The following is a 57,671-nucleotide window of genomic DNA, read 5'->3' on the forward strand; positions in this document are numbered from 1 at the left end:
GGGGATGGCACGATTATTGGGTCAGACTTCGGGTACTACTCTTGTGGCATTAATATTCAGTTTTGTTATTCACGACCGAAGTACTTCTGTTTGCCTGATCGTTGGAAGTGTCTTTGCTGTTCTTGCTGCTATCATCAGTAGTCTGAGATTATCGCAACCCTCGACATTGGAAGTGAAAAAATAGAATAAAAGAAAAATAATGCAAATATAATAAGGCACGGATTTTGTGGATTTTATGGCTATAAGAGCTGTAAAACCATTGTTATCCGTACCCGATATCTTGATTTTAGACAATTATACTTCTGTCTTAGTGTGTAAGGAGTTCAATACATCACGTTCATTTTTGACCACCCTACTTGTAGAACTATTTATTTGTTAATAATTTGTCTCACGAACAGCTTCTACCAGACGGCGGAAATCATCCGGATGCACATCACCGATATTGCCGATACGGAAGGTGTCGGCTTTGGAGATCTTTCCCGGATAAATCACAAATCCTTTGGCTTTCAATGCCTGATAGAAGGCTTTGAAATTGAACTCTTTGTGAGGATAGAGGAAAGAAGTAATGATTGGCGACTGAATGCCGTCATCCAACAATGTCCGGAATCCGAGAGAACGCATTCCTTCCACCAGGATACGATGGTTCTCGCAATAACGTTGGTAACGAGCCTCTACTCCACCCTCTTCGAGCAACTCTGTCAATGCTTGTTTGAAAGCACGCACTACATGAGTAGGAGAAGTAAAACGCCATTTGCCATGACCTTTTTCCATAGTTTCCCATTGATCGTAAATGTCCAGAGAAAGTGAACGGGCAACACCTTTGCAACGCGTCAGCTCTGAACGACGGGCTATGATAAAACCGAATCCGGGCACTCCCTGAATACATTTGTTAGAGCTACTGATTAAAAAGTCTATACCCAGTTTATCTACATCAATTGGAATTCCTCCAAAGCTGCTCATACAGTCTACAATAAGCTTCTTACCGTGCATCTTAACGATATGCGACAGTTCTTTAATGGGATTCAGAATACCGGTAGTTGTTTCACAATGTACAAATGCCACGTGGGTGATGTCTGAGTTGTTACTCAAATAATCATCTACATACTCCAGAGAAATTGGTTCTGTTTCTTCAAAAGCCAGCATATCATAGTCAAGATGATAGTATTCGGCAATATTTCCCATTCGGTCGCCATAAGCTCCATTGCTACAAATCAACAGTTTATCTTTTGAAGTGATAGTAGCTCCCAATACAGCTTCCACACAATAGGTACCACTTCCCTGTAAAAGAACAGAAGTGTACTCTTCGGTATTACTAGTGGCAATACTTACCAACTCTTTACGCAATTCTTGTACGATGCCGAGGTTGTAATCTTCATCCCATGTACACCAGTCGGTCATCATGGTTTCTTTTACTGTTTCTGAAGTAGTGAGAGGTCCGGGAGTTAAAAGTAAATATGGTTTCATAATCATTTTCTGTTTAAAAGTAAGTTGATAAAATAAAAAGTAAATTTAAACTTATAAGTACGTTATCACCGTTAGCTTGATACAATATATTTCAAGCACGGATTATACAGATTAACACTGCTTCCTAATCTGATTATAACACGAAAAACCGTGAAATCCGTGCCAGAAAAATGGCTTCTTGAACATACTTTAATAAACTACTAAATCTATTTGTTGATATACATGATAGTGTAAAAATCAATTCAGTCTTGCATTAATCGTTTCAATCAATGTGGGAAGTTCTTCCATCGTACGAATGACATAAGAGGCTCCTGCAGCAAGCATACGCTCTTCAACGTCTTCAATGCGTACTTCCAGTTCTGTGGCAGAAAGAGTTTTTGTTTCCTCCTCGGTCAATGCCATTTCGTTGCTACCGAGAATTACGCCCACACTCCATACTTTGGCGTTTACACCTTCTTTGATATCGGCAATTGTATCTCCAACTTTCACTACCGTATCCAGACAAGGTACTGCAAGTCTGGTAAGATTCTCGAAAATCATATAAGGAGCCGGGCGTCCGGAGGGAAGAAGGTTTGGAGTTGCACAGTAATCAACGCGATAACCTTTTGCAAGGGCAGTTGGAAGTACGACATCCATCATTTCACGCGTATATCCGGTAGTGGAGCCAATCTTAATACCTTCGGCACGAAGTTTCTCCAATGTAGGGATTACTCCCTGAATAGGATCGGTGTAGTTTTCGAGAGAAGCAAACAGATGCTTTTCAAAAAGACGGTTCAGCTCTACAACATCCTCTTCTGTCCATGCACGTTGGTAACGATTAAGAAATTGTTCGTTTACTTCAGACATTGACAATAGTTCACGGATGTGTTGGATTTTAGGCAATCCCATCGGTTTGCGAGTTTGTACCACGTCAATCACCAGTCCTTTCTCGGCAAATGCTTTGATGAATGCCGCAACGGGTGCAAAACATCCATAATCAACGGCAGTACCTGCCCAGTCCATAATAATACATTCAATCTTTTTCATTCTTGCTTTTATATATAAGTTGTTTATTAAATACTTTTCCATCAGTAAGACAATGCTTCTTCTTTTGCTACTGTGCCATTCTTTAGCCAAGACTTCTCTCCATTCTGAGATTCAATTGTAGCAGTTTCAAGTGTACCTTTTCTATAACGCTGTATCAAGTATACCAAAGAAATAGTGAATGCAACACAACAGACAATTCCTACCGTACCTGCCATTGTATTATAGAATTCGAGCCAATTAAGGTCCGGATTAAAGCATTCTTTGAATAACAATACCAGTACTGTGCCTGTATATCCGATGGAGTCGATCATAGCGATGAAGAATCCTACATTTCCCTTGATGCGGAAGCAGGCAATAAAACGGTCGAAGAATATCGTCTGAAAACTGAGATAAGAGAAATAGAGACAGAGGCTTTGAATAAATAACCATACTAACGGAGACAATTGCAATGTATGATAATTGAAAGCTACGAAGCTAAGTGTAACAGCTCCGGCAATGACTAATATCAAGAGAGTAGAGAGTACCTTTATATGGCTTTTCATCAATGCCAGAGAAGCAAAGACTGCCAAGATAATAAGAGTGACTATTCCGTCTACTTTAGCAAATATCCAGGAAGAAAAACCGGCTGCATTGACATCGACTATTTTCACCAGGAAGTCTTCTTTTACATCCTGAAGTACAGTTAGAAAGAGGTTTGCGAAGAAAAGCAGTGTCAGTACAGGGGCAAAGTTGCGGAAGAGACTCCAGCGTTGTTGTTTATTTAAAGTAATTCGTTCCACTCGTAATGCTTTGTCCTCAGCAGTAGGTTTGGGAAGATGGTCGAGCAGATAGCCCAATCCTGCCAGCAGAGGCAGTGCGACTGCACCAATTAAAGCCGGCATCCAAAATTCACTGACGTGCAAGGTATTGACTACAAAAAGCCCGATTGACTTAGCCGTACCGCTACTCACCGCAATGCTCAGTCCGAAAAGAGAGGCTAACAGATCGGTTACGCGTCTTCCTTCGAGGAAACTGAAAATGACACCCCACATACATCCCAGAGAAAGTCCGTTGAAGAACAACGCTAATACATTAAAGGGTTGGGGAAGGCATCCGAAAAGAACTAAAGAGAGTTCAGCAACCAAAATGGAGACAAGAATGAATTTCAGGCGGCCTTCTCTCTTTAGCTCAGAAATAAGTTTGATCCCGATAAACTTGGATACCATGTATCCGAATATCTGGATGATGCTGGTTGCTATCTTATAATCCATGCCAAAAAGTTCCATACCGTCGAATGTAGCAGCCGTGAACGGTTTGCGAAGTGCATAAACTAATGAGTAAGATAGCAGTGCCGCTCCTCCTGCATAAAGGATAAAGAGTATATCTGAAAGTTTCTTTTGTGCCGAGGGCGACAGTTTTTCTTTGAAATTCATAACACATTGTTTTTTGTTTCCGATGCAAAATTAGGGCGCAGAAACCAGCGAAAAAATGAATTTCAATGAATCATATTGTATATTTTAGGCTTTTGATGTATTGAAATATTAATGTAATATTCATGCAACAGGAACATAATATAACAGTCATTTCTTTGCAACATAAATCAATTTTACGACTACTCAAATCATGGATGAACTGACAGAGATATATAAAAGAATAGAGTATCTACGCAATAGCGGAGTAAAGATGAAAGAGATTGCTGACCGGGTGGATATGGCTCCAAGTGTATTGTCAGCTTTATACTCCAGTGTTTTACCTGCTTATATTGATCTTCTGAAAACCCGTACTCCGGATGATGCCTTGGACGAAGCACTGGCATTAGTGAATAATGTTTCCAAAAAACGCTTATTAAATAATGTAAGCTCTATGAAATTGTTGCTTCTCGAAATGGAGCCTGAACAACAGGGGGAAGCGGATAGTGGAAACCCTTTGGTCAAATTACTAGGAAGGGAAATGAAAGAATCTGTACAGGATGTTTTCAATTACAGCGGGATTTATCTTAGTTATAGTCTCTCTTCTTCGACGGATAGTCTGAAAATTGAACCATATATGATTTGTGCATCCGATAATTGTGAATATGTAAAGGTGGGCATGATCAATGCTTATAAATCTGTTCATTGGGGAGGAGGCATTATCAGCAATCATCAGAATTCTTATCTGATATTTAATGAACGGGACTTGCCACAATTTGCTCTGGTCACTATCTACCTGCAACTCCCGCATTATGAATTCCCCAATATGCTGAAAGGGCTGTATCTCTGTCTGGATTACAATCACAATCCAATAGCACGTCGTATAGTGCTGGTGAAGCAATCCGATAGTACGGATATTAATGAGTTTTTAAAAATGGAGGGACAATTGGTTCCAAAAGAAGAACTGACACCGGAATTAGAAGCGTATTACAATTATACTTGTCAGGAGGGAGATTATATCAAAACTTGTACTGTACCTTCGCCAAAGCTGGATGAAACGGATCTGGAACGGGAGAAAAAGATGTTGAGAATATAGCGTTTGGTGGACATATATACTCATCATGCCAGATATATAAATCCACTATACTGGGCAATATATATCTAGCGTGCTGTCTATATATGCCCGACAAAGAGATAATGTTCTTCTTTTTAATGAAATAAAATAGCCTCTCAAACAAGGTTATATGATCTTTCAAAACATTGGAAAGAAAAATAAAAAGATGGACGGTCTCTGAAAAAAATATTGAGATGTTTGAATTCAATCTTTGAGAAGATATAAACAAATTACGATAGACCTTTTACTTAGAAATTGAAAAAGGTAAATCACCGTCACCACTTCCCCACTCTAAAGAAGGTTTTTCACCCATAACGAGTTTCAGTGTTCCTCCGTTCATCATATCAAAATGACTCAAATAATTCTTAGTATACGGTTTTCCGTTGAGAGTTGCCGATTGAATATAGATATTCTTGTCGCTGGTGTTCTTTGCTACGACTTTAAAAGTCTTTCCGTTCTTCAACCGGATCGTTACTTTTCGAAAAGTAGGGCTTGCCATTACATATTCAGGAACTCCGGGACACACCGGATAAAATCCTAAAGCTGCAAACGCATACCAAGCGGACATCTGCCCGGAATCGTCATTACCCGATAATCCTCCCACATCCAACAAGTATTCTTCTTCCATAATACGACGGATATGCTTTTGAGTTTTAAACGGCTTTCCTAACCAGTTGTAGAGATAGGCAACCTGATGACAAGGTTCGTTTCCATGCCAATATCTGTTCTCTGAAAACATAGAATCCAGTTTGGCTTCAAAAACATCTTTACCCCCCATTCTATGCATCAAACCCTGAATATCCTGAGGAACGTACCAGGTATAGTGACACGGATAACCTTCGGTGATGTAAGGTGCAAATACAAACGGATTAAAATAATCAATAAAAGATCCGTTCTTGTGCCTTCCTCTTGCATATCCTGTGGTAGGATCAATCATATTCTTATAATTCAACGCTCTGTTCCTCAACAACTCTGCATCTTCTTTCTTACCCAATTTCCGAGCTACCTGAGACAGTACGAAATCATCATAAGCATATTCCAAGGTACGAGAAACCTGCTCACCTCTATGAAATGCTTCTTTTACGGGATCTTCCATAGGAATATAGCCGTATTCCATATAAGAAGCCAGTCCCCTACGCCCCTTACCATCCGCATAATCTGCCAAATCAGCCGGAGATTCAAAAGCATTCTTACGCATTCCTTCATAAGCTTTTTCCAGATGATGAACGGGAATATCTTTCATAACTGCATCCCCTATCATAGCTATGGCATGATCTCCTACCATTGCAGAAGTATAACTATTCCAGCAAGGAAAAATTGGCAACCACCCACCTTGTTCATATTTTGACACTAAGGATGCAACCATATCAGCACCTTTTTCGGGACTCATCAAATGCATTAAAGGCATTAATGCACGATAAGTATCCCATGCACTGAAATCATCATAATAGACAAAAGAGGAATCATTGACTATCGAATCTTTTAACGAAAAAGCGGGATATGTACCATCCACATCACTGTATATTCTCGGCAAGATGGAGCAACGGTATAAGGCACTGTAGAACATCTTTTTGTCATTTTCGTTGTCAGTCTCTACTGAAATGGACGACAAATGTTCATTCCAGCGTTCTTCGGTGGCAAAACGTATCTTTTCAAAATTCCATCCGGGAATCTCCGTATCCAGATTACGGGATGCAGCATCGGTACTGGTAAAAGAGGTTGCTGCTTTTACCGTCAGCTTCTCTCCCTCCTTTAACTTAAAGCCGATATACGCTCCTAACTCACGCGTGCCTTCCATCTGAGTAGCATCCTGCAAACGTTCTTTCTCGTTATATACTCCATATACAGTGAAAGGGCGATCGAAACGAACTACAAAATGTCCACTGAATCCTGCAGGTTTCCCCATTCCCTGATAAATTCGATATACCGGATTATAGCCTCTGATTTCCTGTTTTTCTACATCAATGGTAATAGAACCACTACGGTGATCATTATTAGGAGTGATGACTACATATACAGAATCTTCTTTTGCAACCGTATACCGGAATATAGCGCCCCTGTCCGTAGCAGTCATCTCTGATAAGAACCGGGAGTCGGGAAAACGAACCGAATAATAGGCAGGCGTACCTACTTCATCATCATGACGAAAAAAGACCTTTCTATCTTCCGACAAACATTTCAATGAACCGCTCATTCCCATAATGGTGTATGAGCCGTAATCTTGAGCACAGCCTCCGTTTATCCAATGTGAAGCACGAAAACCGTAAAACAAGGAGTCTCTATAATAATAAGGAGCAACGCATTTATTCTCTGTCAATCGTGTCTGAGGAGTCCAACTGTTCATCCCATTAGGAGTTAATACGGCAGGAATAGTCTGACCTAATTCCTCCGTACCTTTCCCGTGGGCATTAGCTGCTTTCGTTGTACTGGGAGAAGTGCCGATAAAGATATTCACCCAATTTATCGGACGTGTCCGTTCCGTCTTCATTGTAAAAGCGGCTAACAGACACCCCAATAATACGATACAGCTATATTTCATTTTATTCATAGTAATCAGACACACTTACGATTGCAGGTTCAAAAGCTAGAAGAAAAACCTCAATATATCGTTAAAGTTTGCCCAAATCAGTAAGCCGAAGAGCAGAATCATTCCGGCCATCTGAGCATATTCCATAAACTTGTCGCTCGGTTTACGACGTGCTATAATCTCATAGAAAAGGAAGAGCACGTGACCTCCGTCCAATGCAGGAATCGGAAGGATATTCATGAATGCAAGGATAATAGACAAGAACGCAGTCATGTACCAGAATTGATGCCAATCCCATGTTGCAGGGAAAATGCTACCAATGGTTCCGAAGCCTCCCAACTGTTTTGCTCCTTCTTTTGAGAAGAGATATTTCATGTTTCCTACATATCCTTTCAGCGTTTTTACGCCCAATGCGACTCCTGCAGGGAATGATTCGAAGAAACTATATTGTTTCTTTACCATCGGCAGAAGACGTTCTGTTTCGATACAAGCGTTTACACCCATCAGATAAGCTGTATCAACTTGCATAGTCAGAGTATCAGTCACACCGCCACGTACATAAGTCAATGTGATCAAGCGAGGATCAATGCTATCATTACGAAGTGTAGCTTCATTCTTTTTACGCTCTGCCATAGCTTCTTTAAAGTCAGAATAAGAAATGGGCTTACCATCTAAAGCTATGATACTATCACCCGGTTGAACACCGGCAAGGGCAGCCGGGGAATTGACTCTTATACTATCTACTACATACGGGAAACGATATGAAGCAAAACGGATACTGTCTGTCATTAAACGCTGCATCATATCTTCGGGGATGTATACAGAAGCTTGCTTACCGCCTCGAAGTACACTTACTTCACGGGCATCAGCAACCTGACTCAACATATCACCATCATAACGTACAAAAGGTACACCGTCAGCAGACAAGAGAATATCTCCGTCTTTGAAACCTATGGATTTAGCTGTTTCATTGAAATCCATTCCAAGGGGAACATCTTGAACCTTTATATATTGGTCGCCCCATGCAAAAAGGATCATAGAATAGATAAACAGTGCCAGCAAGAAGTTGAATAGTACCCCTCCTACCATAATCAACAAACGTTGCCAAGCCGGTTTGGAACGGAATTCCCAGGGCTTTTCGGGTTGTTTCATCTGTTCGGTATCCATAGATTCGTCTATCATACCAGCAATCTTAACATAACCACCTAGCGGCAACCATCCTACAGCATATTCAGTGTCACTCTTCTTGGGTTTGAATTTGAAGAGGGTGAACCAAGGGTCAAAGAATAAGCAGAATTTTTCTACACGCACCTTAAACAAACGGGCAAAAAGAAAATGCCCGCCTTCGTGAATGATGACGAGCAACGAGAGGCTCATGATCAATTGCAGGGCACGAATCAAAAATGTTTCCATATAATCACAATTTAATGCCTCTTATTAACTATCTCCTAAAGAAGAGAAGCCTGAGGCTATTTTCAATTTTATATTAATACTAATTTATTTCTCTACAATAATATCTTTTATCAAAACTGACTCAAGATATATCGAATATAAGTGAGACATTTCAAATTTCTCCGTAATGGGAGAAACTCATAAAGCGTCTTTATATCAAGCTCTCGGCAATTTTCCGAGCCTCCGCATCAGTTGCTACATAATCATCATAAGTCGGTGTTGATACGAAAGTAGCACGCTCCATTGTTTTCTCTATCACATCACTCATGCCAAGAAAGCTGATACCATCTTTCAAGAATGAAGCAACGACAACTTCGTTAGCAGCATTTACAATACAAGGCATATTTCCTCCCCGATACATGGCTTCATAAGCTAATGCCAAGTTGCGAAAACGTTTCGTATCAGGTTGTTCAAACGTCAGATTCGTACATTTAGAAAAGTCGAGCCTGTCGAAAGAAGAAGGAATACGATCCGGATAAGAGAATGCATACTGAATAGGCAAACGCATATCCGGCATACCGAGTTGCGCTTTCACCGCCCCATCTTCGAACTGTACCATGGAATGGATAACAGATTGTGGATGTACCACTACTTCTATCTGCGCGGGTTTAACACCAAATAACCATTTGGCTTCAATAACCTCAAAACCCTTGTTCATCATAGAAGCAGAATCAATCGTTATCTTAGCTCCCATATCCCAATTCGGATGTTTCAAAGCTTGTGCCTTGGTAACAGATTTCAGTTGTTCTAACGTACAAGTACGGAACGGTCCTCCTGATGCAGTCAATATCACTTTCTCTATCGGATTGCCGACTTCTCCCGCTAAACATTGGAAGACAGCAGAGTGTTCGGAATCAACCGGCAAAATAGGAGCATGATATTGTTGTGCCAACTGATTGATCAGTTCTCCGGCAACGACGAGCGTCTCTTTATTAGCCAATGCAATAGCCTTTCTTGCACGAATAGCATTGATAGTCGGCTTGAGTCCTGCATATCCTACCATGGCCGTCAGAACCATATCAATAGGTCCGGCTTCCACAATCTGGCAGATAGCGTCTGTACCTGCATATACTTTGATAGGAAGGTCGCTCAACGCATCTTTCAACTGGGTGTATTTCTCTTCGTTGGCTATTACCACCACTTCCGGTTGAAACTTCCTTGCCTGGGCTATTAATAGTTCCACCCGATTGTTGGCGGTCAGCGCATAGGCTTCGTACAGATCGGGATGTTCCTCAATCACTTGTAGTGCCTGTGTACCGATAGAACCGGTAGAACCTAAAATTGCTATCTGTTTTTTCTTTTTATTGTTCTCTATATTCATTATTATCAAGTTCCTTCTTTAATCTATTATCATCATACCCACTTTAATATACGATATATTTCTCCGAATTGACCGGACGACCTTTATACCAGAGTTCAAAGTGTAAATGAGGACCAGTACTGAGGGTTCCGCTGTTTCCGACTAAGGCAATAGCTTCACCTCCTTTCACTCGTTCACCTGCTTTCTTCAGCAGTGAACCGCAGTGTTTGTAAACTGAAATAAAATCTTGATTATGTTGCACAGCTATCAAATAACCTGTTTCAGCAGTATATGTACTCAAAATAACTGTTCCGTCCATAGTAGCTAATACGCTTTCATTGGGATTGGCTGCTATATCCGTTCCGAAATGTTTCTTCTCCGCATCAAAATGATCGGAAACCATACCACGTGTCGGGCGGTAGAAAATTAGTCCGTTTACATCCGGTTGAGAAGCAATGGTTGTCAGATTATACTTTTCAGTTTCTTCATATTGGCGGCGGAATTCCTCTTCGCGTTTAGTACGTTCCATCAAAGTATCATGCCGGGCTGCTGTCAGCGAATCCAATGTTTGCACACTGTCAATCCGTACTTTTCCGCTAAATATATCCTGAATATTCATGATATAGAGGTTCTGCTTGTCCAAGATCTGTTGCAAAGAGTCCACCCGAAGCGCATTATTTACAATCTGACCGCGGACTTCACTATTCATATAACCCGGAAGGTAGTTGCGTAAAGGAGTAAAAGCGATGATACAAGCAGCTATCAAAAAGAGTACCGCCAACACAGTCAGCAAAACGGAAAGACCGTTAAGCTTGGATACATGAAGCCCAACTATCTCTTCAAGTGTGTTCTCATTGGTGATTGTGAGTTTATACTTGAACTTGAAATTATTCCAGAAAGCTTTGCTTCGTCTTCTTTTTGGCATCCTTCGGTTAATTACTAATTAGTTACTTTAATCTATTAAGTAATATATTAAAATTAGTTTTTAATATGCTCTTTGTCATGCATATTATTAATTATGATACATTACTTATTCTTCTTCAATTATTTAATCTTCTTCCAATTCGTCTAAATTCAGCAATCCTTCAGGCAGCTCCACCGTAATAAGTTTCTGCTCCTGATCAATTCCTAAAATAAACTCTTCCTGAGCAGGGACAAGGAATTCTTCTCCTTCCTGTTCGACTACAAAAAGAGTATTCACCGTAGTTGTATCTACTTCTACGACTTCCCCCAGCAATCCGTGATGAACATCTTCCATACGGAAACCGACGAAGAAGTCCCACGACAATTCACCGGCTTCAACTTCACCCACATACTCCACCGGAAAATAAACGTCGATATTGGTAAATATCCGGGCACGCTCGGCTGTGTCCACTCCTTCAAGCTTCACCAAAGCGGTAGAATCTGAACGGAAACGGTATTCTTCGATAAAAAAAGGCACGAAGATTCCATCGAGCAGACATATCAGGTAATCACAATCTGCACGGTCGAAAATATCATCCGTAAACGTAAATTGCAACTCGCCGTGAATGCCATGCGGCTTATTAAATATTCCAATCTTATATACTTCTTCTTTCTTTATCATATACGGGTAATTCTTGCTCCGATAGCGTTCAGGCGTCCTTCAATATTCTGGTACCCCCGGTCTATCTGTTCAATATTACTGATGGTACTTGTTCCCTCCGCACTCATAGCAGCAATCAGCAAAGCGATACCTGCACGAATATCGGGAGAGGTAAGACGGGCACCACGCAGGGTAAAACCGTGATTATGTCCGATGACAACGGCACGGTGCGGATCACACAAAATAATCTGTGCTCCCATATCTATTAATTTGTCCACAAAGAACAAACGACTTTCAAACATCTTCTGGTGAATCAATACGCTTCCTTTGGCTTGTGTAGCTACTACCAGCATCACACTCAACAAGTCCGGTGTCAATCCAGGCCATGGAGCATCGGCTATCGTCATGATGGAGCCGTCAATAAAAGATTCGATCTGGTATGTTTCCTGAGCAGGGACATAGATATCGTCTCCCTTCTGCTCCAGTTTGATGCCCAAACGACGAAAACTTTCCGGGATAATGCCGAGATTTTCGTTAGAAACGTTCTTAATGGTAATCTCACTTTTGGTCATTGCTGCCATACCAATGAAACTGCCCACCTCAATCATATCGGGCAATACGGTATGTTGCGTACCATGCAGTTCCTCCACACCCTCTATTGTGAGCAGATTGGATGCAATGCCGCCGATCTTCGCTCCCATTCGATTGAGCATACGGCAGAGTTGTTGCAAATAAGGTTCACAAGCAGCATTGTAGATGGTAGTCGTACCTTTAGCAAGCACAGCAGCCATTACAATATTAGCAGTACCGGTTACGGATGCTTCGTCCAGCAGCATATAGTTGCCTTGAAGACGGTCAGCAGTAATTGCATAAACACCACGTTCTTCATCATAACGAAAATCAGCTCCCAGATTTTGAATGCCGACAAAGTGAGTATCCAAACGCCTACGACCAATTTTATCTCCACCCGGTTTCGAGATCAGTGCTTTACCAAAACGGGCTACCATCGGACCGATCAGCATAACCGACCCACGGAGACTTGAGCATTTTTTCAGGAATTCATCACTTTCAAGATAAGTAAAATCAATGTTTTCAGCTTTGAAAGTATAAGAATCAATACCCTGCTTTGCAACCGTTACTCCCATCTCCCGCATAAGCTGAATCAGGTTATTGACATCCAATATATCAGGTATATTGTTCACCGTCACTTCCTCTGCAGTCAGCAACGTGGCACAGATAATCTGCAAAACTTCGTTTTTGGCTCCTTGAGGATGAATTTCCCCACTGAGCCGATGTCCTCCTTCGATTACAAATGAAGCCATAGAATTTTGATTAATATCTTCTCCGTTGATTATTGTTATTATTCCTGTTATTGTTATAAGTCGGCTTCGGACGATAATTCTGATTCAGACGTTCTCCCATCAAACGGAGGATATCATCTGTCAGTTCGAGTTTGCCATCCGAAAGTTCGTTCAAATCTTCCGCAATCTTATGATCGTCCACTGTATCTTTATTCCAGGCCATGTAATCCTTCTTCATATGGTTACAAATCATTGCTACCAAGTTTCTCTTTTCGTTTCCTTCCGGAAATTCACAGGCTTTCTTTATCAAAACTTCCAAAGTATGCCCGTAATGACGATAGTGCATACGAATATTAGAATAAGGTATCGATTCCGGTTTAGTCACCAAATTATCTTTACGGATAATTTCATACGGATAGTCAATATCCAACTCAAAACCAGACATGATAGCCAAGTGATCCCAAAGTTTATGTTTGAAATCAGGTACATCGCGCAGATGGGGAAACATATTTCCCATAATGTTGATAATTGTATTGACACAACGCTGACGTTCGGCACGATCCTGAATAGTCAGCGCAAAATCTACCATATTCTGGATACTACGTCCGTATTCGGGAAGCGGCATTCTTTTTTGTTGGGTATTGTATTGCATTTATTAAATTGAGAATTAAAAATTAAAAATTGAGAAAAATACTATGTCCGGTTTAGGTTAAAGAAGTTTTTTGGGCTGGGAAGCTACGAATTCTTTCAGGTAAAAAGGTTCGAAGTAAGCAACGTCTTTGTAATCTTCCAATGCCACGGCTTTCTCTGCCAGCGGGTACATCATCTTTGCTAACGGATGAACGTTCTCGATAAAGTGTGCATTGGGATGAGTGATTTTCTCACGACATTTTTCTGCTCCGTTACCAAAAAAGTAAACAGGATGTTCGTCGAGAAATTCAAGATAAGAATTCTCGTCTACGATGTCGGCAGCAATCTCACGTTTCACTTTCAAAGCACGATCGTAAATAGCTGCGTATACTTCCATACGACGGGCATCTATCATCGGACAAAGTAAAGCATCTTCGGGCAAGTCGTGTTGTAACAACACCGGAACACAAAGAATTTCTAATGTGTGAATGCCAATCAATGGGATATTGCGACCATAACAGATACCTTTTGCCATCGAAACACCGATACGAAGTCCTGTGTAAGAACCGGGTCCGCAACTGACGGAAACAGCATCCAACGGGATAGCATGATTATCAATAAATGATAACGCTTCGTCTACAAACACTCCCAAAGAAACGGCGTGTGAAGGGCCTTTCAAGTCTTCTTTCACAAAAATCGTTTGTCCGTCTTGACTGGCCGCTACCGAGCAAACAGAGGTAGAAGTTTCAATATTCAGTATACACGACATAAAAATCAACTTATTAAATTGTGGCAAATTTACATGATTATTTCCAATTCTTAAAATAATCGTGTACTTTTGCACAAAACTTTAAGATTATGATACAGTCAATGACAGGATATGGCAAAGCTACCGCCGAACTTCCTGATAAAAAGATAAACGTAGAAATCAAGTCGCTCAACAGCAAGGCAATGGATCTCTCCACTCGTATTGCTCCGGCTTACCGTGAAAAAGAGATTGAAATCCGCAATGAGATTTCCAAAGTTCTGGAACGTGGAAAAGTAGATTTCAGCTTGTGGATAGAAAAAAAGGAGAGTACGGACGGTGTGACTCCTATTAATCAGGCTTTGGTAGAAGGTTACTACAAACAAATTCAGGCTATTTCCGAAAATCTTGGTATTCCTGCTCCAGCAGACTGGTTCCAAACATTGCTCCGTTTACCGGATGTCATGACTAAAACTGAGATTCAGGAACTGACGGAAGAAGAATGGAAAATGGTACATACAGCTGTATTGGAAGCTATCAACCACTTGGTTGATTTCCGTAAGCAGGAAGGTGCCGCATTGGAAAAGAAGTTCCGTGAGAAAATCGGTAATATTAACCATCTGCTCGAAACCGTTGCTTCCTTCGAAAAAGAACGTGTAGAAAAAGTAAAAGAACGCATCACTGATGCACTAGAGAAGACCTTAAGCGTAGATTACGACAAGAACCGGTTGGAACAGGAATTAATTTATTACATTGAGAAGCTGGATGTTAATGAAGAGAAACAACGCCTCAGCAATCACCTGAAATACTTTATCAATACATTGGAAAACGGTAACGGTCAAGGTAAAAAACTAGGATTCATCGCCCAAGAAATGGGACGTGAGATCAATACATTAGGTAGCAAATCCAATCATGCAGAAATGCAGAAGATCGTCGTACAGATGAAAGACGAGCTGGAACAAATCAAAGAACAAGTATTGAATGTAATGTAAATAAGGTCATTCCAGAAGCAAAATAGGTCATTAATATAAAATTCAGGCACTGATTACATGGATTTAGTTAATCAAAGAATTGTGAAATCCGTGAAATCCATGTAATCAGTGTCTGAAAAATAGTTATTATAGGCTTTGACACATCTTCATTCTTAAATTATAGTTATGAGTGGCAAATTAATTATCTTTTCTGCTCCCTCAGGTTCGGGCAAATCTACTATTATCAATTATTTATTGACACAGAATCTGAATTTTTCATTTTCTATTTCAGCTACTAGTCGTGCTCCACGCGGAACAGAAAAACATGGAGTTGAATACTTCTTTCTTACTCCGGAAGAGTTTCGCAGTCGCATCGAGAATAATGAGTTTTTGGAATACGAAGAAGTATATCAGGACCGTTATTATGGGACACTGAAGTCTCAGGTAGAAAAGCAATTAAAAGAAGGACAGAATGTCATCTTTGATGTAGACGTTGTAGGCGCATGCAACATCAAGAAATTCTATGGCGACCGTGCTCTGTCTGTTTTTATCCAGCCGCCTTCTGTTAAAGAGTTACGTAGCCGGTTGGAAGGTAGAGGAACAGATGCTCCGGAAGTTATTGAAAGTCGTATTGCGAAAGCCGAATATGAGCTTGGCTTTGCCTCTAAATTCGATAAAGTCATTATTAATGATGACTTGGAGGCTGCAAAAGCAGAAGCTTTGAAAGCAATTAAAGAGTTTTTAGATAAATAAGAAGTAAACAAAAAATGGCTAAGAAGTATCCCAGAAAAGTGATTGCCAACATGACGGTGTTATGTGCAGCTACAGGCATTGTCAGTCTGATTATGGGGGTGTGCAGCCTTTTTTTAGGAAAGTGGATTATTGCTGCTCTCCTTTTAATAATTACTCTCAGGCAAGCGTTTATTCTTCCTAAATGGATGAAAATGTTAAAGGAAGGACAGAAGGATAAAGGCGAGAAAATAAAAACCGGAATCTTTAGTGGTTCATTCAATCCCATCCATATCGGACACTTAGCCTTGGCTAATTATCTCTGTGAGTATGAGGGATTAGATGAAGTCTGGTTCATGGTTACTCCGCAAAATCCACTAAAAGAGCAATCCGAGTTGTGGAGTGATAAATTACGTCTGAAGTTAGTGAAACTAGCTATCAAAGATTATCCGTATTTCTCCGCTTCTGATTTCGAGTTTCATTTACCACGTCCTTCTTATAGTGTCCATACATTAGATAAATTACGCGCCGCTCATCCCGAACGGGAATTCTATTTTATCATCGGTGCAGATAATTGGTCACGTTTCGACCGCTGGTATGAATCGGAACGTATCATCAAAGAGAATCAGATTCTTATTTATCCGCGTCCGGGATATCACATCGAAGAAGGTGAATTACCGGAAACTGTGCGTCTTGTTCATTCACCCGAGTTTGAAATTAGTTCAACTTTCATCCGTCAGGCTCTTTCTGAAGGAAAGGATATCAGATATTTTGTTCATCCAAGGGTTTGGAGCTATCTGTCTATGCGTTCAAAAAGTTGATTACTAAAGCAAATAACCGATTAGCCTTTAACAGTTTTACTCTTTTTTCGCACTATGTAGAGTAATCATTATTATTTCTGCCGGAGCGCCGATACGAATTGGTAACTGTGATGTTCCAATACCATTCGTTACAATCAGCGGAGCTTTATTTGAGTTATAAGTAAATCCTGTAAGAAAACGCATACCATAATGAGAGTTTTGTATCGGAGCTTTACCAAATATACGAACTTGTCCGCCATGGGTATGTCCTGCCAAAGCAAGATCTGTATTAGCAATCGACACATCTTCCACATAATCAGGAGTATGTACCAACAGAACAACAAAGTCTTTGGGAGAAAGAGCCAAAGTGGGTGATACCCCGTTCTTTGTCAAATCAAAAGGATTACGTACACCGGCAATCAATATTTGCTGACCGTCTTTACACAATGTGTCTACTTTATGCTCCAACACGTGCATTCCATAATGCTCCATCGTACGGATTATCTCGTCATGACAACGCTCATAATCATTATTTCCCATCACACCGTATATTCCCATCGAAGTTTTCACCTCCGAAAGTGCAGCAAACAAGGGTTCCACATGTTCACATCCTTCCTGATAATCCCCTCCCATCAACAACACATCTGCTTTTTGCTTATTCAACAAACGGACAAGATTGCGCAACGAAGTCTGCCCAAACAGACTTTTATAATGCAAGTCGGAAATGAAAGCAATTCGAAATCCATCGAATGCTTCAGGGATATCATTGTGTGTAAAATCATAATACATTACCCGCTCTATACCGGAATAATCTGTGCCCAAATTTAATGAGGAAGAATATATTTTTACTCCGGGCGCAGCCTCGTCAGAAAAAATTTCCACTTTTACCTTGCCATTCTGCTCCATCTGTTCAGTCAAATCATTGATTTCCGAATGTTTGGGTGGAATATATGTATCTTTCTGTAGAGATTGGATAGTATCTGTAGCCAATGTAGCCACCGCTGAACTTGCTAACACATTTTTCTTCGACTTACAGGCAGTCAAGGCAAATAGCACCAATAATAAGAAAGGATAAAACTTCTTCTTCATGATCTTTTGATATAATGAACAAAGATAAAAGAATTTCGTGTACCTTTGTCCATGAAAGTGCTTAATTGTAGAGAAATAAATAAAACAAGATGGAAAAAGTTAAATGTAATTCGCTATATGCATGGATATTAGCAGCACGTCCCAAGACACTGACCGGAGCTATTACTCCCGTAATGGTGGGCACAGCACTTGCCGCAATGGACGGACATTTTCAATGGTTTCCTGCCCTTGTTTGTTGTCTGTTTGCGAGCTTGATGCAGATTGCGGCTAACTTTATCAATGACCTTTTTGATTACCTCAAAGGCACTGATCGCGAAGACCGGCTCGGTCCGGAACGTGCTTGCGCTCAGAGATGGATTTCACCGGAAGCCATGCGGACAGGAATCATTATTACCATCATACTGGCTTGTCTTATCGGCAGTACATTATTATTTTACGCCGGATGGGAACTTATACTTTTAGGACTTATTTGCGTACTTTTTGCTTTTCTCTATACAACGGGACCTTACCCTTTGTCTTACAATGGTTGGGGCGACGTTCTTGTTATCATATTTTTTGGTTTTGTGCCTGTAGGTGGAACTTATTACGTGCAAACATTAACGTGGAGTCCAGACATAACCATAGCTTCTCTAATTTGCGGATTACTCATCGACACTCTGCTGGTGGTAAACAACTATCGTGACCGTGAAGCAGACGCCCGAAGTGGGAAACGTACTGTCATCGTTCGCTTTGGAGAGCGTTTAGGACAATATCTTTATCTAATATTAGGATTACTCGCATCTTTACTTTGCCTCTGGTTTTTAATCGACGGACATTGGTTCGCCGCACTTCTACCCCAATTTTATATTATTCCTCACATTCGCACATGGAGAAAAATGGTAACAATTCATAGTGGTAAGAAATTGAATAGTATACTTGGAGAAACTTCTCGAAATATGTTATTATTCGGGATTCTTTTATCAGTTGGAATGATTATTAACTTCCTTATAGCTTTTGAATGAACCAGGGCATACTACATAATAAAAGATTTGCAGCAATATGATATTTAGAAACCCATATAAAGAGAAGAGTGATATTGTTAATATCATCTTTGTGCTTATTGCTTTAGGAATTATTCCATTTGCTTACAAATACTTGTATCTGATCATCAATATAGTGATATTGATATATGCGAATATTCTTTCAACTCTTGTTGTCAACAAGGTAATTAGAATATTACTTATGATCATCTTTCTAGCTGGATTAGCAGTATGTTTAATGAAAGGACTTCAAACCACCTCCTGAGATATGATTAACTGTAATTAAGTGTATTATCAATTCGGTGAATGCAGGATATTTCCACTGTAAAATTGATTAATAATGTGCCAATTGACTATACTATATACCGCATAGCATTGGCACATTAGCAAACTAATTATTCAAAACCATATGAATCTGTGTCATCTGCATTTAACTTCATCGAAAAATCAATAAAAATCCTCCATCAGTAACATTAAATATTTATTAATTCAATTTTGCTGACGGAGGTTTTCTTTCTACGAATGTTTTATTTCTTAACATGATGACCTATACATCATCGAAATGGTTCTTGAAAATAATTCCTCTATATAATACAGGGATTCCTCTTAATATATGAGATACCAACACAAAAACCTGACTTTTTATAAAATTATTTCCCGTACATTTTTTCGTAGTATCCTTGATAATCGCCACTGGTCACTTCATCTACCCAAGCTTGATTATTCAGATACCATTCGATAGTCTTCACAATACCAACTTCAAATTTCGTTTCCGGATACCAGCCCAAAGCATTCGTGATCTTAGTTGGGTCAATAGCATAACGTTGGTCGTGTCCCAAACGGTCCTTAACAAAGGTAATCAAATCTTCGTTTATCCAATCGATTGCAATTTCTCCCTTTTCGTCTTTTACTTTTTTCTTCAAGACCTGACGATATTCAGGATGTTCTTCCATCAATCGGCGGATCGTTGCAATAGTCAGCTTCACGATTTCAAGATTTGTTTTTTCGTTATGCCCGCCCACGTTATATGCTTCACCTTCTTTACCATCACGTACCACGAGGTCAATTGCCTTGCAATGGTCCTCCACGTAAAGCCAGTCACGCACATTGCTGCCATCGCCGTAAACAGGTAAATGTTTACCTTCGAGAATATTCTTGATAATTAGTGGAATCAGTTTCTCCGGAAAATGGTACGGACCGTAGTTATTAGAACAGCGGGTAATCGTTACCGGCATTTTATAAGTATCGTGATAAGCCATCACCACCATATCAGCACTTGTTTTGGATGCACTGTAAGGGCTGTGAGGACAAAGCGGAGTTGTTTCAGTAAAGTAACCTTCTGCTCCGAGAGAACCATATACTTCGTCGGTAGATACCTGATGATAACGTACACCTTTTCTCCAGGTAGGATATCCTTGTTCGTCCTTACCCATCACCCATGCACGGCGAGCGCAATCCAACAGGTTTTGCGTACCGAGAATATTAGTAATCAGGAACAATTGAGGATTTTCAATGCTGCGATCTACATGACTTTCAGCGGCAAAATTCACCACATAGTCGAAACGATATTTGCCAAAAAGACCATCCACCACATCATGGTCACAGATATCCCCTTTAATAAAAATACAACGTTCGTTATCGATGTCTTTTGCAATAGTACCCAGATTGCCTGCATATGTCAAAGCATCCAGGACAATCACTTTTATGTCACTGTGTTTAGCTAGAATATACTTAATATAATTGGCACCAATAAATCCTGCGGCACCGGTCACTAAATAAGTTTTCATATATAATTCTTTATGTTGATTTTAGGATTGTTTCGCCAGTTCTATAAGATATTTACCGTATTCGGTCTTTTCAAGGTGTTGCCCCAATACAAGCAGTTGTTCCGATGAAATCCATCCCTGACGCCAAGCAATTTCTTCAATACAACTCACATAGAACCCTTGACGATTTTGGATAGTTGCTACAAAGTTCGAAGCTTCAAGCAAACTGTCACAGTTACCTGTATCCAACCAGGCAAATCCACGACCAAACAATTCCACCTTCAATGTACCTTCTTCCAGATAAAGACGGTTCAGATCCGTTATTTCATACTCCCCACGAGCCGAAGGTTGGAGCGAAGCTGCTTTAGCAGTTACGGTGGCATCGTAAAAATAAAGTCCGGGAACAGCGTAATTGCTTTTCGGATGTACCGGCTTTTCTTCCAGAGACATAACCTTTCCCTGTTCGTCAAATTCCACCACACCGTAAGCACGAGGATCTTTTACATAATAGCCGAAGATACAAGCACCTCTTTTCATGCCGGCAGCACGGCGTAGCATAGCAGAAAATCCCTGACCATAAAACATATTATCACCGAGAATCAAACAGCCGGGCTCTCCATTCAGAAAATCGGCTCCAAGCACGAAAGCCTGCGCCAATCCATTAGGTTTCTCTTGAATCTTGTAAGAAAATGACATTCCCAGTTCTTCACCTGTCCCCAACAAGTCGCGAAACATAGGAAGATCACGCGGGGTAGAGATAATCAACACTTCGCGTATTCCAGCCAACATCAGTGTAGATAGCGGATAATAAATCATCGGCTTATCATACACAGGCATTATTTGTTTGGAAATCGCTTTAGAAAGCGGATAGAGACGTGTAGCACTCCCTCCTGCCAGAATAATTCCTTTCATCTTCGTATGAGTTATTCGTTACTGTGTGCAAAGGTCGGAAAGAAATTTGACGTGGCAAAATTTTAAAATCATTTTTCATCCAGCCAGTTCAATAACTTCCAAGTCTTTGAAGGTTCCCTGATCAATAACAAAGCGAACTAATGTCCGTACTTTATGAAAACCGGACATTCCTGCTGCTCCCGGATTAATATGTAACATATTCAATGTTCTATCATATTTCACCTTTAATATATGAGAGTGTCCGCTGATAAACAATTTTGGCGGACGTGTCATGAGACTTCCAATAACGGAAGGATCGTACTTCCCCGGATACCCTCCAATATGTTTCATCAGTACTTCCGCACCGTCTACAGTAAAGCGGTTCACCTGTGGAAATAGTTTCCTAATCTCCTGACCGTCAATATTTCCATAGACAGCCCGGAACGGACGAAAATCAGTCAGTTTCTCCGCAACTTCGAGAGAACCGACGTCTCCTGCATGCCAGATTTCGTCACAGGGTTCGAAATATTCCAAATATTTTTCATCCCAATAAGCGTGAGTATCTGATAATAATCCTATTCTTGTCATAAAATCTTTTGTTTAATTCCACAAAGATAGTATATTTGGGAAAATCTTGACTTGAAGCCCATGAAAAACAATTATAATTATTTCAAACGGGACATTAGCTGGCTATCGTTCAATTACCGCGTATTGTTGGAAGCCCGTGACGAACATCTGCCGCTATACGAACGAATAAATTTTATTTCTATCTACTCTTCCAATCTGGAAGAGTTCTATAAAATCCGTGTGGCGGACCACAAAGCAGTGGCATCCGGCGCAACGGAAAGTGATGAAGAGAGCGTGCAATCGGCACGGGAGTTAGTAGAGGAAATCAACCGGGAAGTTACCCGACAGTTGGACGACCGTGTACGTATCTATGAAGAAATGATACTTCCGGCTTTACAAAAGAATCATATCATCTTTTATCAAGACAGTCATGTAGAATCGTTCCATAAACAATTTATCAAAGACTTTTTCCGGGAAGAAATTTTCCCGTATCTGCAGCCTGTCCCTGTTTCAAAAAACAAGATTATCTCTTTCTTACGGGATAACAGGCTTTATATTGCCATAAGAGTCTACCCGAAAGAAGGAGGAAAACCGCTTTATTTTGTAATGAAACAGCCATACGCTAAAGTTCCCCGATTTATCGAACTTCCTCCACACGAAGGAAACTATTATTTGATATTTGTAGAGGACATTATCAAAGCCAATCTTGGACTTATTTTCCCTGGCTATGATGTTGATTCCAGCTATAGCATCAAGATTTCCCGCGATGCCGACATTCTGATTGATGACACTACCAACGGTGCTGACTTAGTGAAACAGTTAAAGCAAAAGGTGAAAAAGCGTAAGATCGGAGATGTATGTCGATTCGTTTATGATCGTTCTATGCCACTAAACTTTCTTGAATTCCTTATGGATGCTTTCCATATCCATCATGACGAACTGGTACCTGGAGACAAGCACTTGAACTTGGAGGACTTGCGTCATCTGCCTAATCCGAACAAGTCACTCCGTCCCATTGAGAAACCAAAACCGATGAGACTAAATTGTCTTGATGAAAAGGAGTCTATTTTTAATTATGTCGCCCAAAAAGACCTACTACTATATTACCCTTATCATTCATTTGACCATTTCATTCATTTTCTCTACGAGGCAGTGCACAATCCTGAGACACGGGAAATTATGGTTACCCAGTATCGGGTAGCAGAAAACTCCGCTGTCATCAACACGTTGATAGCTGCCGCACAAAACGGTAAGAAAGTGACTGTTTTTGTAGAATTAAAAGCCCGATTCGACGAAGAGAATAATCTGGCAACTGCCGAAATGATGCAAGCAGCAGGCATCAAGATAATTTATAGCATTCCCGGATTGAAAGTACATGCCAAAGTAGCTCTTGTCCGCCGACGTGGATTCAATGGTGAAAAGGTTCCCAGTTACGCATACATCAGTACAGGTAACTTTAATGAGAAAACAGCTACGCTTTATGCAGACTGCGGGCTGTTTACATGTCGGAAGGAAATTGTGAACGACCTGTATAATCTCTTCCGCACGCTACAAGGAAAAGAAAATCTAAAGTTTAACACATTGTTGGTTGCCCGTTTTAACTTAATTCCGGAACTGAACCGACTCATTGACCGTGAAATTTCTCTTGCTGAACAAGGAAAAGAAGGACGAATCATTTTGAAAATGAACGCTCTCCAAGACCCAACAATGATTGACCGTCTTTATGAAGCCTCTGAACGAGGTGTAAAAATCGACCTGATTGTTCGGGGTATTTGCTGCCTCATCCCCAAACAGCCTTATAGTCGTAACATCCGTGTAACACGTATTGTTGATAGTTTTCTGGAACATGCCCGTATCTGGTATTTTGGAAATAATGGTAATCCGGATCTCTTTGTGGGTTCTCCCGACTGGATGAGACGCAACTTATACCGCCGGATTGAAGCCGTCACCCCAATTCTTGATCCTGATTTAAAAGATGAGTTGATAGAATTACTCCATATCCAACTGGCAGATAATCAAAAAGCTTGTTGGGTGGACGATCAATTAAACAACGTTTTCAAAAAGAGACCTGCCGGGAAAGCTGCTATCAGAGCGCAATATTACTTTTATGACTGGCTGAACAAGCAGACAACAATTAAATAAAACTTTAAAATAAACAAGTAAGATAGAAAGTAAAACGAGAGTATGTTAATCTTAAGATAAGCACACTCTCGTTTCTTCTATTTATTATTTTGTAATCTTTCTTGTGATTGAAAATCCTCCTTCAATCCAACCTGTATAATACCTTTACCAAGCACTTCAACTTTGTAACACAAATGTAACACGTATGACATTTTACTGCAACGTCCAAATCCGACCTTTGCATCCAGAAATAACATACACATTTTATGGAGACAATTTACTTATGTATTATCATTTTCCTCTTCGTACTTGCAGTATTCGACTTAATTGTCGGTGTAAGTAACGATGCGGTAAACTTTCTTAATTCAGCAGTAGGAGCCAAAGCCGCTTCGTTCAAAACGATTTTGTTCATTGCCGGTATTGGTATTTTCATCGGAGCTTCTCTCTCTAATGGAATGATGGACATTGCCCGCCACGGCATCTACCAACCCGAACATTTTTATTTTGCGGAAATCATGTGCATCCTGCTTGCCGTTATGCTAACCGATGTTGTGCTACTGGATGTATTCAATTCAATGGGAATGCCTACCTCCACCACCGTATCACTGGTATTCGAATTACTCGGAGGAACCTTTGCACTCTCACTTATTAAAGTAAATACCGATAGTGCACTTAGTCTGGGGCAACTTATCAATACCGACAAAGCACTCTCCGTCATCATGGCTATCTTCGTATCCGTTGCAATCGCCTTTTTCTTTGGTATGGTGGTACAATGGATTGCCCGCGTAGTCTTTACCTTCAATTACACAAAAAAAATCAAATATAGCATCGGACTGTTCGGAGGTATCGCCGCTACTTCTATCATCTATTTCATGCTTATTAAAGGTTTGAAGGACAGTTCATTCATGACATCCGAAAACAAACTGTGGATACAAGAAAACACTCTGATGCTGATCTCCATACTATTTGTGTTTTTCACTATCCTGATGCAAGTACTTCATTGGTTAAAAGTCAATGTATTCAAAATAGTAGTGCTGATGGGAACTTTTGCCCTCGCCCTTGCTTTTGCCGGTAATGACCTGGTGAATTTTATTGGTGTACCTTTGGCCGGTTACTCTTCTTTTCTTGATTTCAGCACTAACGGAAATGGAGCTACTCCTGACAGCTTCCTAATGACATCCTTGCTCGGTCCGGCAAAAACGCCTTGGTATTTCCTGATCGGTGCCGGAGCTATTATGGTATATGCCTTATGCACATCAAAGAAAGCACACGCCGTTATCAAAACCTCTGTGGATCTTTCCCGGCAAGATGAAGGAGAAGAAAACTTTGGAAGTACACCTATTGCACGTACCCTTGTCCGTATCAGCATGACCCTTGCCAACGGAATATCACGCATCACACCAGAAGGTACCAAAAAATGGCTTGATGCTCGTTTCCGCAAAGATGAAGCTATCATTGCGGACGGTGCTGCTTTCGACCTCGTACGCGCTTCTATAAACCTTGTACTTGCAGGTTTACTTATAGCATTGGGAACTTCTTTGAAATTGCCGCTGTCTACCACCTACGTAACTTTTATGGTCGCTATGGGTACATCGCTTGCCGACCGTGCCTGGGGACGTGACTCAGCAGTATACCGCATCACCGGTGTATTAAGTGTGATTGGTGGATGGTTTATTACTGCCGGAGCAGCCTTCACCATCTGTTTCTTTGTAACCATGGTATTATATTTCGGAGGAAATATTTCTATCATCGCCCTTATTGGTATTGCCGTATTTATCCTTATACGCAGCCAGATAATGTATAAGAAGCGCAAAGCTAAAGGACAAGCCAATGAAACCCTAAAACAACTGATGCAAACTACCGACAACGAAGAAGCTTTGCAGTTAATGAGAAAACATACTCGTGAAGAATTAGCAAAAGTATTGGAATATGCAGAAACTAATTTCGAATTAACCGTAAACTCATTTATTCACGAAAACCTAAGAGGGCTACGTCGTTCTATGGGAAGCACTAAATTCGAGAAACAACTCATCAAGCAGATGAAGCGTACCGGAACTGTTGCCATGTGTCGTCTTGACAATACGACTGTACTTGAGAAGGGACTCTATTATTATCAAGGAAATGATTTTGCCAGCGAATTGGTATACAGTATTGCCCGTCTTTGTGAACCTTGTCTGGAACATATAGACAATAATTTCAATCCACTGGATGCTATACAAAAAGGTGAGTTCAGTGACGTGGCAGAAGATATCACTTATCTCATTCAACAATGCCGCAAGAAATTGGACAGCAATGACTATAACGGTATGGAAGAAGAAATTCGCCGTGCCAACGACCTGAACGGACAACTTTCTCATCTGAAACGTCAGGAGTTACAACGTATCCAAAATCAGACAGGTAGTATCCGTGTAAGTATGGTTTATCTAACTATGATACAGGAAGCACAAAACGTGGTAACTTACACCATCAACTTGATGAAAGTCAGTCGCAAATTCCAGATGGAAACCGAGATGCCATAAGGAAAAGAGACAGAACTTAAATTAAGAGGCTGTGCCGAAAGCAACAAGACTATCATATGATAGTAAATAGTTGCTTTTTGCACAGCTTCTCTCTTTTATTTATACTTTCCCGGATAGAAAATAGATAAGTCTGGCAATATTACTTCTTTAAGCTATTATTTTTTATTTATTAAATTGCATAAATATTAAACTATCATCCAATATGACATAAAAATGTCCTCTATTTCTCAAATTTATTAATAATACGCAAACAATTCTATCTCAATAGACGTTACTTACACATTAAGGTCAGCATTTAGTTTAGTTATTAATAAGTATAAACAGTAAATTTGAAAGCAAACAAGCGTTTTTATAAGTTAAATTAAAGAGAGAGATTTTTATGAAAGAGAAATTATTATTAACGTTAGCCTACTTTTTTATAAGCGTAGGTATAGCAACGGCACAAACGTCAAAAGTAACAGGGGTTGTTACTTCTGCGGAAGACGGATTGCCAGTAGTAGGGGCATCAGTACTAGTGGATGGAACTAAACAAGGAGCAATCACTGATATTGACGGTAAGTTTACCATCTCGGGAATTCCTGCTACAGCCAAAACTCTTCGTGTATCTTACGTTGGAATGACTCCTCAGGATGTTCCAATCAAAAGTGGAGTGATGAAAATCATACTTAAATCGGATGCAAAAGCATTAGATGAAGTAGTAGTGACTGCTATGGGTATCAAAAGAAGCGAAAAGATATTGGGATATGCTTCTTCTACTGTGAAAAACGATGACTTGATAGCGGCCAAATCCGGTTCGGTGATGGCAGGGCTTTCCGGAAAAATAGCCGGACTCAATATATCTAATTCCGGTACAACAGGTAGTTCACAAAAAGTTATTGTACGTGGTTATTCTTCTTTTGCCAACAATCAGCCGCTATACGTTATCGATGGCGTGCCGATGTCTAACAATACAAGCTTATCCAATGATAAAGGCAATGGAGTTATTGAAGCAAATGATGCGGTAGACTTTGGTAATGGTGCCAATGATATTAACCCGGACGACGTAGAATCGGTAACTGTACTAAAAGGTGCTTCGGCAACTGCACTTTACGGTTCACGTGCCGCTAATGGTGTTATCATGATTACAACCAAACGTGCGAAACAAGAGAAGCTGACTGTTTCGTATGATGGTTCATTCATGGCATCCAACGTATTACGCGTTCCACAAGATCAGGATAAGTTCGGACAAGGCTGGGGTACTTGGGACAGAACCGAGAATGGTTCATGGGGGCCGGCACTTGACGGAAGAATCAACGAGTGGGGGTCATACAACCTAGATCCGCAGATGAAGAAACCTTATTCATTCGTAAAGGACAATTTACGTAACTTCTACACCACGGGATTCGAAATGAATAATAATGTAAGTATTCGAACCGGTACCGAAAAAATAGGTTTATTCCTTTCTTATGGAAACACCACTTCAAATGGCATTCTGCCGAATAATGCTGATAAATATGAACGTAACACATTCTCCCTTCGTGGTAATATGAAATTTGACAAGTTCAGTGCCGACGTAAATGTCAGTTACATCCGTAAAGATATGACCAAAGCTGCTGCCGGACAAGGAAAAGCCGGTGCAACCATGCAACAGGAATTGATTCAGCATCCGGTAGACATTGATTACTCAGTCATGAAAGATTTCAATGACATACGTTATAATGGTAACAACTATTATACTTGGTATGCTCAGAATCCTTATTGGATACTTGCCAACAACAAAAACAATTATCAGGACGACCGTATCTATGGAAAGCTAGAACTTGCTTACGAGGTAATACCCGGTCTGAAAGCAGTAGGACGTCTTGGAGGCGACTTTACCAACTCACGCCAAAAACTGCGCACAGCCAAACTGACGTATGCTGAAGACTCTTATAGTGCAGACGGAGGTAAATCGGATGAAAGAGGTACATATACAGAACGTTCTGACAACTACGACCAACTAGATGCTACCCTCTTCATGAATGCCAATTACAACATCGGCGAGGATATCACCTTAGGAGGTACTCTTGGTTGGAATCTCAACCAGCGAAAATCTTCCTATCTGAAATCATATCTTGATGGGCTGTTCATGGAAGGCTGGTACAACCTTGAAAATGGTATCGACAAACCACTAAGCACGAATTACCGGGATTTACGCAGGACAATCGGTGCATTCGGTCAGGTAGAATTCGGATACAAGAACTTCTGGTTTGTCAATGCGTCAGGACGTAACGACTGGTCGTCTACATTACCAATTAATGCAAACAGCTTTTTTTATGGCGGTATCAACACCTCAGTAATTCTGACGGATATGATTCCTACACTGAAAAACAAAATAGTAAATTATCTGAAAGTACGTGCAGCCTGGGGACAAACTGGTAATGATGCCGATGTTTACAGAACAATACCTTACTTCGTACCGACACAGATATCAACTGGTTTTGGATATATCTATACTCCGTTGAATGGTGCATTAGGCTTAACAGAATATAATCGTCAAGCAAACAATCACTTAAAACCGGAAAAGACTTCCGAATGGGAATTGGGATTAACAGCTAATTTTATAGACAATCGTATCGGTATCGACTTTGCTTATTACAACAAACTGACCAAAGACCAAATTATAGCAGCAAATGTTGCTCCGGAAACTCGTTATACTACGGCAACTCGCAATGTGGGCAAAATTTCGAATAAAGGTATTGAGCTATCTTTAAACCTGACTCCGATTCGTAATAAAGATATCCAATGGGATCTCGGTGTCACATTCAGTAAAAACTGGAGTAAAGTGAAAGAACTTTGGAACGAAGGCGATTCTCCTGTTACGGAATATGTATTGCAAACTGCATATAGTGCCAACTTCGTAGCCAAAGTAGGTGAACCTCTTGGTATTTTCCAAGTTCCCGCCATTGCTACTGTACAGGATAAAAATAGTCCATACTATGGAAAAGTTATTGTAGATGCAAATGGCATCCCGACAACCAGCAATAGCGAAATGAAAACCATAGGTTCTTCTGCTCCTGATTTTAACATGGGATTCAACACACGTATCACTTACAAAGGTTTCACTTTATCAGCAGTAGCCGATTGGCGTAAAGGAGGATATATGTATTCCTACACGGCACAGTTAATGCACTTCGTCGGTAACACCACACGCTCAGTGTTCAACAACCGCCAACCATTTATAGTTCCCAACTCCGTAATGGCTTTACCGGGTGGCGGATATACTGAGAATAATAATCCGGTGACCACTGATAACATAAATAACTACTACAGTGATGCTTATTCCAGAAGCCAGTTCGAAAACTTCATTATCCCGAAAGGTTACTTTAAACTGAGAGAATTGGTATTATCATATTCATTCCCGAAAGCATTAATTTCCAAACTGGGTATTCAACAATTCGACCTTAGCCTCATCGGACGTAATCTATTCATGTGGACTCCGAAAGCTAATAACTACGTAGATCCGGAAATCACCAACTTTGGTAATGATATTTTGTCAGAGATCGGTGAATTCGCCTCACTTCCCTCTACGCGTAATATAGGTGGAGGTATTAAAATTGTATTCTAAAAAAACGACTGAATATGAAAAAATTTAAATATATATATATAGGTGTACTTTGCACCATCTTATCCGGAGCATTCGTTTCATGCGAGAGTTATCTGGACATCAATCAAAACCCGAACTATCCGGGAGAGTCACAAGTCACTGTATCAGCCCTACTGCCATCTGCATTCACAGGTTCGGCAGGAGTCATGGGGTATCTATATCAACTTTATGGTTCTATGTGGGCACAGCACTATACCCAAAACCCTTCATCAAGCCAATACATCACGCTTGTCAATTATGCGATGACCTCTTCCAGTGACCAGCGTTTATGGAGAATTCCATATGCTGACGTACTGCCCGATCTCAATCTTGTTATCCAAAAAGCAGAAGCTGAAGGCGCCTGGAACTATTGGGTAGTAGGTAAAGTAATGACCGCTTTTACCTATCATGTACTGACAGATGCTTATGGAGATATTCCTTTCACCGAAGCGTTAAAAGGTAAGAACTGCAAATATGATGACAGTAAAACCGTAGTTTATCCGGGTATCATTGAAATGCTGAATGATGCCATCGCCAAAGCAGACGATGCATCTGCAAAAGGTCTGTTGGTTATGAGCGTGGAAGATTATGTGTATGATGGTGATATAACGAAATGGATTCGGTTTGCCAAGACACTAAAGCTCAAAATACTAATGAGAGATTTTGAAGGAAACAAAACAGAAATCCAGACAATGCTTGCCGAGGGAAACTTCCTGAAAGATGACGCAACTGTTCATTGCTTTGAAGATGTAGTTAACAAGTCGAACCCGTTCTATGAAAATGACCGCCGCCAGTTAAATACAACAAACAATGTACGTGCCTGCACTACTCTTTATCAATATTTGGATGAGAATGACGATCCACGTATCGAAGACTTTTACGAAAGAACAGCCGCATCTGATTACACAGCTTATAAGGCTATCCCTTACGGAAATAGAGAATCCAAACTCTTCTCCATTAAAGGAACTTCCCGGGCTGTCATCGGGGCACTCGATCCTGTTTACTATATGTCGGCTGCTGAAGCAGAATATCTGATATCCGAATGTTATGCACGACTTGACGATAAAGTGAATGCTAAAACCCATTATGAGGACGCAGTCAAATTATCATTTGAAAGATGGAATCATGATGCAACAGATTTTATTGCTGACGGAGGTAAATATGCTTTCGACGACACAAGCAAGGATGCAATGTTAAAATGTATCCTTACTCAGAAATGGGCAGCCAGCGCCCGTTGTCAGGCATGGGATATTTGGTTTGACATTAACCGCACAGGGATTCCGGCTTTGGGAAATGTGGAAACTACCAACGAAAACTATGTAACAGGTGAGTTGGCTTACAATCCAAACAGTGCGTTAGCAAAAGGTAACTTCCCAAGTCGTTTCATCTATTCTAAAGAATCTTTGGATTACAACACAAGTGCACCGACTGTCATTCCGGGAATTACGGAAACAATGTGGTGGCACAAAAAATAAAAATTGAACTTATAAACAAAGAAAGGACATATCTATGAAAGCTATTAAATATTTATTCTCTTTGGTATTCGCTTTGGTTGCTTTAACTTCATGCGATACTTATGGAGACTATGAACAGGAATTTTCACCTGTTTACCCGTTGAGCGGACAGTATTATGTGAAGGTGACCGATGAAGCCGGAAAAGAAATTGTAATGCACACTATTACAGATCCGGATGGACAAAAGATTGATGTATTTGGTACATATATGTATCTGTATAATACAGGGGATAATGATAAAGACAAATTATGGATCAAACTGCCGAGTGATGAATTATTCAGTGCCGGCATATTAGGGAAAATCAATTGCAATGTCAAAGCGCTCACTTTCAGCGGTACGGCTGGTAATATGGAGGCAGACGGAGCTACTGTGGATGGAGAATTCACTGTAAATTCCGGTGTACTGACTCTGAAAAGTGTAACTACACCCACAGATGGAAAATCGGACGGTATTGAGGTGAAATATTCACTAAATGGTAAGAGTTATACTGTGACAGGTTTCCGCCGTACAGGTTGGGATGATGATGAAACTTGGAGTGTCCCCCAAGTTAATAACTAAAAACAAAAACTTTACTACTCCCGGTTATCGGTATATACTGAATATCGGGAGTAGTTTTTATAATAACGCAGATAACGTGGATTTTAAAAAACACAAAATCCACGTTATCTGCGTTATCAGTGTCTAAAAGATATTGTTTATAGACTTTTGATATAGCCTCTATACTATGTTAAACAACTCTTTCTTTAATCTATAGTTAAAGAGAAAGAGTGAATCTTATCTACCATTTTAATTCCGGAAAGTATCTGCTCAACGCATCACGAAGAACACCTAATGTAATAGGCTTTACCAACACTTCACTGGCTCCGGCATTCATCGCATTTTCTCTGTCCGAACTGAAAGCATAAGCAGTCTGCATAATAATTGGTATATTTTTATTTTCTCCACGGATAATCTTGGTTGCATCCAATCCGTTCATTATTGGCATCTTGATATCCATCAGAATAGCTTTTGCTTCATTACCATATGTCTCGTATAGCTTAACTATTTCTTCTCCATTCTTAGCCCACATTATATCACATTTCTTTCCAATAATCGCTTTAATTAGCTGAAAGTTGCTGTCGTCGTCCTCTGCCACTAAAATAAGGGGTCTGAACTCATTTATTTGTTCATTTTCCATAATCCTTCTATATTGTTTTAATTTTATATTTCACCCTGATTATTCAATTCAGCCCGCAAGTTATAAAAAAGATTGATATATTTCGCTATCTTTGCGTCTCAAAATTTAAGAATAGTATGATTTCTATAGACGGACTAGCCGTAGAGTTTGGCGGCACCACCTTATTCAGCGATATTTCCTTTGTTATTAACGAAAAAGACCGCATCGCCCTGATGGGAAAAAACGGAGCGGGAAAAAGTACACTACTCAAAATATTGGCAGGAGTGAGACCACCCACACGTGGAAAAGTTTCGGCCCCCAAAGAGAGTGTCATAGCCTATCTTCCACAGCACTTAATGACGGAAGACGGTCGCACTGTGTTCGAGGAAACGACACAGGCTTTCGCCCATTTGCACGAAATGGAAGCTCAAATCGAGAAATTGAACAAAGAACTAGAAACACGTACTGATTACGAAAGTGACAGTTATATGGCTCTCATCGAAGAAGTATCTGCCCTGAGTGAAAAGTTTTATTCCATTGATGCTACCAATTACGAAGAAGATGTAGAGAAGGCATTGCTTGGTCTCGGATTTGCCCGCGAAGATTTCGGTCGTCAAACGAGTGATTTCAGCGGTGGATGGCGTATGCGTATCGAACTTGCCAAACTATTACTACAGAAACCGGATGTGCTTTTGCTCGATGAGCCCACCAATCACCTAGATATCGAATCAATTCAATGGTTGGAAGATTTTCTGATTAACAATGGAAAAGCGGTAATCGTTATCAGCCATGACCGTAAATTTGTAGATAACATTACAACTCGTACCATCGAAGTGACTATGGGACGTATCTACGATTATAAAGTAAACTATTCTCAATACCTACAACTACGCAAGGAACGTCGTGAGCAGCAACAGAAAGCTTATGATGAACAGCAAAAGTTTATCGCTGAAACCAAAGAGTTTATCGAACGTTTCAAAGGTACTTACTCAAAAACTCTGCAAGTACAAAGCCGTGTCAAGATGCTGGAAAAGTTGGAATTGCTGGAAGTAGACGAAGAAGATACTTCTGCTCTGCGTTTGAAATTTCCACCTTCTCCCCGCTCCGGAAATTATCCGGTGATTATGGAAGGAGTTGGAAAAACGTATGGCGACCATGTTATATTCAAAAACGCTTCTCTTACAATTGAACGTGGCGACAAAGTAGCATTTGTCGGCAAAAACGGTGAAGGTAAATCCACACTCGTAAAATGTATCATGAAAGAAATTGATCATGATGGTACACTGACGCTCGGTCATAATATTCAAATTGGATATTTCGCCCAAAATCAGGCTTCACTAATGGACGAGAATCTGACCGTATTCCAGACTATTGATGATGTAGCCAAAGGTGAGATCCGGAATAAGATACGCGACTTGCTTGGAGCTTTCATGTTTGGCGGACCGGAAGAATCAATGAAGAAAGTAAAAGTACTTTCGGGTGGTGAACGTACCCGTCTTGCCATGATTAAGTTATTACTGGAACCTGTCAATCTGTTGATTTTGGATGAGCCAACCAATCACCTCGATATGAAGACAAAAGACATTCTTAAACAAGCTTTAGCCGACTTCGACGGTACGTTGATCATAGTTTCACACGATCGTGATTTCTTGGACGGATTGGTGACAAAGGTTTATGAATTCGGTAATAAGAAAGTTACAGAACACTTATGCGGCATTTATGAATTCTTGGAAAAGAAGAAAATGGATTCTCTACAAGAACTGGAAAAGAAATAATAAATAATAAAAAAACAGTATCTAACTTATTTGCAACAAAATATATTCGTATATTTGTTACATTATTTATAACGGATAAGTACATTAGCATAATTAATTTATACTATTTACCATCCTGATCGTAGTGAAGAACCTACTCTCTACGTGTTTATAAAAAGAAGAAATTCTTCACTATGATCAGAATGACAAATACCGATCATATTAATATAAGTAAAGTCTTAAATTACAAGATGAAAGGGAAGAAGAAACTTATAATAACGTTACTGTTCTTTATCAACATTATCATGTTGGTAGCAGCCGTTTTTCCCCATCATCATCATCCTGATGGAATGATTTGCATGAAGCAAGACCTGCCGATAGAGCAACAATGTCCCATGCATCACCATCATCACCCGGAAAACGATTCTTGCTGTCATAGCGAATGTATGACGCATTTCCAGTCTCCAACTCCATCCTCACACATTCATAGTGGCCCGGATTATATCCTCATAGCCACCTTGTTCACGGATGACATTATCGAACATTTACTGCGACCGTTGGAGAAACGAGTCAAGAACTACTTTGATTACCGGGATTCTTTGCACGGTACGAATATCCCTCGTGCCTTCTCACTTCGCGCCCCTCCCTACTCTGTTTTTGCATAATCTAATGTATGCAATCAAGTTGCATACCCCTTTGAATTATCTTTGCGAAAAACAAAAACAGAATTTAGTAGGAAAACAACATTTATGAAGAATCTTATTTTTATAGGAATCTTGGGTTTAATTACCCTGGGTTCATGCAATAGTAAAGGACATGAAGGACATGACCACGAAGCCACTACACATAACCATGAAACAGAAGGACATGACCACGAAACAGAAAAGCATGATCATGAAGGTGAATGTAGCGGTGAACATAACCACGGCGAAGCAACTGATGAAAAGCCCCAAAGTGAAGCAGCCGAAGGACACGGTGACGAAATCATTCTTCCGAAAGCAAAAGCAGAAGCAGCAGGTGTAAAATCAAACATCATCGAACCGGCTCCTTTCCAACAAGTTATTAAAACCAGCGGACAGGTACTAGCAGCACAAGGAGACGAATCTGTTGCAGTAGCAACCGTTGCCGGAGTAGTTTCTTTCCGTGGTAAAGTAACTGAAGGAATGGCTATCGGAAAAGGAAATGCATTAGTTACCATCTCTTCCAACAATATAGCAGATGGTGATCCTGTTCAGCGTGCACGTATCGCATACGAAGTATCCAAAAAAGAATACGAACGTATGAAGGCACTTATCAAAAACAAAATTGTATCAGACAAAGAGTTTGCACAAGCCGAACAAAATTATGAAAATGCCCGTATCAGTTATGAAGCACTAGCCAAGAACCATTCGGCAGGTGGTCAGAATATTCCTTCGCCTATTTCGGGATATGTAAAAAGCGTTTTAGTGAAAGAAGGCGATTACGTAACGATCGGACAGCCTTTGGTAAGTGTTACACAAAACCGTCGTCTTTTCCTTCGTGCCGAAGTGTCAGAAAGATACTATCCGTATTTGCACACCATTACATCTGCCAATTTCCAGACTCCTTATAATAATCAGGTATATGAGTTGCAACAATTGGGCGGCAAACTGCTGTCGTTTGGTAAGGCCTCAGGAGACAATTCATTTTATGTCCCCGTAACCTTCGAATTTGACAACAAAGGAGATATCATTCCCGGAGCATTTATTGAAGTATATCTGCTTTCTTCTCCGATAGAGAATGTAATTTCTATTCCCCGCACAGCTCTGACCGAAGAACAAGGAATATTCTATGTATATCTACAATTGGATGAAGAAGGCTATAAAAAACAGGAAGTTACCATAGGAGCTGACAATGGAAAAAGTGTACAAGTACTGACCGGATTGAAAGCGGGCGACCGCGTAGTGACTGAAGGTGCTTATCAAGTACGACTGGCAAGTGCAAGTAATGCTATACCGGCCCACAGCCACGAGCATTAAGAGTAATTGTATTTGATTCAACAAATCAATGTGAAATTAAATCATAACCATTAATTAATAAAATAATCCTTTCCCTTCTTTTAAAAAGAGTAAGGTGAGGTTCATATAATATGCTAAATAAAATAATACATTACTCCCTTCACAATCGTTTGGTTGTGCTCTGTGCGGCTATCCTTCTGCTAATCGCAGGAACATATACCGCCATGAATACGGAAGTAGACGTATTCCCCGACCTCAATGCACCAACGGTAGTCATCATGACCGAAGCCAATGGCATGGCAGCCGAGGAGGTGGAACAACTTGTTACTTTCCCTGTTGAAACAGCAGTAAACGGAGCTACCGGAGTACGCCGCGTACGCTCATCTTCTACGAATGGTTTTTCCGTGGTATGGGTAGAATTTGACTGGGGAACAGATATTTATCTGGCACGCCAGATTGTAAGCGAAAAACTGGCCGTAGTGAGTGAATCACTCCCGGTCAATGTAGGTAAACCAACACTTGGCCCGCAATCTTCTATTTTAGGAGAAATGCTCATTGTCGGTCTGACCGCCGATTCAACTTCGATGCTCGATCTACGTACGATTGCCGATTGGACTATCCGTCCGAGACTACTATCTACAGGAGGTGTAGCACAGGTAGCTGTATTAGGTGGAGACATCAAAGAATATCAGATACAACTTGACCCTGAACGGATGCGGCACTACGGCATTTCCATGGGTGAAGTGATGACCGTAACTCAGGATATGAATCTGAACGCCAATGGTGGAGTGCTCTATGAATTCGGTAATGAATATATTGTACGTGGAGTACTTTCAACCACCCAAATTGAGCAATTAGGAAAAGCCGTGGTGAAAACAGTAAACAGTTTTCCCGTTACTTTAGAAGATATTGCCAATGTTGTTATTGGTCCGAAAGCCCCGAAACTGGGAACAGCTTCGGAACGTGGGAAAACTGCTGTACTAATGACAGTTACCAAGCAACCTGCCACCAGCACACTGGAGCTGACAGATAAACTGGAAACTTCATTGAAGGATCTACAAAAGAACCTGCCACCTGATGTTAAAGTATCAACCGATATATTCCGCCAAAGCCGTTTCATCGAGAGTTCCATAGGAAACGTGAAGAAATCGCTTTATGAAGGTGGTATCTTTGTTGTTATCGTATTGTTCTTATTTCTGGCAAATGTACGTACTACTCTTATTTCATTGGTAACACTGCCACTCTCTCTTCTCGTCTCCATACTGACATTACATTTTATGGGAATGACCATCAATACGATGAGCTTGGGAGGTATGGCTATTGCAATCGGCTCACTGGTAGACGATGCCATTGTCGATGTGGAAAACGTATACAAACGCTTAAGGGAGAATCGGTTGAAGCCGGAAGCTGAACGACTTAGTACGCTTGAAGTCGTATTTAATGCTTCCAAAGAGGTACGTATGCCTATTCTGAACTCGACACTTATTATTGTAGTAAGTTTTGTTCCGTTATTCTTCCTCAGCGGTATGGAGGGTCGTATGTTAGTTCCACTGGGTATCGCCTTCATTGTAGCATTATTTGCTTCTACAGTGGTAGCCTTGACATTGACTCCGGTACTTTGTTCGTATCTGCTAGGCAATAAAAAGACAAACAACGAAATGAAGGAATCCTTTGTAGCACGTTGGATGAAAGGTGTCTATGAAAAAGCATTAACATGGGTACTGAAACACAAACGAATTACGTTAGGTAGTACCATTGCCCTCTTCCTGGTTGCTTTGGGGTTGTTCTTCACGCTCGGACGCAGTTTCCTTCCTTCTTTCAATGAAGGTTCATTGACCATCAATATCAGTTCTCTGCCAGGTATTTCTCTGGAAGAAAGCAACAAGATGGGACATCGTGCCGAAGAATTACTGCTAAGTATACCTGAAATTCAGACGGTTGCCCGTAAAACGGGACGTGCCGAACTGGACGAACACGCACTTGGAGTAAACGTATCGGAAATCGAAGCACCATTTGAATTAAAAGACCGTTCAAGAAGCGAATTGGTTGCCGAAGTACGAGAGAAACTAAATACACTGACCGGAGCGAATATCGAAATCGGACAGCCGATTAGCCACCGTATCGACGCAATGTTGTCCGGAACAAAAGCAAATATTGCCATTAAACTGTTTGGCGACGATCTGAACAAAATGTTCTCACTCGGTAATCAGATTAAAAGCACAATCAGTGATATTCCCGGCATTGCCGACCTTAATGTAGAACAACAGATAGAACGTCCTCAGTTGAAGATTCAGCCTAAACGGGAGATTTTGGCAAAATATGGTATCACATTGCCCGAGTTTTCAGAATACGTAAATGTAGCACTCGCCGGAAAAGTAATCTCTCAAGTATACGAACAGGGGAAGAGCTTCGACCTTATCGTAAAAGTAAAAGATGATGCGCGCGACGAAATGGAGAAGATTCGTAACCTGATGATAGATACTAATGACGGACGCAAAGTTCCTTTAAACTATGTAGCCGATGTAGTATCTGCAATGGGACCGAATACTATTAACCGTGAAAATGTGAAACGGAAAATTGTGATTTCTGCCAATGTTGCCGACCGTGACCTCCGCAGTGTAGTGAATGACATTCAGCAACAGATAGATACTTCCATTAAACTACCTGAAGGATACCACATCGAATATGGCGGTCAGTTTGAGAGCGAACAAGCTGCAAGCCGGACGTTGGCATTGACTTCCTTTATCAGCATTGTAGTGATATTCTTGTTACTCTACCACGAGTTCCGCAGCGTCAAGGAATCCGGAGTAATCTTACTAAACTTACCGCTTGCATTGATCGGCGGTGTATTCGCACTACTTATTACTACAGGAGAAGTAAGTATCCCTGCTATCATCGGATTTATCTCCCTGTTCGGTATTGCTACTCGTAATGGTATGCTACTCATCAGCCACTACAACCATCTGCAAAAAGAAGAAGGTCTGGGTGTATACGATAGTGTGATCCAGGGTTCACTTGACCGTTTGAATCCTATTCTGATGACGGCATTATCTTCTGCTTTAGCTTTAATTCCATTAGCATTGGGAGGCGATCTTCCGGGTAATGAGATTCAAAGTCCGATGGCTAAAGTAATTCTGGGTGGATTATTAACCTCTACTTTCCTGAACGGATTCATTGTTCCGATTGTTTATCTGATGATGCACCGAAAAGAAAATAGAACGAATTAATAAAAAGAAAAATATGAAACGAATCATTATCATAAGCTCTGTACTTCTCGCCTTAACGGGCGGAGTACAAGCTCAAAATGGAATCGATCAGGTATTGCGTACTATTGAAACCAACAATAAAGGGTTACAGGCTAACGCACAACTGATCGCTTCGCAAAAACTGGAAGCTAAAACAGCAAACAATTTAGCCGATCCCACACTGTCATATGCTCACCTATGGGGAGCCAAAGATAAAACCGAAACAATTGGCGAACTTGTAATCTCACAAAGCTTCGATTTTCCAAGTCTTTACGTAACCCGTAATAAGCTGAACCGTCTCAAATCAGGAGCCTTCGACAGTCAAGCGGATGTTTTCCGCCAAGAGATGTTGTTGCAGGCCAAAGAGATTTGTCTGGACATCATCATGTTACGCCAGCAAAAACAAATTCTGGAAGAACGACTTCGTAATGCAAAAGGTTTATCCGAAATGTATGCCAAACGTCTGCAAACAGGAGATGCCAATGCTATTGAAACAAATAAGATCAATCTGGAATTACTGAATGTCCGTACGGAAACATCTTTAAATGAGACTACCCTGCGTAACAAATTACAAGAACTAAATGCATTGAATGGTAACACTCCTGTCGTCTTTGAAGAAACACAGTATCCGGCAACACCTCTTCCCGCTGATTATCAAATACTCAAATCGGAAGTCATAGCTGGAGACCGCACTCTATTGGCACTCGGTAATGAAAGCTTGGTAGCCCGTAAACAGATTTCAGTCAATAGATCTCAGTGGTTACCCAAATTGGAATTAGGATATCGTCGGAATACGGAAACAGGAACTCCTTTCAACGGGGTAGTTGTAGGTTTTTCCTTCCCACTTTTTGAAAACCGGAATAAAGTAAAAGTAGCCAAGGCCCAAGCATTAAATATTGATTTGCAAAAACAGAATGCCACTCTTCAGGTAGAATCGGAATTGACACAACTCTATCGGGAAGCTCAAACGCTCCATTCTTCAATGGAAGAATACCAAAAGACCTTCCAGTCACAACAAGACCTTGAACTCTTGAAAGAAGCATTAACCGGAGGTCAAATCAGCATGATTGAGTATTTTGTTGAAGTCTCAGTGCTTTATCAAAGCCATCTGAATTATCTTCAGTTAGAGAATCAATATCAGAAAGCTATGGCACGGATTTACAAAAGCAAATTATAATAAGTACGAGAGGTTCTTGTTCATATTTGGTGGTAAGTTTTTCTTCGCTCATTTATCTAACTCAATTGATGCCTGTTTTTTCTTATCAAAGCAAGCAAAAAGGAATAATTATCAACTTGGAAATAAAGAGATAAAAAATTTACCACCAAATTTTAAAAGAGCCGCACGGGGTCTAAATAAGTGTAAATAAGTATATATAATGCAAGATCATCTTTCTGTTATTCAGATGACCGCAAGGAAAAAGAATCTCTTTTTTAGAGTATATTGCAGGAGGAAATCCTTCAACAACAAGCTGATGATTCCTTTTCAAGATATATTAAACAATTACTTAAATATCCCTGCAAACAACTTTATAAAGGCACGAATTATACGGAAGGCACGTTTTTTGATTAATGAAAGCCGTGAAATCCGCACAATCCGTGCCTTCTAAAATTAATTGTATAAACTAATTCTGACGATATACTTACACCCATTGAAGTTCTTTAATACACCTGTCAGCATCTAATATAAGACTTTCCAGGGCTTATTATAGCCTATAATTGTGCCACCTCATTGGCACAACTATGCCATCCCACTGACACAACTGTGCTACCCTATTGGCACAACTCTGCCAATACGATGGCACAAACTATTCCTATAATAGCTGATAAAATCTTCTAATAGACAGACAAATTTCATCTGTCAGAAAGAAAAATACTGCCAAGGGACTATAGCGTCTTCACCTCTTCCGGCAAATATCCGCTACGAATACGCCACTCCTGAGGATAAAGATTATTGGCACGATTGCCGATATTTTTCACGAATCCCAAAGGAACGTTTCTGTAAGTAAGAAGAATATAACCGCGAAAAGCTGTCACCGGTAAGGTTATGGCCTCTTTCCGCAAATATGCGATGGCTTGTTGGTAAGTTATTTCCTCTGTAGTGAAAGCCTCTTGCCGAAAGATGGAAGTACTCATCGCCAAAGCATGAGCCGGAATCAAATCTTTACCCTTCACTTCCCCTATACGAACTCCAGCCTGAATCACTCGCAAGGATTGCTTCATAGCCACCAGCTCGTCAGCAAACAAACGGGGAAATACCTGAATCTCATTTCCTTCCGCTAATAATAGGTAGGTATCAGAAACCCCTTCATTTAGCCAACCATTGGCCATAACCAGATTCTCTTTAGAGACAAGAGAAGCAGAAGCCCCCCCTTTTTTTTCTTTCTTTTTTGAGTTCTTTCCCGTTACAGTGATATAATCAACATCCACTTCACTTTCTGTTATCGGCTTGCGTAACGCAGCTAAAAAGAAACCTTCCCCTTTTGTTTTATGAGGTAAAAAATGATATACAGGCATATGATCCTCGTTCAACAGATTACTAGTAATATTCCATTCTTCCCGAATATTTAAAGACAACAGCTCTGCTCCCAATTCTTCCCGAATCCAACATACATTTTCTTCGTCTTCTTTCGTATTGTAAGTACAAGTACTATAAACTAATATACCACCCGGTTTCAAACAAGACCATATATCTCCGATGATACGGCGTTGGCGTTGCCAACATATCTCGACATTCTCCGGACTCCATTCCTCAACAGCTACCGGATCTTTCCGAAACATTCCTTCACCGGAACAAGGGACATCAGCCAGGATAACATCAAAAAATGAAGGTAGCTTTTGAAAATCAGCCGGATCATTATTGGTTACAACAACATCCGGATTACCCCACTTCGTCAGATTCTCCGCCAGAATCTGCGAACGGTTCCGAATCACTTCATTGGCAACTAACAGACTACCTTGGGGTAGTACACTACGGGCATGAGTAGATTTTCCCCCGGGTGCAGCACAAAGGTCCAACATGATTACCGGCTCTTTGACATATTGACGAATTACCTGTTCTACAAACATGGAAGATGCCTCCTGCACGTAGTAACATCCGGCATGGAATAAAGGATCAAACGTAAAAGTCAAACGTTCATCAAGATAATATCCCTCGGAAGCCCACAGAACTTTATTTAATAGCGATTTCTCACTATCCATTTTCCATTTCACATTGTTCAAACGGATGCTGACAGGTGATTCCTGTTGCAGCGAATCAGCAAACATTTCATATTCTTCATTGCCTAGCAGAGCACGAGTATAATCGATAAAAGAAGCAGGTAAATTCATGTTTCAGTTGTTAATCTCTGCAAATATCAAAAATATTTCGTCTCTTTGCAACTTTCCATAATACTAACTACGTCTAACGATCAAAGAAACTCTTTAAAACATTATAATATGAAACGAATTCTAATTTCTTTAGTGGTCATACTGACTCTTTTCTCTTTGACCAACGCTCAACAAAACAGTACTGTAATTGCTAATACGGATACCGTCAATACTGCTGTAACCGTAATAGGTGCAGCCGATGCTGACGCAGACTCTTCTAATATCAATACAGCAAATGCCGGAATTGATACAATTACCAACACTCTTGTATCCACCACCCAAGATGCTCTTGAGAAAGGAATAATAGTTGCCATTATTAGTATTATAGCAGTATTCGGCCTTCCTGTATTTGTTTTATTCATCATATTCTTTTTCCGATACAAAAACAGAAAATCCCGTTATCATCTCGTAGAACAAGCTATTGCTGCAGGGGTACCTATTCCTGAAAATCTCATCAATGAAAACAAGCCGTCCGACCCATGTGCCACAGGCATAAAAAACACCTTCACAGGCATTGGACTTTTTGTCTTTCTTTGGGCTATCACCGGCGAATTCTCTATTGGAGCAATCGGATTACTGGTTATGTTCATGGGAATTGGAAAATGGCTGATCGGTTATAAACAACAAAAGGAACAAAAAAACGTTTCTCACCAAATAATAAAAAAAGACATTATCATAGAAGAAACAGATAAAAACAGCAACAACAATAATCAAAGCGATATTCAAACGGAGAATCCGGAAGTAGACAGTCCAAAGAACAATATTACTGAAGAAAATAACATTAAGAATAACATAAACAATGAGTCAGCTCAATGATCTATCACTGGTAGCGCAAGTTTTGGTGTTGAAAAACACCAAAGCCTTCGACCAGTTAGTGCAAAAATATCAATCGCCCATAAGGCGCTTTTTCTTGCATCTAACTTGTGGTGATAGAGAGTTGAGCGACGATTTAGCACAAGATACATTCATCAAAGCTTATACAAACCTCGCATCATTCCGAAATTTATCAAATTTCTCTACATGGCTATATCGTATTGCTTATAATGTATTTTATGATTATATTCGCAGCCGGAAAGAGACTGCAGATCTGGAAACCCGAGAGATAGATGCTATGAACTGTACCGAACAAGAAAATATAGGTCAGAAAATGGATATTTATCGATCACTTAAAGTACTCAAAGCAGTGGAACGCACTTGCATTACGCTATTCTTTATGGAAGATATAAGTATTGACAAGATAGCAGGTATTATGGGAATACCGGCAGGAACTGTAAAAAGTCACCTTTCGCGTGGAAAAGAGAAATTAGCTATTTACTTAAAACAAAATGGGTATGGCAGAAATTGATAATGATAAACTCTTGCAGGATTTCTTCTCAGAAAACAAGCAGGAAATAGCTGACAATGAATTCAGCCGTCGCGTCATGCACCACTTACCTGATCGAAACAAACGTTTGGTGCATATATGGACAAGTTGTATGATGATCTTAGGCATTGTACTTTTTGTATCGTTAGGAGGTCTTGAAGCTACCTGGAGAACTTTACAGGATGTATTCACCAACATGATCAGCCATGAAGTAGTCACTCTCGACCCTAAATCACTCATTATTACCGCTATCGTATTATTATTTATGGGGATGAAGAAAGTTTGTTCGCTCGCCTAACAAAAAATATCTTATTGATAAGTTATCATCTTTTCAGTATCAAGTGACTAGGAATGCCATATATGCAAGTAACTACTCAGATAAATTGTTCTTTGAAAATCAGGAGCATCTGTCATACTGAGCTTGTCGAAGCATTTCATCTCCTTGTATAATGAGAGAGTAAATTTTTTGTTATGTACAAAATGACAATAGTTAGCATACGTGAGTGGTTACAGATATAAAGTTATTCGTTAAAATAAGATAAAAAAGACCTTTACTTCAAGTAGCCCCAAACATAGATATAGTATCTTTGTTTCTTTGTAAACTAAAAGAGAAAAGAGAGTTTTGAAGTTACACATATTTATTTTATTTCTGTTCTTATCTTTGCTTCATGCACAGGCAGACATTGTCGATAGCCTAAAGATACAACACAGGGACTCCGTCAATATGACAAGCGACTCCCTAGTTCTGCGTTTCTTTTCAGAATCAGGTATCCCGATATCCGACAATAATAAAGTGAAACTGCTGAAAAGTGGGCACGAGAAATTTATCGACTTATTTGAAGCCATTCGAGAGGCAAAGCATCACATCCATCTGGAATATTTCAATTTCCGAAATGACTCTATAGCCAATGCTTTATTCAACCTGTTAGCCGAAAAGGTTAAAGAAGGAGTTGAAGTACGAGCTATGTTCGATGCTTTTGGAAACTGGTCGAACAATAAACCATTAAAAAAGAAACATCTTAAAAAAATTCGCCAACAAGGAATAGAAATTGTAAAATTCGATCCCTTTACTTTCCCGTATATTAACCATGCAGCACACCGAGATCATCGAAAGATTGCCGTGATTGATGGAAAAGTTGCCTATACAGGAGGAATGAACATAGCCGATTACTATATCAACGGACTTCCTAAAATCGGAACTTGGCGGGATATGCATATGCGTATCGAAGGAGATGCAGTAAACGATCTTCAGGAAATCTTTCTTACTATCTGGAACAAAGAGACAAAACAAAACATTGGCGGAGAAGCATACTTCCCGGAACATAAAGAAGTAACTGACAGCACTGATATTATGATTGCTATCGTAGATCGCACTCCGAAGAAAAACAGTCGTATGTTGAGCCATGCTTATGCCATGTCCATTTACTCAGCACAAAAGAATGTACACATCGTCAATCCTTATTTCGTCCCGACTTCTTCCATCAAAAAAGCATTGCAAAATACGATTGACCGGGGTGTGGATGTCACTATTATGGTATCATCCGCTTCCGACATTCCCTTCACCCCTGATGCGGCATTGTATAAACTACACAGATTAATGAAAAGAGGAGCAACTGTATATATGTATAATGGTGGATTCCATCACTCTAAAATCATGATGGTAGACGATCTGTTTTGTACAGTTGGCACTGCCAACTTAAATAGCCGCAGCTTGAGATACGACTATGAAACCAATGCTTTCATCTTTGATCAAAAAATCACCGAAGAACTAAATGATATGTTCCAAGAAGACATTGAGCATTGCACCAAACTTACTCCTGAGTTTTGGAAGCAACGTTCTCCCTGGAAGAAATTCGTAGGATGGTTTGCAAACCTATTCACTCCATTCTTATGAAATTCATCTTCTCTTTCCATAGCCGAATAAGAGTTTTTGTCTACCTTTGCACAAAAGAGAAAATTGTAGAACCATAGGATAATGAAACAATATTTAGACCTACTCAACCGTGTACTGACTGAAGGTACTGAAAAAAGTGACCGTACCGGCACAGGAACAATCAGCGTATTCGGTCATCAAATGCGTTTTAACCTCGACGAAGGTTTTCCATGTCTGACCACCAAAAAATTGCATCTAAAATCAATCATCTACGAGCTACTTTGGTTTCTGCAAGGAGATACAAATGTGAAATATCTGCAGGAACACGGCGTACGTATCTGGAACGAATGGGCAGATGAGAACGGAGACCTAGGTCATATTTACGGATATCAATGGCGTTCATGGCCTGATTACAATGGTGGATTCATTGACCAAATCAGCGAAGCAGTAGAAACAATCAAACACAATCCGGATTCACGACGAATTATAGTAAGTGCCTGGAATGTGGCCGACTTGAAAAACATGAACCTACCCCCCTGCCATGCTTTTTTTCAGTTTTATGTAGCCGACGGACGACTGAGTTTGCAGCTTTACCAACGTAGTGCTGACATATTCCTCGGTGTTCCTTTCAATATTGCCTCCTACGCATTATTATTGCAGATGATGGCACAAGTTACCGGACTTAAAGCGGGAGACTTCGTTCATACACTCGGAGATTCGCATATTTACCAGAATCACTTGGAACAAGTTAAACTGCAATTAACCCGTGAACCACGTTCGTTACCGCAAATGAAGATAAATCCTGATGTGAAAAACATCTTTGATTTTAAGTTTGAAGATTTCGAATTGGTAAACTATGATCCGCACCCGCATATTGCCGGGGCAGTAGCTATATAAATTATGAGTAAAATATCAATTATTGCCGCTGTAGATCGCCATATGGCAATCGGTTTTGAGAACAAACTATTATTCTGGTTACCGAACGACTTGAAACGTTTTAAGGCATTGACCACAGGAAATACGATTATCATGGGACGAAAGACCTTTGAATCACTTCCTAAAGGTGCACTTCCTAACCGAAGAAACATTGTATTATCCTCCAATCCTAATCTGCAATGCGAAGGAGCAGAGGTCTTCACATCTCTCGAATCAGCGTTGAACAATTGCCGCGAAAATGAGCAAGTATATATCATAGGAGGAGCAAGTATCTATAATCAGGCACTTGCTGTAGCCGATGAGCTTTGTCTGACGGAAATAGACAGTATTGCTCCACAAGCAGATGCTTTCTTCCCCGAAGTATTGCCAACAATATGGCATGAAAAAAGCAGAGAAGCTCATCCTGTGGATGAGAAACATCTCTGCGCGTATGCTTTCGTCGATTACGTTAGGAAGTAAAATAAAGTCTACAATTAATCTTCATCTACATCCACCATAATCGGCATTTGCCGTTTAATGGCTTCATGGAAGGAGATTAACGTTTCAGTACGTGCCAATCCCAAAGGTTGCAATTTATCATGAATGATACTTAGCAAATGATGGTTATTCTTGGCATAAATCTTGATAAACATATCATATTTACCAGTAGTGAAATGACACTCTACCACCTCAGGAATAGCTTTCAATGCCTTTGTAACCGAATCAAATGATTCAGGGTCTTTCAGATATATACCAATATAAGCACAAGTTTCATATCCTATTTTCTCGGGATCAATAACATATTCTGATCCCTTCAGTATTCCTAAGTTAGTCAATTTCTGAATGCGTTGGTGAATCGCTGCACCAGAAACATCACATGCTCTCGCCACCTCCAAGAAAGGAATACGTGCATTTGCTGCAATCAGTTTCAGAATCTGCTCATCTAAAGCATCCAATTGATGATGTCCCATGTTGAATCAAATTGTTTTAATTAGTGAATCTTTTATGCAAAGTTAGCGATTTTCCGACAACAAATACTATAAATTATTACTTTTATTTCCAAATATCGGATAAGTCATCAATAGTTTGTACCTTTGTCAAAAACATAAATATACCATTTATATGAAACATTTTTACTGTATACTTCTCTCCTTGTTAGTAATAACAGGAAGCTATGCACAAAATTTTTCCGATCACTTCCTAGATAAAACACTTCGGGTAGATTATATCTTTACCGGAGATGTTAATCAGCAAGCCATTGTTTTGGACGAGTTGTCAGAGCTACCAACCTGGGCAGGACGTCGCCACCATTTATCAGAAATTCCTTTAGAAGGCAACGGCCAAATTATCGTGAAAGATCTGTCTACCAAACAATGTATCTATAAAACCTCCTTCTCTTCTTTATTTCAAGAATGGCTATCAACTGATGAAGCAAAACATACCACCAAAGGATTTGAAAATAGCTTCCTTCTTCCCTACCCCAAGCAACCGGTAGAAGTTGAAATTACTTTATTTAATCCACGTAAAGAAGTAATGACGAGCTTCAAGCATATTGTCCGTCCCGATGACATACTGATTCATAAAAGAGGAACCTCACACGTTACTCCACACCAATATTTACTCCAAAGTGGTAATGAGAAAGATTGTATAGATGTTGCGATCCTCGCCGAAGGATACACTGAAAAAGAAATGGATATCTTTTATCAGGATGCGCAAAAAGCCTGTGAAAGCATATTTTCTCACGATCCATTCCGCTCAAAGAAAAACAAGTTTAATATTATAGCAGTAGCCAGTCCATCCATAGATAGCGGCGTTAGCGTTCCTCGTGAAAATCAATGGAAACAAACAGCAGTTCAGTCTCACTTTGACACTTTCTATTCGGATCGCTATTTAACTACTAGCCGGGTGAAATCAATTCATAATGCATTGGCAGGCATTCCGTATGAACACGTCATCATTCTTGCCAATACAGATGTATATGGTGGAGGAGGTATCTACAATTCATATACGCTGACTACTGCACATCATCCCATGTTTAAGCCGGTTGTAGTCCATGAATTCGGACATAGTTTCGGAGGATTGGCAGACGAATATTTCTATGAAGATGATGTCATGACAGATACCTATCCTTCTAATATAGAACCATGGGAACAGAACATTACTACCCTTATAGACTTTTCATCTAAATGGAAAGATATGCTCACTTCCAATACTCCAATCCCAACACCTGTTTCTCAAAAAGAAAAGTATTCGGTAGGAGTTTACGAAGGAGGTGGGTATTCTGCCAAAGGTATTTATCGTCCAGCCTTCAATTGTCGAATGAAAACAAATGAACATCCGGAATTTTGTCCTGTCTGCCAACGTGCTATAAGCCGCATGATTGACTTTTATGTTCCTTAATTGTGATATAAATACAGAGAATTTAAAAAAACAATATTATTGTCTAACTCAACATCAAGACTTATGATCAGACTTCAACCGATTAGTACATCAGACATTCAACATTACAAATTCATGGAAGAACTCCTGATAGATTCATTTCCGCCCGAGGAGTATCGCCAACTGGAAGAATTACGTGAATATACTGACCGAATAGGTAACTTTCATAATAATATTATCTTTGATGATGAACTGCCTATCGGCTTCATCACTTACTGGGATTTCGAACATTTCTATTATGTAGAACATTTTGCAACTAATCCCGCACTACGAAATGGAGGTTATGGCAAGCGTACATTAGAGTTTTTATGCAATTATTTAAAGCTTCCTATCGTCTTAGAAGTTGAACGACCGGTAGAAGAAATGGCTAAGCGCCGTATTAATTTCTACCAACGTCAAGGTTTTACATTATGGGAAAAAGATTATCACCAACCTCCATATAAACCAGGAGATAGTTTTCTGCCAATGTATCTTATGGTACATGGTGCACTAGATTGCAGAAAAGATTTCGAAGAAGTAAAAGACAAACTCTATACCGAAGTTTACGGAGTAAAACGTTAAGAGAAAAAGAGAAACGCGTACGGTGTTTTGAAAAAAGATTGAAATGTTTGAATTCCTAGGAGGAATCAGCCTATTATCTTCGGAATGCTTTTGAAAAGACATTGAGATATTTGAATGTAATCATTGAGAATATCTAGACAGAGAACTAAAAGAAGTAATACAATTCATTAAGTTTTCTACTTGCTTCATTATAAAACCAAAATTTAAATAACGGTTAGAAAAAAGAAAGGGGTAACCATTTAGTGGATACCCTTTCTTTTATATATCAAAATTAACTAATTATTTCTTATCACGTTTATTGGAAGAATAGTTAATCTTTAATGCATAAGCTTGTCTAAGTGCATTTTTCACATCAGTAACAATACCCATCTTAGTGCCTTGGTCTACCTTCAAAGATACAGTCATCTTCCCTTGATCGCCCTCACTCATGCTCGAACGTTCTTGAAAAATAAAATCTCCTATCTGTCCAATTTCAGCATAAGCGTCATTCAACTGAATACGACTTTCCGTACCCATTTTTCCACGGTATTCATCAGTAGGTTCACCTACATAGATGAATGTTACCAGCGACTTCTTCTCCAACTTCTCGAGTTCAGTTCCCTTAGGGAGGTCAATCTTAACCTTTAAAGTAACTTCACGCATTGTTGTTACAATCATAAAGAAGAACAACAAGGTAAAGATAAGGTCAGGCAACGAAGAAGTATTCAATGCCGGCATTTCACGTTTACCAGTCTTATTAAATTTTCCCATTACTTATCTTCTGTTTTCTCCGTGTTTTTTAGGTTCTGCCTCAGAAATTCTCTGTGGATAAACTTCACGAATAGCTTTTTGTTCTTTTTCGTTCAAATCCGCATATGGTCTCTGCCATTTTTCTTTAGCTAATTCATCTCTCAACTCGTTGTATGCAGCAACTAATTCATTCTGCACACTAATATATGCCTGATATGAAGTACCACGGTCATTCTGCAAAGAAATTACATGCTTATCATTAATAAGTGTCGTACCTAGGAAATCCACATTTTTTTGTGTCTTCTCCGGTTTATTTGCATCATTATTAACATTGGCAATAAATTCTTTGGCTCTAGCTCTCAATTCATCAATACCAATATAATCACTTCCACACATCAAAGCATCATCTTTATTTAGATATACTTGAAGAATATTGCGTTCTTTAATCTTATTGGTATTATCCTCTTGTTTTTCAGGTGGAGGCGGCAAAAGTCTTGCTAAACCTTGGTCCGTATCCATTGATGTTGTAATCAAGAAGAAGATAAGCAATAAGAAAGCTATATCCGCCGTAGAACTGGAGTTAATATCAGGAACTTTTCTTTTTCCTCTAGCCATTTTAATTACTTTTTAAATTGAGTTTCCCCAATTGATTATGATATTTTTTTCCTTATACCACTCACAATGATTGCAACTACTGTTACAAACAACAGAATGTAAATAGAATAAAGGAACATATCAGTTATCTTCAGCCAGAAAGGAACGTTATCTGCACCGTCATAACCGCGGATATACATCGGAGTTCCATCTCCTATAGCCCAAGCTATGAACAAAATTACAACCAAAAGAATCAAGCCAAGTAAAGACCTGACAGCATTGGTCGGATTATCTTTCAAAGCTGCACCAAATTGGAATATTGCTGCAACAATCGTCGTTGCAATAGCTACCCCAAACAAGACATACATCAAATATAGTAAAGCATCTGTTTGAGCCGGCTGCCACATTTCGGGATCAATTCCCGGAATCGCTGAATCGCCCGTTGCACTTCCTCCTAAGAAGAACAGCACCATAACGATCAGGATAATGGCAAACATCGCATACAATGCATAATACGATGCTTTATATGTAAGTTTACTCATCTCGAATTATTTTTTGTATTTCAGATTATATTTGATTACCATATCAAGCAAAGAGATAGAAGAATCTTCCATTTCACTTGTAAGAGCCTCAATTTTAGAAAGAATATAGTTATAGAATACCTGAAGAATCAAAGCAACGATCAAACCGAAGATTGTTGTAATCAAGGCAACTTTCATACCACCTGCTACAACTGTCGGAGAGATATCACCTACTTGTTGAATCTTATCAAATGCCTGCACCATACCGATTACAGTACCCAAGAATCCGAGTGATGGAGCCATTGCGATAAACAGTGTGATCCAAGAACATCCTTTTTCAAGGTAACCGGCTTGTACACCACCATAAGATACTACAGACTTTTCAACAACATCAATACCTTGATCGATTCTCATCAAACCTTGATAGTAGATAGAAGCAACCGGACCTCTGGTATTACGTGCGATGTCTTTAGCAGCTTCAACGTCACCTTTTTCTAAAGCAGCTTCGATAGATGCCATAAATTTCTTAGTGTTGATTTCAGCCAAACTCAGGTAAATAATACGTTCGATACAGAAAGCCAAACCGATAACCAAAGCAATAGCAACCAAACTCATGAATGATGCAGTACCTTCAATGAATTTAATTTTAATTTCTTTGTGAATACCAGTTTCTTCTGGAGCAGGAGCAGGAGCCTGAGTAGCAGCCGGAGCAACAGCCGGTGCAGCCTGTTGTTCAGTTTGTTCTGCTGCAGGAGCATCTTGAGCCTGAGCAAGTTGAGTTGAGCCAAACGCTAAGGCCCCAATCACAGCAACAATTGCAAATAACTTTTTCATTGTGTGTCTAATTTTTAAGATTAATTAATTAATTATTATTTATTGTATTTACTTCATGTCCTTTTTCATCCTGCGGAGAGAGGGGGATTCGAACCCCCGATACACTTTTGGCGTATACACGCTTTCCAGGCGTGCCTCTTCAACCACTCGAGCATCTCTCCCTACAGTTTTTTCAAAATTTCAGCTACAAATGTATCCTTTTTTTTCTTTTCATAAAGCATTATCCCTTTTTTATCTTGAATAAATACTGCAAATTAATATAATTTAAAACCTTTCGAAGCTTATTTGGAGATTCCAAACACTTTTAATGCGTTTTCTGAAGTGACCTGTGAAACGCGCTCCAAACTCACTTGATAGATTTCCGCCACCTTCGAAAAAGTATCTTTTATATTCGCACTTTCATTTCGCTTTCCACGATTCGGAACAGGTGTTAGATAAGGAGAATCTGTTTCAAGTACCAAGCGTTCTAATGGAACTGATGACAACAGGATTTCGGGCAAAACTGACTTTTTAAAAGTAACCACTCCATTAATCCCTATCATGAATTGCTCAAAATCCAAACATTTCACAGCTTCCTCCAATGTCCCTGTAAAACTATGAAAAACACCTCGTAAAGCAGTATTTTTATAGGGTTCCATTACCTTATATATATAGTCAAAAGCCTCTCGAGAATGGATTACTATTGGCAAATCATATTCAAGTGCCCATTCAATCTGCTTCTCAAAAGCCAAAAGTTGTTCTTTCAAAAACGTTTTGTCCCAATATAAATCGAGTCCTATTTCTCCTATTGCTATAAAATTATTAGGGGCTGACAGATGTTCATAAACAATAGCTAATTCTTCCTTATACGCTTCATTCACCGAAGTTGGATGCAATCCAATCATTGGGAAACAAAAATCCGGGAAATCTTCACATACTGCTAACATCGATTCAATAGTGGTACTATCAATATTAGGCATAAAAATATACGAAACTCCAGCTTGACGAGCACGTTCTATCACCTGTGGTAAATCTTTGGAAAATTCTTCTAAAAAAAGATGAGAGTGAGTATCTATCAACATATTCAATCGTTTTCTTCTACCTTTACTTTTTCACCCGAACGATAATAATACACTAGTCCATAATCCCGGCATTTCTCCATTCGGTCTTCATTTGGAGTTACTTCTTGAAATTTAGTTTCAACTTGATTCCATATATCAAGAATTAATTCATCTGCACGCTCGCGCATAGAAGCAAGTTGCTCCAAACTACGATTAGTCAAAGCCTGATAAGCTTTCTGCCGCTCATAACTATCTAAAAAAATATCATAATGTACTTTTACACGTGCAACAGTCGGATTATAGATAGGTATACCACCCTGAGCAATTCGCTGTTGTTCACCTTCAATAACCTTCCGTCCCCATTCTACCAATGTCACCTCACTAAATAAATCCGGTACAACATTTACTCTTGGCAATCCATACAGATCTTTATGCCCGACTTTTATTTCATCACGGAGCACAGCCAGATTAAGTACTTGAATGAAATGAGAAATATATAACCGAGCCATTTTTACATTCGCCTGATGTTTTCGACTTGCCTTCGACTGATTCTCATAACATTGCATATAATAAACCTGAGCAGTTTCAAATTTCCGCAAAAAATTACGAGCTTCAAATAAAGTATTCAATGTAATAGCTAAATCACGTACATTATAAACATCACCCTTTCCGACGGCCGCTTTAAGCGCCCGCACCCTGGCTTGATCCGTATTTGGTAATCGTCTATAAGGCATATCTTTAACTCAGTTACATTTCACGATACATTAGTAACTTTACCAAGTTTTTTAATTCTTTCTTTTTTTCTTCGGTAACCACAACTGCTTCCAGGCTTTCCATAGCAAGTGTATAATATTCGCGCATTTTATTTTCACAGACACCACGAATATTCAATTCATTATAAAGTGCAGTTACAGCATTGATTTTTTCGGCAGGATCATAAGTCACTGCATTCAACCACTGATTTAATTCTTCACTTTGCTTATCATTGGCTCGTTCCAACGCTTTTATCAGCATATATGTTTTCTTGTTGCAAAGAATATCTCCACCTATTTTTTTTCCGAATACTTCCGGATCTCCATATACATCAAGTAAATCATCCTGTAATTGAAATGCTACTCCTATCTGCATACCAAAATTATACAGATTTGTAGCATCTTCGTTAGATGCTCCTGCCAAAACAGCCCCAATTTTAAGACTGGCAGCAAGTAATACAGCCGTTTTTAACCGGATCATTTCTATATATTCACCTTCTGCTACATCACTTCTCGATTCAAATTCCATATCTAACTGCTGTCCTTCACAAATTTCAAGTGCAGTCAAACTAAACAAGTCCATCACCTCTTTTAAATACATCGGTGTAGATGCAGACATATATTGATAAGCCAACACCAACATTGCATCTCCCGATAATATTGCAGTATTATCATTCCAGACTTTGTGTACAGTAGGTTTACCTCTGCGAACATCTGCACAATCCATCAAATCATCATGTAGCAATGTGTAATTATGATAAATTTCAATGCCTGTAGCCGGATCATAGATTGAAGAAATATCCTCACGATACAGATTATAAGCCATCAACATCAACACGGGACGTATCCGTTTTCCACCCAAGGAAAGAACATATTCAACCGGTTCATAAAGTCCTTTGGGACTGCGAGTAAATTGAATATCTGAAATATAGTTATTTATTTTATCAAGTAATTGAGAGGCTGTAAACATGGTAGTAACAAAGATTAGTGAATAAAAAGAGGCTGCTTCCGGCAGCCTCTTTATTTATGATAGGATACAAATTACTGCAATCTAAACGTTACAGGAACGGTATATTTAACACGAACAGGCTTACCACGCTGCTTACCCGGTGTCCATTTCGGCATGGTATTAATCACACGGAGGGCTTCCTTATCCAAGTATGGATCAACACTACGCATAACCAATGCATCCACAATACTACCATCTTTATTTACAACGAACTGTACAATAACACGACCTTGAGTACCTTGTTCCTGTGCAATAGTAGGATACTTAATGTTTTTACCTAAATACTGCATTAAAGCAGCTTGTCCACCCGGGAATTCCGGCATTTGTTCTACAACCTCAAAGATAGTCTGTTCTTCCGGTTCTTCTTCGACAACTTGCACTGGTACATATTTCACTTCAGCTTTTGGCTTAGTAGGCAAATTATCTTCGGTAAGAATGTCGGTTGATTCTTCCACATCCGAGTTGTCATCTACAATCTCCAACAATTCAGCCACTTTCGGAGCTTCAGCAGGTGGCGGAGCAATCGGGTCTGGTGGAGTTTCAGTGATAGGCATAATTTCCTCCTCAAATTGAACTTCAGTTACAGCCTGAGTCATATCAATTTTCACGTCACGTTTAGTCCATTCGAACGCTACGAACATGAAAGCCAATACAATCACGTAACCGATTAGCAGCCATGTAGACTTCTTGCCTTCCAGGTCTGCTTTGGGTGATTTTTTAACTTCCATAAAATTAATTAATATAATTGATTTAAAAAAAAAGTGTCTATATCAGTGTCTTTGGGCAAATATAGTACATTTTCAGATAACCATTCCCTTCTATATATCTTTTTATCAGGGTTTTTAACTTTTTTAAATTTTCAGGCGTTCCGCTTCAAAGCTTTTATAAGCAAATGTAAGATCGTTTTTCAAAATAACCTGTATCTTTGGCGAACTAAATTAGAAGAATTTATCAAGATATGAAAAAAATAACTATCGCAATCGACGGCTTTTCCTCTTGTGGAAAAAGTACAATGGCAAAAGACCTTGCTAAAGCAGTGGGATATATCTATATTGACAGTGGTGCAATGTACCGCGCAGTCAGTTTATACAGCATAGAAAATGGGATTTTCAACGGGAATAATATTGATACTGAGAAGCTGAAGCTGAATATTCATAATATTCAGATTTCTTTTAAGTTGAACCCGGAGACAGGACGTCCGGACACCTATCTTAATGGAGTTAATGTAGAAAGTCAAATCCGCACAATGGAAGTTTCGTCTAAAGTTAGTCCAATCAGTGCCCTCGACTTTGTACGCAAAGCAATGGTGACCCAACAACAAGCTATGGGGAAAGAGAAAGGTATTGTAATGGATGGACGGGATATCGGTACAACTGTTTTCCCTGATGCCGAATTAAAAATCTTCGTGACAGCTTCACCGGAAATTCGCGCACAACGCCGTT

At 39.8% G+C, this 57,671-nt stretch carries 51 protein-coding genes and 1 tRNA gene (2 of these 52 cut by a window edge); 25 read left to right on the top strand and 27 right to left on the bottom strand.

The features are described 5' to 3' along the window. On the top strand, positions 1 to 184 hold the 3' end of the coding sequence (locus tag PHO71_RS10960; protein ID WP_300203031.1) for an MFS transporter. It extends 1,220 nt beyond the left edge of the window; the window shows 184 of its 1,404 coding nt (coding positions 1,221–1,404); the start codon falls outside the window, past its left edge; the stop codon is at positions 182 to 184. A gap of 191 nt (positions 185 to 375) precedes the next feature. On the opposite strand, the gene PHO71_RS10965 is transcribed toward PHO71_RS10960, so the two are convergent. The 3 genes from PHO71_RS10965 to PHO71_RS10975 form a co-directional block, all read right to left on the bottom strand. Beyond that, on the bottom strand, positions 376 to 1,464 hold the full coding sequence (locus tag PHO71_RS10965) for a 2-aminoethylphosphonate--pyruvate transaminase (RefSeq protein WP_300203034.1): 1,089 nt from the start codon (positions 1,462 to 1,464) through the stop codon (positions 376 to 378). A gap of 237 nt (positions 1,465 to 1,701) precedes the next feature. Further along, the gene (gene phnX / locus PHO71_RS10970; RefSeq protein ID WP_300203037.1) at positions 1,702 to 2,490 is read right to left on the bottom strand and encodes a phosphonoacetaldehyde hydrolase; all 789 of its coding nucleotides are present in this window, start codon (positions 2,488 to 2,490) and stop codon (positions 1,702 to 1,704) included. Positions 2,491 to 2,531: 41 nt separating this feature from the next. Further along, positions 2,532 to 3,902 (bottom strand): DUF5690 family protein, encoded by a 1,371-nt coding sequence (locus tag PHO71_RS10975; RefSeq protein WP_300203040.1) that lies wholly within the window; start codon positions 3,900 to 3,902, stop codon positions 2,532 to 2,534. 190 nt (positions 3,903 to 4,092) lie between these two features. Between PHO71_RS10975 and PHO71_RS10980 the strand changes: the two genes are divergently transcribed. Further along, positions 4,093 to 4,974 (top strand): hypothetical protein, encoded by an 882-nt coding sequence (locus tag PHO71_RS10980; RefSeq protein ID WP_300203043.1) that lies wholly within the window; start codon positions 4,093 to 4,095, stop codon positions 4,972 to 4,974. 262 nt (positions 4,975 to 5,236) lie between these two features. Here PHO71_RS10980 and PHO71_RS10985 read toward each other — a convergent pair whose 3' ends face one another. The 8 genes from PHO71_RS10985 to tsaB all read right to left on the bottom strand — a co-directional run bounded on the left by PHO71_RS10985 (position 5,237) and on the right by tsaB (position 14,535). Further along, positions 5,237 to 7,540, bottom strand: coding sequence for a GH92 family glycosyl hydrolase (locus PHO71_RS10985; protein ID WP_300203046.1), 2,304 nt, complete (start codon positions 7,538 to 7,540; stop codon positions 5,237 to 5,239). Positions 7,541 to 7,576: 36 nt separating this feature from the next. After that, entirely contained in the window at positions 7,577 to 8,932 is a 1,356-nt protein-coding gene (rseP, locus tag PHO71_RS10990; RefSeq protein ID WP_300203049.1) for an RIP metalloprotease RseP, read from the bottom strand. Between the two features lie 190 nt (positions 8,933 to 9,122). Beyond that, positions 9,123 to 10,292: a 1-deoxy-D-xylulose-5-phosphate reductoisomerase gene (locus PHO71_RS10995; protein WP_300203052.1), complete on the bottom strand. Its 1,170-nt coding sequence runs from the start codon at positions 10,290 to 10,292 to the stop codon at positions 9,123 to 9,125. A 43-nt stretch (positions 10,293 to 10,335) separates the two neighbouring features. Continuing rightward, positions 10,336 to 11,196 (bottom strand): M23 family metallopeptidase, encoded by an 861-nt coding sequence (locus PHO71_RS11000; protein ID WP_300203055.1) that lies wholly within the window; start codon positions 11,194 to 11,196, stop codon positions 10,336 to 10,338. 123 nt (positions 11,197 to 11,319) lie between these two features. Continuing rightward, positions 11,320 to 11,856: a ribosome maturation factor RimM gene (rimM, locus tag PHO71_RS11005; RefSeq protein ID WP_300203058.1), complete on the bottom strand. Its 537-nt coding sequence runs from the start codon at positions 11,854 to 11,856 to the stop codon at positions 11,320 to 11,322. Continuing rightward, positions 11,853 to 13,157, bottom strand: coding sequence for a UDP-N-acetylglucosamine 1-carboxyvinyltransferase (murA, locus tag PHO71_RS11010; RefSeq protein ID WP_300203061.1), 1,305 nt, complete (start codon positions 13,155 to 13,157; stop codon positions 11,853 to 11,855). Before murA ends, rimM begins: the two co-directional genes overlap by 4 nt. A 10-nt stretch (positions 13,158 to 13,167) precedes the next feature. After that, the gene (locus PHO71_RS11015; protein WP_300203064.1) at positions 13,168 to 13,788 is read right to left on the bottom strand and encodes a DUF4290 domain-containing protein; all 621 of its coding nucleotides are present in this window, start codon (positions 13,786 to 13,788) and stop codon (positions 13,168 to 13,170) included. Positions 13,789 to 13,845: 57 nt separating this feature from the next. Next, on the bottom strand, positions 13,846 to 14,535 hold the full coding sequence (gene tsaB / locus PHO71_RS11020; protein ID WP_300203103.1) for a tRNA (adenosine(37)-N6)-threonylcarbamoyltransferase complex dimerization subunit type 1 TsaB: 690 nt from the start codon (positions 14,533 to 14,535) through the stop codon (positions 13,846 to 13,848). Between the two features lie 89 nt (positions 14,536 to 14,624). Between tsaB and PHO71_RS11025 the strand changes: the two genes are divergently transcribed. The 3 genes from PHO71_RS11025 (at position 14,625) to nadD (ending at position 17,032) form a co-directional block, all read left to right on the top strand. Next, positions 14,625 to 15,503, top strand: coding sequence for a YicC/YloC family endoribonuclease (locus tag PHO71_RS11025; RefSeq protein WP_300203108.1), 879 nt, complete (start codon positions 14,625 to 14,627; stop codon positions 15,501 to 15,503). A gap of 165 nt (positions 15,504 to 15,668) precedes the next feature. Beyond that, positions 15,669 to 16,235, top strand: a complete 567-nt coding sequence (gmk, locus tag PHO71_RS11030) for a guanylate kinase (RefSeq protein WP_300203111.1) — start codon at positions 15,669 to 15,671, stop codon at positions 16,233 to 16,235. A gap of 191 nt (positions 16,236 to 16,426) precedes the next feature. Beyond that, entirely contained in the window at positions 16,427 to 17,032 is a 606-nt protein-coding gene (gene nadD / locus PHO71_RS11035; RefSeq protein WP_300203227.1) for a nicotinate (nicotinamide) nucleotide adenylyltransferase, read from the top strand. A gap of 36 nt (positions 17,033 to 17,068) precedes the next feature. Here the strand turns inward: nadD and PHO71_RS11040 are convergent, their stop codons facing one another. Further along, entirely contained in the window at positions 17,069 to 18,100 is a 1,032-nt protein-coding gene (locus PHO71_RS11040) for a metallophosphoesterase (RefSeq protein WP_300203114.1), read from the bottom strand. An 89-nt stretch (positions 18,101 to 18,189) separates the two neighbouring features. On the opposite strand from PHO71_RS11040, the gene PHO71_RS11045 reads away from it, so the two are divergent. Then, positions 18,190 to 19,101 carry a 1,4-dihydroxy-2-naphthoate polyprenyltransferase gene (locus PHO71_RS11045; protein ID WP_300203117.1) on the top strand — a complete coding sequence of 304 codons (912 nt, stop codon included), beginning with the start codon at positions 18,190 to 18,192 and terminating at the stop codon, positions 19,099 to 19,101. Positions 19,102 to 19,769: 668 nt separating this feature from the next. Here the strand turns inward: PHO71_RS11045 and rfbB are convergent. The 3 genes from rfbB to PHO71_RS11060 all read right to left on the bottom strand — a co-directional run bounded on the left by rfbB (position 19,770) and on the right by PHO71_RS11060 (position 22,364). Next, on the bottom strand, positions 19,770 to 20,906 hold the full coding sequence (gene rfbB / locus PHO71_RS11050; RefSeq protein WP_300203122.1) for a dTDP-glucose 4,6-dehydratase: 1,137 nt from the start codon (positions 20,904 to 20,906) through the stop codon (positions 19,770 to 19,772). 21 nt (positions 20,907 to 20,927) lie between these two features. Further along, on the bottom strand, positions 20,928 to 21,797 hold the full coding sequence (gene rfbA / locus PHO71_RS11055) for a glucose-1-phosphate thymidylyltransferase RfbA (RefSeq protein ID WP_300203125.1): 870 nt from the start codon (positions 21,795 to 21,797) through the stop codon (positions 20,928 to 20,930). A 75-nt stretch (positions 21,798 to 21,872) separates the two neighbouring features. Then, on the bottom strand, positions 21,873 to 22,364 hold the full coding sequence (locus tag PHO71_RS11060; RefSeq protein ID WP_300203128.1) for a metallophosphoesterase family protein: 492 nt from the start codon (positions 22,362 to 22,364) through the stop codon (positions 21,873 to 21,875). Positions 22,365 to 22,424: 60 nt separating this feature from the next. On the opposite strand from PHO71_RS11060, the gene PHO71_RS11065 reads away from it, so the two are divergent. The 5 genes from PHO71_RS11065 (at position 22,425) to PHO71_RS11085 (ending at position 32,660) form a co-directional block, all read left to right on the top strand. Beyond that, complete coding sequence (locus PHO71_RS11065) at positions 22,425 to 24,485, top strand: RNA degradosome polyphosphate kinase (RefSeq protein WP_300203131.1); 2,061 nt, start codon at positions 22,425 to 22,427, stop codon at positions 24,483 to 24,485. A 245-nt stretch (positions 24,486 to 24,730) separates the two neighbouring features. Beyond that, the gene (locus PHO71_RS11070; protein ID WP_300203134.1) at positions 24,731 to 26,983 is read left to right on the top strand and encodes an inorganic phosphate transporter; all 2,253 of its coding nucleotides are present in this window, start codon (positions 24,731 to 24,733) and stop codon (positions 26,981 to 26,983) included. A 379-nt stretch (positions 26,984 to 27,362) separates the two neighbouring features. Continuing rightward, positions 27,363 to 30,569: a SusC/RagA family TonB-linked outer membrane protein gene (locus PHO71_RS11075; protein ID WP_300203137.1), complete on the top strand. Its 3,207-nt coding sequence runs from the start codon at positions 27,363 to 27,365 to the stop codon at positions 30,567 to 30,569. A gap of 14 nt (positions 30,570 to 30,583) precedes the next feature. After that, positions 30,584 to 32,062, top strand: a complete 1,479-nt coding sequence (locus tag PHO71_RS11080; RefSeq protein ID WP_300203140.1) for a SusD/RagB family nutrient-binding outer membrane lipoprotein — start codon at positions 30,584 to 30,586, stop codon at positions 32,060 to 32,062. 34 nt (positions 32,063 to 32,096) lie between these two features. Beyond that, on the top strand, positions 32,097 to 32,660 hold the full coding sequence (locus PHO71_RS11085; protein WP_300203143.1) for a lipid-binding protein: 564 nt from the start codon (positions 32,097 to 32,099) through the stop codon (positions 32,658 to 32,660). A 220-nt stretch (positions 32,661 to 32,880) separates the two neighbouring features. Here PHO71_RS11085 and PHO71_RS11090 read toward each other — a convergent pair whose 3' ends face one another. Continuing rightward, positions 32,881 to 33,279 carry a response regulator gene (locus tag PHO71_RS11090; protein WP_300203146.1) on the bottom strand — a complete coding sequence of 133 codons (399 nt, stop codon included), beginning with the start codon at positions 33,277 to 33,279 and terminating at the stop codon, positions 32,881 to 32,883. Between the two features lie 116 nt (positions 33,280 to 33,395). Here PHO71_RS11090 and PHO71_RS11095 point away from each other — a divergent pair, with 116 nt between their 5' ends. The 5 genes from PHO71_RS11095 (at position 33,396) to PHO71_RS11115 (ending at position 41,410) form a co-directional block, all read left to right on the top strand. Further along, a complete protein-coding gene (locus tag PHO71_RS11095) occupies positions 33,396 to 35,033 on the top strand; it encodes an ABC-F family ATP-binding cassette domain-containing protein (protein WP_300203149.1) in 1,638 nt (545 codons plus the stop codon). 230 nt (positions 35,034 to 35,263) lie between these two features. Continuing rightward, positions 35,264 to 35,677, top strand: coding sequence for a DUF6769 family protein (locus PHO71_RS11100; protein ID WP_300203229.1), 414 nt, complete (start codon positions 35,264 to 35,266; stop codon positions 35,675 to 35,677). Positions 35,678 to 35,761: 84 nt separating this feature from the next. Continuing rightward, a complete protein-coding gene (locus tag PHO71_RS11105) occupies positions 35,762 to 37,009 on the top strand; it encodes an efflux RND transporter periplasmic adaptor subunit (protein ID WP_300203151.1) in 1,248 nt (415 codons plus the stop codon). A gap of 110 nt (positions 37,010 to 37,119) precedes the next feature. Next, positions 37,120 to 40,215 carry an efflux RND transporter permease subunit gene (locus PHO71_RS11110; protein ID WP_300203159.1) on the top strand — a complete coding sequence of 1,032 codons (3,096 nt, stop codon included), beginning with the start codon at positions 37,120 to 37,122 and terminating at the stop codon, positions 40,213 to 40,215. Between the two features lie 13 nt (positions 40,216 to 40,228). Next, on the top strand, positions 40,229 to 41,410 hold the full coding sequence (locus PHO71_RS11115; protein WP_300203162.1) for a TolC family protein: 1,182 nt from the start codon (positions 40,229 to 40,231) through the stop codon (positions 41,408 to 41,410). 707 nt (positions 41,411 to 42,117) lie between these two features. Here PHO71_RS11115 and PHO71_RS11120 read toward each other — a convergent pair. Further along, positions 42,118 to 43,560, bottom strand: coding sequence for an rRNA cytosine-C5-methyltransferase (locus PHO71_RS11120; protein WP_300203164.1), 1,443 nt, complete (start codon positions 43,558 to 43,560; stop codon positions 42,118 to 42,120). A gap of 108 nt (positions 43,561 to 43,668) precedes the next feature. Between PHO71_RS11120 and PHO71_RS11125 the strand changes: the two genes are divergently transcribed. From PHO71_RS11125 to PHO71_RS11150, 6 genes are all read left to right on the top strand, one after another. Further along, positions 43,669 to 44,415 (top strand): DUF6249 domain-containing protein, encoded by a 747-nt coding sequence (locus PHO71_RS11125; RefSeq protein WP_300203167.1) that lies wholly within the window; start codon positions 43,669 to 43,671, stop codon positions 44,413 to 44,415. After that, the gene (locus tag PHO71_RS11130; protein ID WP_300203170.1) at positions 44,399 to 44,944 is read left to right on the top strand and encodes a sigma-70 family RNA polymerase sigma factor; all 546 of its coding nucleotides are present in this window, start codon (positions 44,399 to 44,401) and stop codon (positions 44,942 to 44,944) included. The genes PHO71_RS11125 and PHO71_RS11130 overlap by 17 nt, the downstream gene beginning before the upstream one ends. Next, entirely contained in the window at positions 44,931 to 45,260 is a 330-nt protein-coding gene (locus tag PHO71_RS11135) for a DUF5056 domain-containing protein (protein WP_300203172.1), read from the top strand. The genes PHO71_RS11130 and PHO71_RS11135 overlap by 14 nt, the downstream gene beginning before the upstream one ends. A 324-nt stretch (positions 45,261 to 45,584) precedes the next feature. Beyond that, entirely contained in the window at positions 45,585 to 46,856 is a 1,272-nt protein-coding gene (gene cls / locus PHO71_RS11140; protein ID WP_300203174.1) for a cardiolipin synthase, read from the top strand. 81 nt (positions 46,857 to 46,937) lie between these two features. Further along, positions 46,938 to 47,732: a thymidylate synthase gene (locus tag PHO71_RS11145; protein ID WP_300203177.1), complete on the top strand. Its 795-nt coding sequence runs from the start codon at positions 46,938 to 46,940 to the stop codon at positions 47,730 to 47,732. 3 nt (positions 47,733 to 47,735) lie between these two features. After that, positions 47,736 to 48,230, top strand: coding sequence for a dihydrofolate reductase (locus PHO71_RS11150; protein ID WP_300203180.1), 495 nt, complete (start codon positions 47,736 to 47,738; stop codon positions 48,228 to 48,230). A gap of 14 nt (positions 48,231 to 48,244) precedes the next feature. Here PHO71_RS11150 and PHO71_RS11155 read toward each other — a convergent pair whose 3' ends face one another. Next, positions 48,245 to 48,721, bottom strand: coding sequence for an Lrp/AsnC ligand binding domain-containing protein (locus PHO71_RS11155; RefSeq protein ID WP_300203183.1), 477 nt, complete (start codon positions 48,719 to 48,721; stop codon positions 48,245 to 48,247). A gap of 151 nt (positions 48,722 to 48,872) precedes the next feature. Between PHO71_RS11155 and PHO71_RS11160 the strand changes: the two genes are divergently transcribed. Together PHO71_RS11160 and PHO71_RS11165 are read left to right on the top strand one after the other, a co-directional pair. After that, entirely contained in the window at positions 48,873 to 50,150 is a 1,278-nt protein-coding gene (locus PHO71_RS11160) for an IgA Peptidase M64 (protein ID WP_300203185.1), read from the top strand. Between the two features lie 63 nt (positions 50,151 to 50,213). Then, on the top strand, positions 50,214 to 50,750 hold the full coding sequence (locus PHO71_RS11165; protein WP_300203188.1) for a GNAT family N-acetyltransferase: 537 nt from the start codon (positions 50,214 to 50,216) through the stop codon (positions 50,748 to 50,750). 279 nt (positions 50,751 to 51,029) lie between these two features. Here PHO71_RS11165 and PHO71_RS11170 read toward each other — a convergent pair whose 3' ends face one another. The 9 genes from PHO71_RS11170 to PHO71_RS11210 form a co-directional block, all read right to left on the bottom strand. Then, positions 51,030 to 51,500, bottom strand: a complete 471-nt coding sequence (locus PHO71_RS11170; RefSeq protein ID WP_300203191.1) for a biopolymer transporter ExbD — start codon at positions 51,498 to 51,500, stop codon at positions 51,030 to 51,032. Between the two features lie 3 nt (positions 51,501 to 51,503). Then, positions 51,504 to 52,094: a biopolymer transporter ExbD gene (locus PHO71_RS11175; protein ID WP_300203193.1), complete on the bottom strand. Its 591-nt coding sequence runs from the start codon at positions 52,092 to 52,094 to the stop codon at positions 51,504 to 51,506. Positions 52,095 to 52,129: 35 nt separating this feature from the next. Then, a complete protein-coding gene (locus tag PHO71_RS11180) occupies positions 52,130 to 52,615 on the bottom strand; it encodes a hypothetical protein (RefSeq protein ID WP_300203196.1) in 486 nt (161 codons plus the stop codon). Between the two features lie 6 nt (positions 52,616 to 52,621). Then, the gene (locus tag PHO71_RS11185) at positions 52,622 to 53,428 is read right to left on the bottom strand and encodes a MotA/TolQ/ExbB proton channel family protein (RefSeq protein ID WP_300203199.1); all 807 of its coding nucleotides are present in this window, start codon (positions 53,426 to 53,428) and stop codon (positions 52,622 to 52,624) included. Positions 53,429 to 53,501: 73 nt separating this feature from the next. Then, positions 53,502 to 53,589: transfer RNA gene (locus tag PHO71_RS11190), tRNA-Ser, on the bottom strand. A gap of 120 nt (positions 53,590 to 53,709) precedes the next feature. Continuing rightward, the gene (locus tag PHO71_RS11195; RefSeq protein WP_300203202.1) at positions 53,710 to 54,489 is read right to left on the bottom strand and encodes a TatD family hydrolase; all 780 of its coding nucleotides are present in this window, start codon (positions 54,487 to 54,489) and stop codon (positions 53,710 to 53,712) included. A 2-nt stretch (positions 54,490 to 54,491) separates the two neighbouring features. Continuing rightward, positions 54,492 to 55,202 carry a hypothetical protein gene (locus PHO71_RS11200; protein WP_300203204.1) on the bottom strand — a complete coding sequence of 237 codons (711 nt, stop codon included), beginning with the start codon at positions 55,200 to 55,202 and terminating at the stop codon, positions 54,492 to 54,494. 13 nt (positions 55,203 to 55,215) lie between these two features. Then, a complete protein-coding gene (locus tag PHO71_RS11205) occupies positions 55,216 to 56,190 on the bottom strand; it encodes a polyprenyl synthetase family protein (protein ID WP_300203206.1) in 975 nt (324 codons plus the stop codon). 71 nt (positions 56,191 to 56,261) lie between these two features. Then, a complete protein-coding gene (locus PHO71_RS11210) occupies positions 56,262 to 56,957 on the bottom strand; it encodes an energy transducer TonB (RefSeq protein WP_300203208.1) in 696 nt (231 codons plus the stop codon). 230 nt (positions 56,958 to 57,187) lie between these two features. Here PHO71_RS11210 and cmk point away from each other — a divergent pair, with 230 nt between their 5' ends. Then, positions 57,188 to 57,671: the 5' portion of a (d)CMP kinase gene (gene cmk / locus PHO71_RS11215; RefSeq protein WP_300203210.1), read on the top strand. The gene runs 203 nt beyond the window's last position; only the first 484 of its 687 coding nucleotides appear in the window; its start codon is at positions 57,188 to 57,190; the stop codon falls past the right edge of the window.

Origin of the sequence: Bacteroides sp. (genome assembly GCF_028690125.1) — a bacterium.
Classification (GTDB): Bacteria; Bacteroidota; Bacteroidia; order Bacteroidales; family Bacteroidaceae; genus Bacteroides.

What these genes read in the sequence shown, in the direction of transcription:
- PHO71_RS10975 (WP_300203040.1), bottom strand. Translation starts at nt 3,902, where the DNA reads ATGAATTTCAAAGAAAAACTGTCGCCCTCGGCACAAAAGAAACTTTCA.
- PHO71_RS11145 (WP_300203177.1), top strand. Translation starts at nt 46,938, where the DNA reads ATGAAACAATATTTAGACCTACTCAACCGTGTACTGACTGAAGGTACT.
- PHO71_RS11090 (WP_300203146.1), bottom strand. Translation starts at nt 33,279, where the DNA reads ATGGAAAATGAACAAATAAATGAGTTCAGACCCCTTATTTTAGTGGCA.
- PHO71_RS11060 (WP_300203128.1), bottom strand. Translation starts at nt 22,364, where the DNA reads ATGACAAGAATAGGATTATTATCAGATACTCACGCTTATTGGGATGAA.
- rimM (WP_300203058.1), bottom strand. Translation starts at nt 11,856, where the DNA reads ATGATAAAGAAAGAAGAAGTATATAAGATTGGAATATTTAATAAGCCG.
- PHO71_RS11025 (WP_300203108.1), top strand. Translation starts at nt 14,625, where the DNA reads ATGATACAGTCAATGACAGGATATGGCAAAGCTACCGCCGAACTTCCT.
- PHO71_RS11000 (WP_300203055.1), bottom strand. Translation starts at nt 11,196, where the DNA reads ATGCCAAAAAGAAGACGAAGCAAAGCTTTCTGGAATAATTTCAAGTTC.
- PHO71_RS11180 (WP_300203196.1), bottom strand. Translation starts at nt 52,615, where the DNA reads ATGAGTAAACTTACATATAAAGCATCGTATTATGCATTGTATGCGATG.
- PHO71_RS10995 (WP_300203052.1), bottom strand. Translation starts at nt 10,292, where the DNA reads ATGAATATAGAGAACAATAAAAAGAAAAAACAGATAGCAATTTTAGGT.
- PHO71_RS11155 (WP_300203183.1), bottom strand. Translation starts at nt 48,721, where the DNA reads ATGGGACATCATCAATTGGATGCTTTAGATGAGCAGATTCTGAAACTG.
- PHO71_RS11105 (WP_300203151.1), top strand. Translation starts at nt 35,762, where the DNA reads ATGAAGAATCTTATTTTTATAGGAATCTTGGGTTTAATTACCCTGGGT.
- PHO71_RS11015 (WP_300203064.1), bottom strand. Translation starts at nt 13,788, where the DNA reads ATGCAATACAATACCCAACAAAAAAGAATGCCGCTTCCCGAATACGGA.
- PHO71_RS11045 (WP_300203117.1), top strand. Translation starts at nt 18,190, where the DNA reads ATGGAAAAAGTTAAATGTAATTCGCTATATGCATGGATATTAGCAGCA.
- PHO71_RS10985 (WP_300203046.1), bottom strand. Translation starts at nt 7,540, where the DNA reads ATGAATAAAATGAAATATAGCTGTATCGTATTATTGGGGTGTCTGTTA.
- PHO71_RS11185 (WP_300203199.1), bottom strand. Translation starts at nt 53,428, where the DNA reads ATGAAAAAGTTATTTGCAATTGTTGCTGTGATTGGGGCCTTAGCGTTT.
- PHO71_RS11160 (WP_300203185.1), top strand. Translation starts at nt 48,873, where the DNA reads ATGAAACATTTTTACTGTATACTTCTCTCCTTGTTAGTAATAACAGGA.
- PHO71_RS11100 (WP_300203229.1), top strand. Translation starts at nt 35,264, where the DNA reads ATGAAAGGGAAGAAGAAACTTATAATAACGTTACTGTTCTTTATCAAC.
- PHO71_RS11115 (WP_300203162.1), top strand. Translation starts at nt 40,229, where the DNA reads ATGAAACGAATCATTATCATAAGCTCTGTACTTCTCGCCTTAACGGGC.
- PHO71_RS11120 (WP_300203164.1), bottom strand. Translation starts at nt 43,560, where the DNA reads ATGAATTTACCTGCTTCTTTTATCGATTATACTCGTGCTCTGCTAGGC.
- rfbA (WP_300203125.1), bottom strand. Translation starts at nt 21,797, where the DNA reads ATGAAAGGAATTATTCTGGCAGGAGGGAGTGCTACACGTCTCTATCCG.
- PHO71_RS11085 (WP_300203143.1), top strand. Translation starts at nt 32,097, where the DNA reads ATGAAAGCTATTAAATATTTATTCTCTTTGGTATTCGCTTTGGTTGCT.
- phnX (WP_300203037.1), bottom strand. Translation starts at nt 2,490, where the DNA reads ATGAAAAAGATTGAATGTATTATTATGGACTGGGCAGGTACTGCCGTT.
- PHO71_RS11125 (WP_300203167.1), top strand. Translation starts at nt 43,669, where the DNA reads ATGAAACGAATTCTAATTTCTTTAGTGGTCATACTGACTCTTTTCTCT.
- PHO71_RS11040 (WP_300203114.1), bottom strand. Translation starts at nt 18,100, where the DNA reads ATGAAGAAGAAGTTTTATCCTTTCTTATTATTGGTGCTATTTGCCTTG.
- PHO71_RS11075 (WP_300203137.1), top strand. Translation starts at nt 27,363, where the DNA reads ATGAAAGAGAAATTATTATTAACGTTAGCCTACTTTTTTATAAGCGTA.
- PHO71_RS11150 (WP_300203180.1), top strand. Translation starts at nt 47,736, where the DNA reads ATGAGTAAAATATCAATTATTGCCGCTGTAGATCGCCATATGGCAATC.
- PHO71_RS11070 (WP_300203134.1), top strand. Translation starts at nt 24,731, where the DNA reads ATGGAGACAATTTACTTATGTATTATCATTTTCCTCTTCGTACTTGCA.
- PHO71_RS11210 (WP_300203208.1), bottom strand. Translation starts at nt 56,957, where the DNA reads ATGGAAGTTAAAAAATCACCCAAAGCAGACCTGGAAGGCAAGAAGTCT.
- nadD (WP_300203227.1), top strand. Translation starts at nt 16,427, where the DNA reads ATGTTAAAGGAAGGACAGAAGGATAAAGGCGAGAAAATAAAAACCGGA.
- rseP (WP_300203049.1), bottom strand. Translation starts at nt 8,932, where the DNA reads ATGGAAACATTTTTGATTCGTGCCCTGCAATTGATCATGAGCCTCTCG.
- PHO71_RS11205 (WP_300203206.1), bottom strand. Translation starts at nt 56,190, where the DNA reads ATGTTTACAGCCTCTCAATTACTTGATAAAATAAATAACTATATTTCA.
- PHO71_RS11065 (WP_300203131.1), top strand. Translation starts at nt 22,425, where the DNA reads ATGAAAAACAATTATAATTATTTCAAACGGGACATTAGCTGGCTATCG.
- gmk (WP_300203111.1), top strand. Translation starts at nt 15,669, where the DNA reads ATGAGTGGCAAATTAATTATCTTTTCTGCTCCCTCAGGTTCGGGCAAA.
- PHO71_RS11165 (WP_300203188.1), top strand. Translation starts at nt 50,214, where the DNA reads ATGATCAGACTTCAACCGATTAGTACATCAGACATTCAACATTACAAA.
- rfbB (WP_300203122.1), bottom strand. Translation starts at nt 20,906, where the DNA reads ATGAAAACTTATTTAGTGACCGGTGCCGCAGGATTTATTGGTGCCAAT.
- PHO71_RS11110 (WP_300203159.1), top strand. Translation starts at nt 37,120, where the DNA reads ATGCTAAATAAAATAATACATTACTCCCTTCACAATCGTTTGGTTGTG.
- PHO71_RS11170 (WP_300203191.1), bottom strand. Translation starts at nt 51,500, where the DNA reads ATGGGAAAATTTAATAAGACTGGTAAACGTGAAATGCCGGCATTGAAT.
- PHO71_RS11195 (WP_300203202.1), bottom strand. Translation starts at nt 54,489, where the DNA reads ATGTTGATAGATACTCACTCTCATCTTTTTTTAGAAGAATTTTCCAAA.
- PHO71_RS10980 (WP_300203043.1), top strand. Translation starts at nt 4,093, where the DNA reads ATGGATGAACTGACAGAGATATATAAAAGAATAGAGTATCTACGCAAT.
- PHO71_RS11095 (WP_300203149.1), top strand. Translation starts at nt 33,396, where the DNA reads ATGATTTCTATAGACGGACTAGCCGTAGAGTTTGGCGGCACCACCTTA.
- PHO71_RS11175 (WP_300203193.1), bottom strand. Translation starts at nt 52,094, where the DNA reads ATGGCTAGAGGAAAAAGAAAAGTTCCTGATATTAACTCCAGTTCTACG.
- PHO71_RS11200 (WP_300203204.1), bottom strand. Translation starts at nt 55,202, where the DNA reads ATGCCTTATAGACGATTACCAAATACGGATCAAGCCAGGGTGCGGGCG.
- murA (WP_300203061.1), bottom strand. Translation starts at nt 13,157, where the DNA reads ATGGCTTCATTTGTAATCGAAGGAGGACATCGGCTCAGTGGGGAAATT.
- PHO71_RS11135 (WP_300203172.1), top strand. Translation starts at nt 44,931, where the DNA reads ATGGCAGAAATTGATAATGATAAACTCTTGCAGGATTTCTTCTCAGAA.
- PHO71_RS11080 (WP_300203140.1), top strand. Translation starts at nt 30,584, where the DNA reads ATGAAAAAATTTAAATATATATATATAGGTGTACTTTGCACCATCTTA.
- tsaB (WP_300203103.1), bottom strand. Translation starts at nt 14,535, where the DNA reads ATGTCGTGTATACTGAATATTGAAACTTCTACCTCTGTTTGCTCGGTA.
- PHO71_RS10965 (WP_300203034.1), bottom strand. Translation starts at nt 1,464, where the DNA reads ATGAAACCATATTTACTTTTAACTCCCGGACCTCTCACTACTTCAGAA.
- PHO71_RS11130 (WP_300203170.1), top strand. Translation starts at nt 44,399, where the DNA reads ATGAGTCAGCTCAATGATCTATCACTGGTAGCGCAAGTTTTGGTGTTG.